At 51.6% G+C, this 42,644-nt stretch carries 42 protein-coding genes; 29 read left to right on the top strand and 13 right to left on the bottom strand.

Annotated elements, in window-relative coordinates; all coding sequences use genetic code 11:
* Window positions 1-937: glutamine-hydrolyzing GMP synthase (gene guaA, locus ACP5SG_RS02295; RefSeq protein ID WP_428121609.1), on the bottom strand; the 937-nt coding region annotated here is incomplete at its 3' end.
* A 266-nt stretch (window positions 938-1,203) separates the two neighbouring features.
* On the opposite strand from guaA, the gene ACP5SG_RS02290 reads away from it, so the two are divergent.
* The gene (locus tag ACP5SG_RS02290; RefSeq protein WP_428121606.1) at window positions 1,204-2,472 is read left to right on the top strand and encodes a DUF1015 domain-containing protein; all 1,269 of its coding nucleotides are present in this window, start codon (window positions 1,204-1,206) and stop codon (window positions 2,470-2,472) included.
* A 19-nt stretch (window positions 2,473-2,491) separates the two neighbouring features.
* Here ACP5SG_RS02290 and ACP5SG_RS02285 read toward each other — a convergent pair whose 3' ends face one another.
* Entirely contained in the window at window positions 2,492-3,907 is a 1,416-nt protein-coding gene (locus ACP5SG_RS02285) for a sigma-70 family RNA polymerase sigma factor (protein ID WP_237889104.1), read from the bottom strand.
* Between the two features lie 310 nt (window positions 3,908-4,217).
* Between ACP5SG_RS02285 and ACP5SG_RS02280 the strand changes: the two genes are divergently transcribed.
* Together ACP5SG_RS02280 and ACP5SG_RS02275 are read left to right on the top strand one after the other, a co-directional pair.
* Window positions 4,218-5,207 (top strand): D-alanine--D-alanine ligase family protein, encoded by a 990-nt coding sequence (locus ACP5SG_RS02280; RefSeq protein ID WP_237889103.1) that lies wholly within the window; start codon window positions 4,218-4,220, stop codon window positions 5,205-5,207.
* A complete protein-coding gene (locus ACP5SG_RS02275) occupies window positions 5,200-6,021 on the top strand; it encodes an NAD(+)/NADH kinase (RefSeq protein WP_237889102.1) in 822 nt (273 codons plus the stop codon). Before ACP5SG_RS02280 ends, ACP5SG_RS02275 begins: the two co-directional genes overlap by 8 nt.
* 68 nt (window positions 6,022-6,089) lie before the next feature.
* Here the strand turns inward: ACP5SG_RS02275 and ACP5SG_RS02270 are convergent, their stop codons facing one another.
* Together ACP5SG_RS02270 and ACP5SG_RS02265 are read right to left on the bottom strand one after the other, a co-directional pair.
* Window positions 6,090-6,425: a YtxH domain-containing protein gene (locus tag ACP5SG_RS02270; protein ID WP_237889101.1), complete on the bottom strand. Its 336-nt coding sequence runs from the start codon at window positions 6,423-6,425 to the stop codon at window positions 6,090-6,092.
* Window positions 6,415-6,906 carry a hypothetical protein gene (locus ACP5SG_RS02265; RefSeq protein ID WP_237889100.1) on the bottom strand — a complete coding sequence of 164 codons (492 nt, stop codon included), beginning with the start codon at window positions 6,904-6,906 and terminating at the stop codon, window positions 6,415-6,417. The genes ACP5SG_RS02270 and ACP5SG_RS02265 overlap by 11 nt, the downstream gene beginning before the upstream one ends.
* Window positions 6,907-7,135: 229 nt before the next feature.
* On the opposite strand from ACP5SG_RS02265, the gene ACP5SG_RS02260 reads away from it, so the two are divergent.
* Both ACP5SG_RS02260 and xth read left to right on the top strand, forming a co-directional pair.
* Window positions 7,136-7,930: a pseudouridine synthase gene (locus ACP5SG_RS02260; RefSeq protein WP_424661461.1), complete on the top strand. Its 795-nt coding sequence runs from the start codon at window positions 7,136-7,138 to the stop codon at window positions 7,928-7,930.
* A 12-nt stretch (window positions 7,931-7,942) separates the two neighbouring features.
* Entirely contained in the window at window positions 7,943-8,737 is a 795-nt protein-coding gene (gene xth / locus ACP5SG_RS02255) for an exodeoxyribonuclease III (protein ID WP_237889098.1), read from the top strand.
* Window positions 8,738-8,781: 44 nt separating this feature from the next.
* Here xth and ACP5SG_RS02250 read toward each other — a convergent pair whose 3' ends face one another.
* Both ACP5SG_RS02250 and ACP5SG_RS02245 read right to left on the bottom strand, forming a co-directional pair.
* On the bottom strand, window positions 8,782-9,660 hold the full coding sequence (locus ACP5SG_RS02250; protein WP_237889097.1) for an HDOD domain-containing protein: 879 nt from the start codon (window positions 9,658-9,660) through the stop codon (window positions 8,782-8,784).
* Window positions 9,657-10,148, bottom strand: a complete 492-nt coding sequence (locus tag ACP5SG_RS02245; RefSeq protein ID WP_424661462.1) for a hypothetical protein — start codon at window positions 10,146-10,148, stop codon at window positions 9,657-9,659. The genes ACP5SG_RS02250 and ACP5SG_RS02245 overlap by 4 nt, the downstream gene beginning before the upstream one ends.
* 73 nt (window positions 10,149-10,221) lie before the next feature.
* Between ACP5SG_RS02245 and amrS the strand changes: the two genes are divergently transcribed.
* Window positions 10,222-11,235 (top strand): AmmeMemoRadiSam system radical SAM enzyme, encoded by a 1,014-nt coding sequence (gene amrS, locus ACP5SG_RS02240; RefSeq protein ID WP_428121591.1) that lies wholly within the window; start codon window positions 10,222-10,224, stop codon window positions 11,233-11,235.
* Between the two features lie 15 nt (window positions 11,236-11,250).
* Here the strand turns inward: amrS and ACP5SG_RS02235 are convergent, their stop codons facing one another.
* The 6 genes from ACP5SG_RS02235 to ACP5SG_RS02210 form a co-directional block, all read right to left on the bottom strand.
* Window positions 11,251-11,637, bottom strand: coding sequence for a hypothetical protein (locus ACP5SG_RS02235; protein ID WP_237889094.1), 387 nt, complete (start codon window positions 11,635-11,637; stop codon window positions 11,251-11,253).
* A 32-nt stretch (window positions 11,638-11,669) separates the two neighbouring features.
* The gene (locus ACP5SG_RS02230) at window positions 11,670-12,965 is read right to left on the bottom strand and encodes an IMP cyclohydrolase (RefSeq protein ID WP_237889093.1); all 1,296 of its coding nucleotides are present in this window, start codon (window positions 12,963-12,965) and stop codon (window positions 11,670-11,672) included.
* A 25-nt stretch (window positions 12,966-12,990) separates the two neighbouring features.
* Window positions 12,991-13,737, bottom strand: a complete 747-nt coding sequence (locus ACP5SG_RS02225; RefSeq protein ID WP_237889092.1) for a DsbC family protein — start codon at window positions 13,735-13,737, stop codon at window positions 12,991-12,993.
* A gap of 109 nt (window positions 13,738-13,846) precedes the next feature.
* Window positions 13,847-15,559, bottom strand: coding sequence for an FAD-dependent oxidoreductase (locus ACP5SG_RS02220; RefSeq protein WP_424661463.1), 1,713 nt, complete (start codon window positions 15,557-15,559; stop codon window positions 13,847-13,849).
* Window positions 15,560-15,642: 83 nt separating this feature from the next.
* Window positions 15,643-16,992 carry a diguanylate cyclase gene (locus ACP5SG_RS02215; protein WP_428121583.1) on the bottom strand — a complete coding sequence of 450 codons (1,350 nt, stop codon included), beginning with the start codon at window positions 16,990-16,992 and terminating at the stop codon, window positions 15,643-15,645.
* Window positions 16,993-17,003: 11 nt separating this feature from the next.
* The gene (locus tag ACP5SG_RS02210; protein ID WP_424661465.1) at window positions 17,004-18,233 is read right to left on the bottom strand and encodes an EAL and HDOD domain-containing protein; all 1,230 of its coding nucleotides are present in this window, start codon (window positions 18,231-18,233) and stop codon (window positions 17,004-17,006) included.
* 84 nt (window positions 18,234-18,317) lie between these two features.
* Between ACP5SG_RS02210 and obgE the strand changes: the two genes are divergently transcribed.
* The 6 genes from obgE to ACP5SG_RS02180 are packed head-to-tail and all read left to right on the top strand — an operon-like array spanning window position 18,318 to window position 25,402.
* Window positions 18,318-19,364, top strand: a complete 1,047-nt coding sequence (gene obgE / locus ACP5SG_RS02205) for a GTPase ObgE (RefSeq protein WP_424661466.1) — start codon at window positions 18,318-18,320, stop codon at window positions 19,362-19,364.
* Between the two features lie 29 nt (window positions 19,365-19,393).
* On the top strand, window positions 19,394-20,515 hold the full coding sequence (proB, locus tag ACP5SG_RS02200) for a glutamate 5-kinase (protein WP_424661467.1): 1,122 nt from the start codon (window positions 19,394-19,396) through the stop codon (window positions 20,513-20,515).
* Between the two features lie 16 nt (window positions 20,516-20,531).
* Window positions 20,532-21,791, top strand: a complete 1,260-nt coding sequence (locus ACP5SG_RS02195) for a glutamate-5-semialdehyde dehydrogenase (protein ID WP_237889086.1) — start codon at window positions 20,532-20,534, stop codon at window positions 21,789-21,791.
* Between the two features lie 27 nt (window positions 21,792-21,818).
* A complete protein-coding gene (gene nadD, locus ACP5SG_RS02190; protein ID WP_237889085.1) occupies window positions 21,819-22,802 on the top strand; it encodes a nicotinate (nicotinamide) nucleotide adenylyltransferase in 984 nt (327 codons plus the stop codon).
* 16 nt (window positions 22,803-22,818) lie between these two features.
* On the top strand, window positions 22,819-24,360 hold the full coding sequence (gene gpmI / locus ACP5SG_RS02185) for a 2,3-bisphosphoglycerate-independent phosphoglycerate mutase (RefSeq protein WP_237889084.1): 1,542 nt from the start codon (window positions 22,819-22,821) through the stop codon (window positions 24,358-24,360).
* Window positions 24,353-25,402, top strand: a complete 1,050-nt coding sequence (locus ACP5SG_RS02180; protein ID WP_237889083.1) for an ABC transporter ATP-binding protein — start codon at window positions 24,353-24,355, stop codon at window positions 25,400-25,402. The genes gpmI and ACP5SG_RS02180 overlap by 8 nt, the downstream gene beginning before the upstream one ends.
* A 53-nt stretch (window positions 25,403-25,455) precedes the next feature.
* On the opposite strand, the gene ACP5SG_RS02175 is transcribed toward ACP5SG_RS02180, so the two are convergent.
* Window positions 25,456-26,079: a class I SAM-dependent methyltransferase gene (locus ACP5SG_RS02175; protein WP_428121572.1), complete on the bottom strand. Its 624-nt coding sequence runs from the start codon at window positions 26,077-26,079 to the stop codon at window positions 25,456-25,458.
* Between the two features lie 190 nt (window positions 26,080-26,269).
* Here ACP5SG_RS02175 and ACP5SG_RS02170 point away from each other — a divergent pair, with 190 nt between their 5' ends.
* The 17 genes from ACP5SG_RS02170 to rfaD all read left to right on the top strand — a co-directional run bounded on the left by ACP5SG_RS02170 (window position 26,270) and on the right by rfaD (window position 42,556).
* Entirely contained in the window at window positions 26,270-26,485 is a 216-nt protein-coding gene (locus tag ACP5SG_RS02170) for a hypothetical protein (protein WP_237889081.1), read from the top strand.
* A 40-nt stretch (window positions 26,486-26,525) separates the two neighbouring features.
* Window positions 26,526-27,629 (top strand): inositol-3-phosphate synthase, encoded by a 1,104-nt coding sequence (locus ACP5SG_RS02165; RefSeq protein WP_237889080.1) that lies wholly within the window; start codon window positions 26,526-26,528, stop codon window positions 27,627-27,629.
* Window positions 27,630-27,660: 31 nt separating this feature from the next.
* Window positions 27,661-28,803, top strand: coding sequence for a glutamine-hydrolyzing carbamoyl-phosphate synthase small subunit (gene carA / locus ACP5SG_RS02160; RefSeq protein WP_424661469.1), 1,143 nt, complete (start codon window positions 27,661-27,663; stop codon window positions 28,801-28,803).
* Window positions 28,782-32,018: a carbamoyl-phosphate synthase large subunit gene (gene carB / locus ACP5SG_RS02155; protein WP_237889078.1), complete on the top strand. Its 3,237-nt coding sequence runs from the start codon at window positions 28,782-28,784 to the stop codon at window positions 32,016-32,018. The genes carA and carB overlap by 22 nt, the downstream gene beginning before the upstream one ends.
* 1 nt (window position 32,019) lies before the next feature.
* Complete coding sequence (purF, locus tag ACP5SG_RS02150; protein ID WP_428121564.1) at window positions 32,020-33,429, top strand: amidophosphoribosyltransferase; 1,410 nt, start codon at window positions 32,020-32,022, stop codon at window positions 33,427-33,429.
* The gene (locus ACP5SG_RS02145) at window positions 33,426-34,451 is read left to right on the top strand and encodes a KpsF/GutQ family sugar-phosphate isomerase (protein WP_237889076.1); all 1,026 of its coding nucleotides are present in this window, start codon (window positions 33,426-33,428) and stop codon (window positions 34,449-34,451) included. Before purF ends, ACP5SG_RS02145 begins: the two co-directional genes overlap by 4 nt.
* 30 nt (window positions 34,452-34,481) lie before the next feature.
* Complete coding sequence (locus tag ACP5SG_RS02140; protein WP_237889075.1) at window positions 34,482-34,883, top strand: single-stranded DNA-binding protein; 402 nt, start codon at window positions 34,482-34,484, stop codon at window positions 34,881-34,883.
* On the top strand, window positions 34,884-35,924 hold the full coding sequence (gene waaF / locus ACP5SG_RS02135) for a lipopolysaccharide heptosyltransferase II (RefSeq protein ID WP_424661471.1): 1,041 nt from the start codon (window positions 34,884-34,886) through the stop codon (window positions 35,922-35,924).
* Window positions 35,908-36,504: a D-glycero-beta-D-manno-heptose 1,7-bisphosphate 7-phosphatase gene (gene gmhB / locus ACP5SG_RS02130; protein WP_237889073.1), complete on the top strand. Its 597-nt coding sequence runs from the start codon at window positions 35,908-35,910 to the stop codon at window positions 36,502-36,504. Before waaF ends, gmhB begins: the two co-directional genes overlap by 17 nt.
* Window positions 36,501-37,544: a glycosyltransferase family 9 protein gene (locus ACP5SG_RS02125; RefSeq protein ID WP_428121556.1), complete on the top strand. Its 1,044-nt coding sequence runs from the start codon at window positions 36,501-36,503 to the stop codon at window positions 37,542-37,544. Before gmhB ends, ACP5SG_RS02125 begins: the two co-directional genes overlap by 4 nt.
* A 25-nt stretch (window positions 37,545-37,569) precedes the next feature.
* Window positions 37,570-37,758 (top strand): Trm112 family protein, encoded by a 189-nt coding sequence (locus ACP5SG_RS02120; RefSeq protein WP_237889071.1) that lies wholly within the window; start codon window positions 37,570-37,572, stop codon window positions 37,756-37,758.
* On the top strand, window positions 37,755-38,753 hold the full coding sequence (rfaE1, locus tag ACP5SG_RS02115) for a D-glycero-beta-D-manno-heptose-7-phosphate kinase (RefSeq protein ID WP_428121552.1): 999 nt from the start codon (window positions 37,755-37,757) through the stop codon (window positions 38,751-38,753). The genes ACP5SG_RS02120 and rfaE1 overlap by 4 nt, the downstream gene beginning before the upstream one ends.
* Window positions 38,738-39,634: a YicC/YloC family endoribonuclease gene (locus ACP5SG_RS02110; protein ID WP_237889069.1), complete on the top strand. Its 897-nt coding sequence runs from the start codon at window positions 38,738-38,740 to the stop codon at window positions 39,632-39,634. The genes rfaE1 and ACP5SG_RS02110 overlap by 16 nt, the downstream gene beginning before the upstream one ends.
* Window positions 39,635-39,755: 121 nt before the next feature.
* Window positions 39,756-40,058 carry a DUF370 domain-containing protein gene (locus tag ACP5SG_RS02105; protein ID WP_424661474.1) on the top strand — a complete coding sequence of 101 codons (303 nt, stop codon included), beginning with the start codon at window positions 39,756-39,758 and terminating at the stop codon, window positions 40,056-40,058.
* Window positions 40,059-40,064: 6 nt separating this feature from the next.
* On the top strand, window positions 40,065-40,694 hold the full coding sequence (gmk, locus tag ACP5SG_RS02100; protein WP_424661475.1) for a guanylate kinase: 630 nt from the start codon (window positions 40,065-40,067) through the stop codon (window positions 40,692-40,694).
* Window positions 40,695-40,716: 22 nt separating this feature from the next.
* Complete coding sequence (gene rlmB, locus ACP5SG_RS02095) at window positions 40,717-41,484, top strand: 23S rRNA (guanosine(2251)-2'-O)-methyltransferase RlmB (RefSeq protein ID WP_237889066.1); 768 nt, start codon at window positions 40,717-40,719, stop codon at window positions 41,482-41,484.
* Between the two features lie 100 nt (window positions 41,485-41,584).
* Window positions 41,585-42,556 carry an ADP-glyceromanno-heptose 6-epimerase gene (gene rfaD, locus ACP5SG_RS02090; RefSeq protein ID WP_237889065.1) on the top strand — a complete coding sequence of 324 codons (972 nt, stop codon included), beginning with the start codon at window positions 41,585-41,587 and terminating at the stop codon, window positions 42,554-42,556.
* The last annotated feature ends 88 nt before the right edge of the window (window positions 42,557-42,644 follow it).

Here is a 42,644-nt window from a genome sequence, read left to right as displayed (position 1 = left end):
CGAATATGCGGATAAACTCCTCACCTATGATCTTCCGATTCCTTTCAGGCTCAGCGACCCCTTTCAGCCTCTCAAGAAACCTCTTTGCAGCATCCACATAATGCACATTGAGCCCTATGCCATTTAGAAAAGCAAGCACCGCTTCCGCCTCGCCCTTTCTCAAAAGCCCGTTGTTTACAAAGATACTGATCAAGTTCCCACCTATAGCCTTGTTGACTATAAGGGCTGTTACCGTGGAATCAACGCCGCCAGAGAGGGCGCATATGACCCTTTTGCTGCCGACCCTCGCCCTGATATCCTCTATGGCGGCTGTCACAAACGACCCCATGTCCCAGACAGGCCGACAGCCGCAGACCCTGAATAAGAAATTGCGTATGATATCATCACCTATCTCGGTATGAACCACTTCAGGATGGAACTGCACCCCGAAGATAGGAAGCCTTTTGTGGCGCATCGCAGCGACAGGGGATGACCCACTGCTGGCCACAGCGACAAAATCCTCAGGCATCACATCAATCCTGTCCCCGTGACTCATCCAGACCTGATGCGTGACCGGCGCCTGGGCCAACCCCTGGAATATCTCGCCGTGCTCCTCTATGACAAGCCTTGCCGGTCCGAATTCCCTTCGTACACCCTTTTCGACCTGCCCACCCATAATATGTGCAGTAAGTTGCATGCCATAGCAAATACCGAGTATAGGGATCCCAAGCCTGAAAAGTCCAGACGGTACCTTGGGCGCACCCTGATCATAGACGCTCGCCGGTCCGCCGGAGAGGATTATCCCCTTAGGTGCCATCTTCCTTATCTCATCTAAACCCAGGCTGAATGGATGAATCTCGCAATAGACCTTGGCCTCGCGCACGCGCCTTGCTATGAGCTGGGTGGTCTGCGAACCAAAATCGAGTATGAGTATCCGCTCTCTGTGCATATCTTTCATCAGGGCCTCCGGACCATAGGTTTGAGCTTTATAATAGCAATCTTGCCTTCAAATGTCATTTGGTTTTGCTGGGCGGCAGCGGCCTGGCAAAACCAAAAAATGGGAATTTTTTCGATTTTTGCTAGCTTGACACTTGCCGAGCCATTCAATTGCAGTTAGGATCAAACGCCGCTGCATAGACCCCAAACGCCGGCTGACTACGATGTGATCGGCTGGCGTACATACGAAGGGGAAGATTGTGGCATAAATCAGGCAAGGATTGAGACATGGCTGTAGTTTTGCCCTTTCGCGGGGTCAGATATGACCTGAACCGCGCCGGTACGATAGACACCCTCGTAGCACCTCCCTATGATGTAGTCACCCAGGAGGAGCGGGAATGGCTTATCGCACAAAACCCTTACAATATATTTTCACTTGAACTGCCGCACGGAAACGAAGACAGATACGAACGGGCGAAGCACCTTTTCAATGCCTGGATGACCGATGGGATACTCAAAAAAGAAGATGCCCCTGCGATATATCCCTACCAAATAGAATTCCACTTGAAGGGAAAGGTCTTATCAAGACTGGGCTTTGTGGCGCTTGTCAAGATAGAGGAATGGGGGAGCCGCATCATCCGTCCGCATGAAAAGACCTTCGACAGGGTAACCGAAGACAGATATAGGCTTTTGAGCGCCACAAGGGCCCAATTCAGCCAGATATTCGTCATCTACAGACACAACGAACCCGTCTCGTCGCTGCTGTCCTTGTATATTGAAAAATCTGAAGATGGACCTGTGTGTGCAGCAAGAGACAGGGCCGGAAACAACCACAGGCTATGGCGCATAACCGACAAGGATGCAATCAAAGGCATCCACGATGCCCTTATCGACCAGCCGCTCTACATAGCCGACGGCCATCACCGCTATACAACCGCATTAAAATACAAAAAGGACATGAACGCCCGACTGGGCGGCGATCCCGCAATGCCTTTCAATTACCTAATGGCCTACCTTGTCGATGCAGAAGATCCAGGCCTTGCAATCCTGCCGACCCACAGGATGGTCACCCTTGATACCGAAGGGTTCGACAGGCTTAACAGGCTTTCGAGCACCTTTGAAACAAAAAAGATAGAGGCCGACGGAAACGGGCTCTGTCAAAGGCTTGAAGCCGCACTTGCAAAGGGATCGGACATACCTTCCTTCGGCGTGGTCTTGGATCATGGGAAAAGGGCCGAGATATGGCAACTCAAGGACGAGGCAGCGAAAGACCTGCCGCCCCATAAAAGGTTCGATGTCTTGGTGCTCGAAGAAACCATCCTTAAGGCGCTGCCTTGCAGGTCGATTGCATATTCATCTGAATGCAAAGAGGCCCTTAAGGGATTGGGCCAAGACCAGGTGCTCTTTTTGCTGAGGCCTACACCGATTGACAAGGTGCTTGACATAGCTGATCGGGGACTTACCATGCCCCACAAATCCACCTTCTTCTATCCGAAAATCCTCACCGGCCTTGTTGTAAACCAAGCCGGTGAGGATGGCAGGATCGAGCCATTATAAGGCCTGATGGTACATCCAGCTACTCAAGAAAGTATCTCAGCCTGTCCTTGCGGCTTGAGTGCCTGAGGCGGTTTAAGGCCTTTTTCTCTATCTGACGGATACGCTCACGGGAGACATTAAAGCGCTTGCCGATCTCCTCAAGTGTGTATTCGCTGTCTTCTCCTATGCCGAAACGCAGCCTTATAATCTTTTCCTCGCGTGGAGAGAGCGTGGCGAGTATGCCCTTAACACGCTCGGTAAGCTCCTTTTCCTTGACGGTCTCATAAGGAGATGCGGCGTCTCTATTCTCTATAAAGTCGCCAAGGGTGCTGTCTTCATCGCCGACTGGCGTCTCAAGCGATACCGGCTCCCTTGAGGCCTCAAGGATTGAATATATCTTCTCCATGGGAAGTCCTGTCCGTTCGGATATCTCAAGCGGCGCCGGTTCCCTGCCGAGCTCCTTCACTAAGGCATAAAAGGCCTTAAAAAACTGGCTCCTGAGTTCCAAAAAATGGACCGGGAGGCGGATAGTTCGGGTTTTGTCAAGGATAGCCCTTGTAATGGCTTGGCGTATCCACCAACTGGCATAGGTGGAAAACTTGTTACCCTTTGTATAGTCAAACCTGAAGACTGCACGCATAAGCCCCATATTGCCTTCTTGAATAAGATCAGCCAAGGAAAGACCCTGATGCATATAGCGCTTGGCGATGCTCACCACAAGGCGCAGGTTTGCATTGATCATCTGGTCCTTGGCCCTTTCCACCTTCTGGCTGTTTTCCTTGATAAAGGCCAGAAGCTCGCTTAATGATGCATCATCAGGGTGTTGGGCGCATATCTCGCTTACTGTCTTTACAAGGTGATTGAGCTGGTGCTTCTTGGGTTTGAGGGATGGGTCGCGGCGCCTCCATATGCGTATCTGCTCCTTCAGCGCCTCAAGCTCAGGCCACTCCGATTCGTACTCCATTATGGCAAATATGATGCTGTTAAAACCGTCCCGTATCGTGCGGCTCAGTTCCTCTTCCCTCTCGGGTGTCAAGAGTTCATAGCGCCCCATCTCCCTGAGATAAGTAGTTGTAATCTCCTCGGTCTCAGAATATTCCCCCATCTCCATCACGGCTGGGGCCGCTTCAACGCTTATGTCGGTATCAGAAATCTCGAGGTCGGCCACATCGACATCTATCTCCGCCATCTCTACATCTTCCTCCGGGATGCCAGGCAGTCCTTTAGCCGCCCCGACCACACCTTCTATATCGCTGTCTTCTATGATCTCTATGTTGTTTTTACACAACAGATCGAATATCTTTTCGATCTGTTCAGGCTCCTTGACATCGTCGGGCAGGAGGTTGTTCAGCTTCTCATAGGTAATAGGGCCCTGCCGCCCGATCTCAAGCAGACGGCTGAGATAGACATCTGCATCAGATTTCTTTTTCTTGCCGGTGATCTTGTCGTTTGTCATATAATCATCCTACCTTGCGGCATTGGTCTACCCTTCCTTGCCGGTCTTAAGGATTACTATAAGAAGATAAGAATCCGGCACAAAAAGGCCAGATTTGATGCCTAAAAAGTAAAATCTTAAAACATTAAGCAAAAAAAAATAAACTACATGCCCGCGATTGGCAAGCATATTTTTCAAGATATGGATTATTATAGTGGATGTAAAGAAATTTTTTTTCAAGATCCTGCTTGGTGCCAAGGTTATTGGGTGCACAGGCCGATCTTATATGATATTTGGATAAAAATATATAAAAATACATAGGGAGCGGCCCATGCCCGCTAATTCAGATCAAACGATATGCAAAAAGGACAAACGGCTGCGCCTCGCGCTCATCTGCGGCGGACGCTCCGCCGAACGCGAGGTCTCGCTTAAGGGTGCCGAGGAGATAAAAAGGGCGTTAAACCCATCGCGCTATGAGGTCATGATCTATGACCCAGCCATTGACATAAGTCGACTCGTCCATGATGCACCCAAGCTGGATGCGGCGTTTATCCTGCTTCACGGCAGACTCGGTGAAGACGGGACGATACAAGGCCTCCTGGATCTCATCGGGCTCCCTTATCAGGGATCAGGGGTCCTTGGAAGCGCCCTCGCCATGGATAAACACCTGAGCAAGGTCATCTACAGATCGGCAGGCATCCAGACGCCAGCTTGGATTCTAATAGAAAAGGACGAACAGCCCACCGAAAAAGAGATCATAAAATGTATCGGTCTGCCGCTAATGATAAAACCGGCAACACAGGGTTCAAGCGTGGGCATGAGCAAGGTCGTATGCCCCGAGGATCTGAAACCGGCAATCGATGAGGCGTTCAGGTGGGACAAAAAGGTGATAGCAGAGGCGTTCATCCATGGCCGCGAGATCACCGGGGCCGTGCTGGGCCTTGAAAAACCTGAGGCCTTGCCCATTATTGAAATACGCCCGGGTGAAGGCCATGGTTTCTTTGACTATCAGGCGAAGTACCAGGAAGGGGCATCGCGCGAAATATGCCCGGCCGAACTGCCGAACGATGTCGCAGAGGAGGCACGGCGCCTAGCCATAATGACACACAAGGCCCTTAATCTCTCGGGCTACAGCCGTACAGATATGATAGTGAACACCGACAACTGTATATTCGTGCTTGAAACCAACACCATCCCCGGCATGACGCGGACAAGCCTATTTCCGCAGGCGGCAAGGGCCGCCGGGATATCCTTCAGTGAGCTCCTCGACAGACTGATAGCCATGGCTATATCCAAAGGTAAGAGCCGATCCCATGATTAAGGCCATAAGTCTGATAGTCAAACGCGGGGCCGAACTACCGGAAAGGATGGGTGAAAGACTTCGTATCAGCCTTGAGGCAAGGGGCGTCTCTGTAACGGTGGGCGAGGTTGACCCAGGGACCTCAGCAGTGGTCGTCCTTGGAGGCGATGGGACCCTGCTCCATGTAGCAGGCAAGGCCTATATCCATAATCTGCCCCTCCTCGGAATAAACATGGGGACACTTGGCTTCCTTACTGAGGTCTCCATTGAAGAGATGGACGCCGCCATAGACATATTATTGACCGGGCACTTCAAGCTTGACAGGCGAATCATGCTCTCGGTCAAAGCGATTGAAAATGGAAACAAATCGGTTTTTGAATGTTACGCCTTGAATGAGGCGATAATAACAAGGAAAAACCCCGGCGGCATCATAGACATCCCTACACGGGTGAACGAGGTGTTTCTTACCTCATATCGTGGCGACGGCCTCATCATAGCCACCCCGACCGGCTCCACCGCCTATAACCTCTCTGCAGGCGGACCGATAATCCACCCGGACATGGAGGCCGTCATCCTGACACCAATATGCCCGTTCGCCCTTAACGCAAGGCCGTTCATCGTCTCTTCAGACGCAGAGATATCCATCTTGATACGAGAAGATCAAAAGGGTGTAAGACTTGTAGTAGATGGCCATGCAGGTTTCGATTTTGAAGAAGGCGGCAGAATAGAGATACGAAGGGCAAAGGGATACTTAAGGCTTGTCCGCTCCCCTTCCAGGGATTATTTCACAATATTAAGGGAGAAACTCGGGTGGTCCAAGGGAGTCGGGATCTGAGCCGCCATGCCGCTGCTATGAGAGGGCGAGACCCCGCCCTCTCATAGACCGCCTGCTGCAAAAAAAGATTAGACCTCTTCCCCTTCCTTTTTAAACCTGGACACAAAACGCTCCTTTTCCCTCTCCATGGCCTCCTTACCGGCGTCGATAGCGGATTCCAGTATCGTCTTTTTTTCTTCGATAAACTCCTTACCCTTTTCTAGGAGGCCTGCTGCCTTTTCCTTCACCTCGTCCGCCGCTTCGCCTGCCCGCTCACGCAGGTAGTTAGCCCGCTCCAAAAGACGTTCCCTGGTTTCAGGACCTGATTTTGGGGTAAACAATATGGCAAGTCCCGCACCTACTGCACCTCCAAGTAAAAACGCCGCCACCACACTGCCGGCTGAAAATTTCTCATCACAACTCATGATTGCCTCCTTTTTTAATAAAATTCCTTGTCAAAAAGTCAACCGACGCCCTTATGCCAGCGGTCATGCCTGCAATCTGTGCGGCAAGGCCTGTCAATCCCGAACGAGCGGCACTGGATACAGCTATCATGGCCTCGCACGTCTCTATGGCCGCATCAAAAAGGCCTTGGGCCTTTCTAACCTTGTCTTTTATGTCGCCGGTAGTATCACGGAGATCCGAGCTCACCTTATTGAGGTTCCCCACTATAACTGATACATCGTTGTCTATCAGCGCTTCAACGGCATCCGCCACCCTGGCGTGGGCATCGGCGGCCTTTTCAAGCGCAATCAAAACAGATTGTATCTGCGGAAGCAATGCGGAGTGTACCTCTGAAAGCGCAGCCGACACCCTTTTTACGAGATCGACAAGGTACGAAACGAGTACAATAATGGCCAATGAAACCGCAACGGCGGCGATGTCCATCCATGTTAAGGGCTGCATATCAAACCTGCTCTTTAATTTTTATAAACCTTGGATCATCCTATTTTTTATAAATGTCCGACACAAATTAAATATCATCATTCAGGCCCAGTTGGCAAGCTTTTATAGGCTGATCAAAAAACGATTGAACACTGCATGCGCCTTTATCAGGCACAAAACCATACCTCATCTCGGTTGCCAGACTGAAGTAAGGAGACAAATATAAAAATATAGTTACAATATAACCTTTATGACAGCGCGAGGCAAACCAGACAAAAACCTTGCCGATTCTGGTGCAACGGCGGTAAGACTGCAGAAATTGCTTTCAGCCGCAGGTGTGTGTTCAAGACGGACCGCGGAAAGGATGATCCTTGACGGCAGGATAACTGTGGACGGCAAAACGGTGACCGAACTCGGCGTAAAGGTTGAGCCTTCAAAAAACCTTGTCTGCGTCGACGGTATCGCTGTAACAACCGTAAACGCGCCGATATATATGGCCCTCCACAAACCCAAAGGGGTGCTCACAACGGTCTATGACCCCTTTGGAAGACCTACCGTAATGGAACTTCTGGCAGACGCACCAGGCAAGGTATATCCGGTCGGGCGCCTGGACATGGACAGCGAAGGGCTTCTCATCTTTACAAATGACGGCGAGCTTGCAAACCGCCTGATCCACCCGAGGCACAAGATTGAGAAGACCTACCGCGTCGTCGTCTCCGGTCGCCCTGAAGGGCATGACCTCGACCTACTCAGGCTGGGGATAGAGATAGACGGCAAAAAGACCTTGCCATGCAGGATAAAAGAGATCAAGTGTAAGGACCGCTCCTCGCTTTTGGAGGTAACGCTGAAAGAGGGGCGGAAGAGGCAGATAAGGATCATGTTCGACAAGATAGGACTTCATGTTATAAAACTCATAAGGATAAAGATCGGCCCGATCAATCTGGGGGATCTTCCGCCTGGCAAGTGGCGTATGTTAAAAGACGATGAGATATCGGCACTCAAGACGGCCGTCGGCCTCCCGGCATCCAATGCAAAGACGGATTGAAGGGGTGAAAAGATGACCATCCAGAAATTTATTATCGCCACCTACAATGTGAATTCGTTGAGATCGCGTCTGCACATAGTAATACCATGGCTTCAGAAGACAAATGCGGATGTCCTGTGTCTTCAGGAAACAAAGGTAAGGGATGAAGAATTCCCGGCAGATGCCTTTAAAGACATAGGCTACAATATAGTCTTCCGCGGACAGAAGGCCTATAATGGCGTGGCCGTGGCGTCGAGGCACGCGATAAGCAACGCGGAATTCGGTCTCGGCGACCCGCAAAACAGCCCTGAAGATGAGGCGCGGCTCATCCACTGCATAATCTCCGGCATCGCGATCATAAATTCCTATGTCCCGCAGGGCAGAGCAGTCGATCACCCCGCCTTTCAATACAAACTTGACTGGTACAGACGGCTGAAGAGACTTTTTATGGAAAGGTATATGGGCAGGATGCCCCTTGTGTGGTGTGGGGACCTGAATATTGCACCTGAACCCGAAGATGTCTACGATCCTGAAGGGCTAGAAGACCATGTGTGTTTTCACATCAAGGCGAGAACGGCCTTTAAAGACGTGAAGGATCTAGGCCTGGTGGATATCTTCCGCAAATTCAACCCGGGGCCGGGCCATTATACCTTTTATGACTACCGTGCGCCGAATGGGATAAAGAGAGGTATCGGATGGCGCATAGACCACATTCTGGCCACAAACGACATGGCAGAGAAGGCGACCAGCGCATTTATCGACATGGATACAAGGCTTGCCGAAAAACCGTCTGATCATGCCATACTTGCAGCAGAATTCTCTGCTTGAATTCGACAAGACTACTTCCCTTCAGACCCTAGTGATCTTAAAGATCATGGCACAAAGCCGCTTATGATATCTGAAGACCTCTCGTATTCCGCAAGGGCTTTTATGATGCAAATGTGCAGATCCACCCTGGAAAGGCCTAACCGCTCATACAGCGAAGGACGTATCCTGTGTCTGAATCCATCGGCCCCGACACCCATCCCCAGTTGAACCGCAAGGATGTTGCTGAGCGCAAGGAGCGCCGAAAGATCGTCATGGACATACAGGTCGGGATCGTGATGATTACGCACAGCCCTTACTATATCTGGCGGAAAGTCCCACTGTCTCAATATATCTGAACCTATGACCGCATGATCCCCGCCTAGCACCCGCCACTCCGCCTCTGTAAAGGCAAGCCCTTCCTGCTGGGCCAGGGTCAATATCTCGTCAAGCCTGTTGCCGACGAACATATTGAGCACGATCTTTCCTATGTCATGCAGAAGGGCACATGTAAATAGGATAGAGCGATCAGGATAACCGCATTTCTTTCCGAGGATCTCGGCCATGATAGCTGTGGCCATGGAGTGGATCCAGAGATCCCTCGGCTCCATAAGGTATCCTGAAAGCGGTCTTGCAAGATAAGGCGCGCCTGCACTGGCTATCAGCACCTCCCTCGTCTGCACCTGCCCCAAGAGGGTCAAGGCGGTATGAAGGTCGGTGACCTGCCTAGAGAGACCGAAATGCGCCGAGTTTGTAAGGCGTAGCATATTTGCCGTAAGCGACGGATCGAATCTCAATACGTCAACCAGCTGGGCGATGGTTCCGTTAGGGTCGTCAAGGATAGCAAGCGCCTTCGCAACGACCTTTGGGAATGTCGGCAGCTCCACAATGTTGTCGAATATATGTTCCAGTGTAAAATCTATCGGGGGACAGAGATCAAGGCTCATAGAGATACCTCTCTAAGACCTGGCGCCGTAACAAGAGGTCCACCAGCCTTACCGGCAATCATCTTGACCGATCTGTTGTATTGCCCACCCACATGTTCGCCCTGTATCATGACCCTGTTACCCTGAAGGATGGTACGGACAGCGGTATAGATCTGAGCGCCGAGCGCCATGTCGGAGGGCTCTTCAATAAATTTGGCAGCCCCTACGAGCCATATGTTCAAATTTTCCCTCTTGGCACCCCTTTTCATCAGCCCACGCATGAGACGGGTAAGACCTCCTGGTGCATCAAGGGCAACCTCCTCAAGACCAGCGTCACCTTCTATGCCAGATGGAGCCCTGGGGAGGACGATCACCGTCATTGCGGACACAAGGGCTGTCTGATCCTTTACGCAGACACATAGAGTTGAGCCGAGGGACCTGGCCACCAGCCATGTATCCGGGCTGCTGCTTACAGCAATGCCGCCTCTTCTTACCAAGATATGCTTCATGTTTTTATTTTCCCCTGATTGATGATGACTTTTAATATATCATCCCTATTTTTTAAAAAAAAGGAGGTCAACTATGAAAGAGGCCCTTTTTTATGAGACAAAAGGAGATAAGATGGTAAAATGCGAGCTTTGTAACCATTTCTGCCAAATCAAGACGGGTGGTCGGGGGATCTGCGGCGTAAGAGAGAATCAGGATGGACGTCTCGTGAGTCTGGTCTATGGCAGGCTTGTCTCGACCAATCTCGATCCCATAGAAAAGAAGCCGCTATTCAACTTCCTGCCTGGTTCCACCTCCTATTCCATCTCAACCGTCGGATGCAATTTCAGGTGCCTCCACTGCCAGAACTGGCAGATTTCACAATATCCGCGTATGAATAAGGGTAAAATCATAGGGGACGATTACACACCTGACGAGGTGGTAGAGGCCGCCGTCTTGAACGGCGCGAAAAGCATAAGCTATACCTATGTGGAACCAACCATATTTTATGAATTCGCATACGACTGTGCAGTCATTGCAAAAAAGAAAGGCATAAGAAACGTCTTTGTCAGTAATGGCTTCATGGCACCGGACGTCACCAGACACCTTGTCCCGGTGCTCGATGCGATCAACATAGATATAAAGGGCTTTACAGAAAGGTTCTACCGCGAGGTCTGTAAGGCGAAATTAAAACCTGTGCTCGACAACGTAAAATTGTTTCACGAATTGGGCGCCTGGGTGGAGGTAACAACGCTGATCATCCCAGGTCTTAACGATTCACCTGAAGAGTTAAGGGACATAGCGAGGTTTATAAAAGGGGTGAGCCCGGCCATGCCGTGGCATGTAACGGCCTTTTATCCTACCTACATGATGATGGACAAGCCTCCAACCCCTATCTCATCCCTCAGGCTCGCGCGCCGGATCGGACTTGAAGAAGGACTTAAGTATGTATATGAGGGAAACATCTCAGGGGAGGGTGGTGAAAATACATATTGCCCGTCGTGCGGCTCCGAAGTGATAAAAAGGCATGGTTTTTGGATAAAAGAAAACAGGCTTGAAAACGGCGGATGCCCTGATTGTAAGACGCTGATAGAAGGGGTCTGGAAATGAAAGACCCATATTCTATTATCTCCACCAATTTCTCTTCTCCAGGAAGTCGTTGACCTGTCTCCTGATAAGGCGCGGGATGAATTCAGGACGCCCGATATAGGAAAGGGCGTCCTTCTTGAGCCTTTCGACAAACTCCCGAAGCAGCCCGTCTTTTTCTCTCTGATCTATGAAATTCCTTTCAAACTCCTTATCGAAATAGACAAGTTCGCCCCTTGTATCCAGAAATTCGCGGAACATGGCCTCACACTCAGACAAATGTGCGAATGCGTCAGAGGTCACCCTGACAGACGCGCGGGCAAGGAGCTTTACATACCATCTATCACCGGCGATCCGGCGCGAGCAGTCATAAAGTTCCACTACAAGGCCGTTTGGAAGGTCTATTTTTTCTATAAGCAGTCCCATTGCTTAGTTTTGATGGTCTTTTTGCGGGGTCATCAGTGCTTGAACGCCCTCTGGCCGGTAAAAACCATCGCGACAGGTGGATCGGCCTCGTTGCAGGCCTCTATGACCTCCCAGTCGCGAAGACTGCCACCAGGATGCACAATGGCTGATACACCCTGACGGATGCCTACATCAACCCCGTCCCTGAACGGGAAAAAGGCATCTGAGACCATCACTGACCCAGGAAGTCCACCTCTATCCGCCTTGATCCTGGCATCTATCTCTGCCTTCTTTTCCGCTGCGTCCTTTTCGCCGCGTTCGGCCTTGAGCTCAAGCTCTTTATAGGACATACCAAGGCTGTCATAACACAAGATGTCAGCGTATTTGGCATAGGCCTTATAAACCGCTATCTCAGCAACCCCCACCCTATCCTGTTCGCCTGTGCCAATCCCTAATGTCACGCCGTCTTTTACATATATTACAGAGTTTGATGTCACACCCTGCTCCACAGACCACCCGAACAAGATGTCTTCGTATTCCCTTTCGTCGGGCAACCTTTTTATTCGGTAAAATCTCCCCTGGTATTCACATTCCGCGGGCCTAAGATCTTCTTTCGTGCGGATCCGATTTACAGGCGACTGTTGGACGATAAGTCCGCCATCAATGAGGCTCTTGAAATCCACAAAGCGTTTGTCCCAGAAGGTCTCAAGGTCTTCTATCCGCCTTATCTCTATGATCCTCAAGTTTTTCTTCCTGGCGAGGATATCCACCGCCCCTTCCTCGTATTGAGGGGCGCAGACCACCTCGAGATACTGAGCGGAAAGGGCCTCGGCTGTCCCTTTGTCAACAGGCCTGTTCAGGGCAACGCAACCCCCAAATGCGGCTACGCGGTCGGCACGCAGGGCCCTTTGAAAGGCCTCTTCAATCGTAGCGCCATAGGCCACACCACATGGGTTGTTGTGCTTGACGATTACGGCGGCAGGTTTTTTCATTAAGAATTTCAGGATATTAAGTGAATTGTCAATATCTGTGAGATTGATCTTGCCTGGGTGCTTGCCCGCCTGAAGCATGGCAGCCTCATCAATGGCGCTCACAAGTCCGTTTCCAGGTCCTATATAAGCACACCCGCCCATGACCAGATTTCCGTTTACAAGCTCGTACAGAGCTGCCTCTTGATCAGGATTTTCACCATAACGAAGCCCCCTTTCTTCAATCAGCCCTGTCTTTTCGTTCTTGAAGGCCCAAGTCCTCTTGCGGTATATCAAAGTTTGATCCCCAAACGAGATGCAGAGCTCGTCAGGAAACTGATCCTTAAGGATGGTCCTGTACATCTCCTTCATATCTTTCATATCGGCCTCTTGACCTCCGCTTATATCATATTCCGAGATGCTTCTTTAATTCATCGGCTGAAAGGACGCCAGAATGAAAGAGCCCATCCTGAAATATATAAGTAGGCGTACCTGTTATACCCTTTTTGCTTAGGAATGCGATCGTGTCCTCCACCTTTTTTTTACCGGCCTCACACTGGTTTTCCGACCTGTATCTAGATTTCAAGCCCTCGATGCCTTTATTGTCGCATATAATAGAGATAGATTCCTCTTTTGCACCTTGGTGAAACGGAAGCGGGAACAAAAGGACCCTCAACTCCAGCTGCCCAGCCTGGGCCATAGGAACGATTGTCTCCTCTGCCTTTTTGCAATAGGGACACTGAGGGTCGGTCACAAGGTAGACGACCTTACCCTTGCCTATCTTGAAGGCCGTAAGGCTCGAAAGGCGCTCCATCTCTGCAGCAGAAAAACGATTGAGCTCCATGGCCGCTTGCTGTGTGATATTCGTCCCGTCAGATGTCCTGTATAGCTGGCCGGCCACCAGAAATTCACCCTTTGAATCGGTATAGATGATCCCTTTCTGCTCGTTCAGCTTTAACTGCACCTCGCAGAGACCAGGTACCTGGCTCGGCGAAATCTTGACCACCTTGATGTTGGTCTTTTTAAATATCTCCGAAACGGCCTTTTGAACGGCCTCCTGCTGCGGACAACCCACCTCCGCAAACAAGTCGGTAAGCCCAGCGGTTATGGACAAAAAGATAAAAAGTGCTGCTGTAACGGCAATCTTTTTCATAACAATCTCCCGCAATGATTTATTTGTAAGACCTTTGCATAACTTAAACATAAAACGAAGCGCCCGCCTAGGTTGCACTTATAATAATAAAATGGGATAGTTCACTAATTCATATCAGCCATTTTGCACCAAGCCTTGCGATCCCATTCAGCCCCCACGGAAGGACCAAGCTGTCGATGCCGACCGATCTCAAAAAACACTGGGTCTCATAGGACCTCGTTCCGGCATTGCATATCAGGATAAAGGTCTTGCCCCTCGGAAGGGCCTGATAATCACCCCTCACCTTGTCGTAGGACATGGCGATCCATCGGCCAGGAAATCTCTCGGCAAGCAGTGCAGCCTCTTTCGGATGCCTTAAATCAAGCGCCATCCAATCAGGGTGATCAGTCCGGCCTTCCATCCAAGCCATAAAGTCCTGTATGGAGACGGTCTTGAGCCTGTCAGAGACCAAATTGTCAGCCACATTTGACACTGCATTCAGCACATCAACCGCAGTTGAAAAAGGCGGGGCGTAGGCGAGCTCAAGCGTGCTAAAATCGTCTACGGAGGCCCTGCGCTCAATGAGCCCACAGGCCGCATTGATCCTTGCCAAAAGCCCATCCCCCATCTTTCCAAGGCCTTGGAGTCCAAGGACCCTGCGGCTTCTCTTGTCAACGACCATGTTCAGGAACAAGAGGGCCTGTGTCGGAAAAAAATGGGCGCGATCTGACTGCACACACTTCGCCTCCACCGCATCAAAGCCCTCTGAAAGCGCGGTCTCAAGGCTTATGCCTGTCGAGCCCACGCAGACATCAAAGACCTTCATGATAAAGCTCCCCACACAGCCAGGAAAGACGCTTGGGATCCCCGCGAGGTTGTCCGCCACGATCCTGCCCTGACGGTTTGCCAGAGAACCAAGTGGGGCAAAGAACTTCCTGCCTGTTACGAGATGATTTATTTCGACGCAGTCTCCAGCAGCATAGATATCTGGATCCGAGGTCTGCATGTGCTGATTTACTATTATCGCACCCTGGGGCGAGACCAAAAGCCCGGCATCCCTTGCAAGCTCACTGCGCGGACGTACACCGGCAGCCATGACGACCAGGTCGGCAGCGATTTCACGTCTGTTTGTGACGACCCTTTCGACCCTTCCGTCTCCGCCGCCCACAAACTCCTTGGCGGCCTCCTGCGTATGCACCTTTACGCCCCTTTCCTTCAGGTGCTCCTGGACCATGGCCGCCATATCCGGGCCGATTATCCTCGGCAGTATCTGCGGCATAAACTCCACAATAGTCGTATCAACACCCCAGAGGTCTGCCAAACCCTCTGCCATCTCTATCCCTATGGCCCCACCCCCGATTATAACCGCGCTCCTTACCCTGCCGGCCGCAAGGTCGTTTTTTATTGCCACGGCCTTGTGGAGATCGCTTATGGCATAAACCCCCTTGAGGTCTCTCCCTGGTATGGGCAGGATGTTAGGCCTGCTGCCGGTTGCCAACACCAACTTGTCATACGAGAGCGCATCCTTTTCGCCAGTGATCACATCCTCTACATGCACGAGCCTTTCCTTCCTGTCGATGGACACGGCCCTTGTCTTTATACGGGTCGTTACGCCCTTGGCCTCCTGAAAAAAATAGGGGTCCCTGACCATATGAAAACTCGTGGACCTGAGCTCCTTTTCGTCAGAGACATCCCCGCCTACAAAATACGGGATACCGCAGCCACCGTATGAGATGAGATCGTCCTGATCCACAAGCGTTATGTCGGCGTCCGGAACAAGCCTCTTTAGCCGACTCGCAGCCTTTGGTCCTGCGGCCACCGCCCCTATGATTACCACCTTCATACTATTTTGTGCCCCCTTTAAATCGTTTAACCTGGTTAATTAACAGATAATAAACGATTAGTTAAGGGCAAAAAAGAAAATTTTTAAAGGACGACCACGCGATTGCGGCCGGTGTTTTTGGCCATATAAAGGGCCTCGTCCGCCTTCTTGATGAGATCCATCTCGTCCCTTACATCGGTTTCAGGGAAAGACACGCCCCCTGCACTTATTGTGATCCTGATATCGGTGTCGTCCGCCTTGACAGTCTGGTCCTCCACAAGACGCCGCATCCTCTCCGCTATCTTCATTATGTCCTTGCTTGATGCGGCAGGTAATATGGCCAAGAACTCCTCGCCGCCGTAGCGTAGGAGCACATCCCCCTCCCGCAGGGCCGAACGGGCGGTCTTTGCGACCATGATCAAGACGCGGTCGCCGATCATATGGCCATATGTATCGTTCACCTTCTTGAACCAGTCTATGTCGAACATGACAACGCCCAGCTGTATGTTCGTCCTTACCGCCCTGCCATATTCCTCATGCAACCTTATCATGCCGAACCTGCGGTTGAAAACGCCGGTAAGCGGGTCAATCGCCGCAAGCCTCTGGAGACGGTCATAGATGAGCGCATTGTGAAGGGCAAGGGCAAGGCCTTGACGAAACAGCTCCAGCCTATTTATCTCCTCGGTTATGAAACCCGCCGCACTTGCCAGCACTATAACGCCTATAGCAGCACCCTTATATACAATAGACGCAACACAGGTCTCTTTGGGCCTAAATTCCGCAAGCACGCCCTCGACCACTATGCCCGTCGGCAAGGTCAGCCTTTTACCTACCTTTGTATCAAACGCCCGCTTTACATGGTCATTTTCCGCAAGCCTTGCCGGATTTTTTATGCCGATGGAGGCGGCCACCCGCAATTCCCCGTTTTCTTCTATCAGGACAGCCCCTGCATTGGCGTTTGTATGCTGGATGAGCTGTTCGATGGCCTTGTCAGCCAGTTTTTCAAGGTACAGGTGGCTTGTCAGCATCTCGGTGAACATGCGGACCGCAAAGACATCCCTGAAAGAGTCGGCAAGGGCCTGCACAAGGCGGTTAAATGCACGGGCGCTCTCGCCTATCTCGTCATCAGAATCCCCTTCTATGAAGCAGTTTTCAGGCGTGCATTTCTCCATGTCGCCCTGATTGGCTATCTCAAGAAGGTTGGTCTTTACGTAGTTCATGTGGTCTGCAAGGATGCGAAGCCGTTTTCCTACTATCGCCTTGGCAAGCCAGATATTGGCCGCACCGACCAGGAGCCCTGCGATCATACAGGTTGCAAAAAACCAGGGTTTCATCACAAACTCAGATGGGATACCCATTAAAAGCACAAAAAACGGGAATACAACGCCCATCAAAAGCCCAAAACCTGTCATCCAGATGGCAAGGTCAGTAAACACCCTGTGGGTTATGCGCATATTACCCCCCCCTAACCTGCAGCTGCCGCACCGCCCTTATCGGCCCATTTTACAGCCTCAAGGTAACACCTGATTGCTGTCTCGTCGTTGATTCTCAATGCATCCATCAGTCTTGCCATATCATAAAGATGTCCCTGTTCATAGGCAAGCATGAATTCAAGATACGGGGCGAGGGGGCCCTTGCTGTCAATCAGCGCGCGGCTTACCGCAGGGGCCAGGGGCAGGGGCTTTAATATCTTTTCGATCGGCCTTTCAAGCACCGCATCCATCAGGGAAAAAAGCCCCATGAAAAAGGCATTTGACGCCAAATCGGCCTGTCCCGCGGCCTTTGCAAGCCTTTCTCCAAAGGATGCGCGGACACATGCGGTCTTCATGAGCTCCGTGGGTTTATCCGCGGACAAATGGGCCAGGAGAAGGACGGATATCCACCTCCTGATCTCTATCTCGCCCAACAAAACTATGGCCTGCTTGACAGATGACACCGGCTGCCTGAGGCCCACGGCGGCCACGTTTACGACCTTGAGGAGTTTGTAGCACAGCGCCGGGTCTTTGGTAATAATGTCGGATATCTCATTTATGTCAAGGTGGTTCCCCTGTACCGCGGTCATGAGTCTTAACATGGACCAGACGCCGGGCGATAGATCCTTGCCCTTGATGACAGAGGGTCTGGCGAAGAAATAACCCTGAAAACATGTAAAACCAAGGTTCAAGGCCTGTCTGAATTCTTCATAGGTCTCGATCTTTTCGGCAAGGAGCTTGATATTGCGGCCTGTTGCGGCCTGCCTCGCCGCATCTATTATTCCCCCTGTCTCCTCTTTGGAGCTGGCGCGCCAGTCCACCTTAATATAATCGGCCAGGGGGATAAGCGGTCTTGACGCCTCATTAAGGACAAAGTCGTCGAGCGCCAGCTTGAAACCCTTATGGGCCAGGGCCTTTAAGGCCTGAATCAGCGCTTCGTCAACCAGGACGTCCTCAAGTATTTCTATCACGACCTTATTGGGGTCAAGCATCGGGGGCCCGCTCAAGAGTAGTTCCCGCGTGAAATTGACAAACAGGCGCTTCCCGCCCACTATCTCATTAATATCCATGGAATAGAAGGCGTTATTGATAAGATTGGATGTGGCGGCGGTGCCGTCCATACCTGGAAATGCGTTTTTCTCCCCTGAGCGGTAGAGGAGCTCATATGCGACCGTTTCCCGGTCTGAATTCAATATAGGCTGTCTGCCTACATATATTTCCATATGTTCACGCAGGCCTGTACTATTGACTTTAAAATTAGTTTAATACCATGTATAAGTCAAATCGACACAGATGGACGGAAAACCATGAACTTTATTGATCAGGCGGAGATACACATAAAGGCCGGCGACGGCGGCAGGGGTTGCGTCAGCTTCAGGAGAGAGAGATATGTCCCGAAAGGCGGACCTGACGGAGGAGACGGCGGCAAGGGCGGGAACGTGGTCTTTCGTGTAAAGAACGGCCTGAACACCCTCCAGCGTTTCAGACACAGACGCGTCTTCAAGGCCGAAGACGGCAAGGCGGGCCGAGGAAAGAACCAACACGGCAAGGCGGGCCACGACCTTATCATAGAGGTCCCGCCCGGCACGGTCATAAAAGACCTTGAAACAGGGGCCGTACTTGCTGACCTTACCAATCCGGGCGAAGAATGGATCGCAGCCAGGGGCGGCAAGGGCGGTCTTGGAAACAGCCGCTTCGTCTCGGCCATGAGACAGACCCCGAGATACGCCCAGCCAGGACTTAAAGGCGAGGAAAGAGACCTTGCGCTTGAACTCAAACTCCTTGCGGATATAGGGCTGGTCGGTGTACCGAATGCGGGCAAATCCACCCTCCTTTCCAGGATATCGGCCGCGAGACCCAAGATAGCAGGCTATCCATTCACAACCCTTGTACCGAACCTCGGCGTGATAAATCTCTCAGACGGCCGCACCATGGTTGCTGCCGACATCCCTGGTCTGATTGAGGGGGCGCACCTTGGAGCGGGTATGGGTATCGATTTTCTACGCCATATCGAGAGGACAAAGGTAATCCTGTTTGTAATCGATGCCTCAGGCGAAAACCCCTTTGAAGAATTCGAAATGGTAAGAAGCGAGATGGAGAGGTATCGCAAGGCCCTAACGGAAAAACCGTTCTTGATCGCGTTGAATAAGACCGACATGTTGGATCGGGATATGATAGAAAGACTCAAAAAGACCTTTTCTCCTAAGACGAAGGCGCCCTGTTTCATATCGGCATTGACAGGCACAGGCATCCCAGAGCTCCTGGAGATACTCTACAACATGAGCCGTCCGACCACGATGGGAGACGGATCCAATGTGGCACAAACCCCCATACTGGCTTCTACGGCAGGATGATATAGAAACAAGAAACTGGACGCCAAAATATGCAAAAAAGATACATTGAAACGGCAAAAAAAATAGTCATCAAGGCCGGAAGTGCGGTCATTGCTGATGAAAACGGCCTTGACACCTCCATGATCGCCGCTGTCAGCCGAGGACTGGCGCATATAACATCCATGGGGCGCAAGGTGGTGCTGGTCTCGTCTGGTGCGGTAGCCGCAGGCAGGGGCAGACTCCCGATGCACAGAGCCTCAAAGACTATCCCTGAAAAGCAAGCGCTCGCCGCGGTAGGCCAAGGCAGACTTATGCACGCATACGAGGAGGCCTTCGACCGCTTTGGGATACCTGTGGCCCAGGTCCTCCTGACTAGAGACGCCCTGGTCTCTAGGCCCAGGTATCTTAATGCAAGAAATACGCTGAAAACCCTGCTCAAATGGGAGGTGCTCCCTATTATAAACGAAAACGACACGATGGCCACTGAAGAGCTCCAATTTACGGACAACGATGCATTAGCCGCCCTTGTGGTAAACCTTATGGAGGCCGATCTCCTTATATGCCTGAGCGACATAGATGGTCTTTACGACAGAGACCCGCGAAAAAGCATGGACGCCAGGCCCATCAAAGTGGTGGAACGGGTCGATGACGACATCCTCCGGCTGGCCGGCTCGAGTCCGGGAAGGGCCGGCAGGGGCGGCATGCGATCCAAGCTCGAGGCCGCGCGGATAGTCACCGCCTGCGGCATCCCCATGATAGTTGCCGGCGGCAGGACGCCAGATGTCCTGGAGCGGCTCTTTGCAGGCGAAGAGGTCGGTACGCTTTTCAAACCACAGAGACGGCGCAGGATATATGGGCGGAAACCGTGGATCGCGCTTGCCTTGCCCAGGGAAGGCGTGATTTGGCTTGACAACGGCGCGGTCATGGCCATACTCGAACAAGGCAAGAGCCTCCTGCCCGTAGGGATAAAGGCCGTAGAGGGCGGATTCGCCGCAGGGGCCTGTGTAATATGCAGGGATCAGACGGGGAGAGATATCGCCATCGGTATATGCAATTACGGCTCTGGCGACCTGTTGAAGATCATAGGGTGCAGGAGCAAAGAGATATGCGGCATAACCGGACAAAATGGGACCGATGAGGTGATCCACAGGGACAACCTTGTGGTATTATGAAATCAAGGAGGTAACCATGAAAGACATACAAGGCCTGATCGCCAGGATGACCGCCGACGCTAGAAAGGCGGCACGTGGAATTGCAAGACTATCGACCGCGACAAAAAATAAACTCCTTCTTGAGACGGCAGGACTTCTGGACGACAGACGCGGGCAACTGAAGGAGGAAAACGCGAAGGACCTTGAGGTGGCAAAAGAAAAGGGGGTTTCAACGGCCTTCATCGACAGGCTAAAGCTCTCCGACAAGGTCATCGACTCCATGATAAGAGGCCTGAAAGAGGTAGCGGCCCTTGCCGACCCGGTAGGAGCGGTTACCGGCATGTGGAAGAGGCCGAACGGCCTACTGGTGGGCAAGGTCCGGATACCGATAGGGGTGATCCTCATGATATATGAATCCCGCCCAAATGTCACCATAGATGCGGCTGGGCTCTGTCTCAAGTCCGGAAACGCAATAATCTTGCGCGGTGGCTCCGACGCCATACACTCAAACCTAGCCCTTGCCTCAATATTAAAAGAGGTCCTTAAGGGCAACAGTGCACCGGAAGGGGCGGTGCAGGTGGTCCCGACCACGGATAGAGAGGCCGTGACTGAACTCCTGAAAAAAGAAGGTGAGATAGACCTTGTGATTCCACGTGGAGGCGAGGGGCTCATACGGTTTATAACAGAAAACTCACGCATTCCAGTGCTCAAACACTACAAAGGCGTCTGTCATATATATGTTGACGACCCATCGGACATCGAGATGGCCAGGAAGATATGTCTAAACGCAAAGGTCCAGAGGCCGGGCGTATGCAACGCAATGGAGGGCCTGCTTGTCCATAAAGGCGTGGCCGATACCTTTTTACCCGCAATGGCAGAGGATTTCAAAAAGGCTGGCGTGGAGATCAGAGGCTGCACACGCACATGCAGTCTTGTACCGTATGCCAGGCCTGCCGCTGACTCAGACTGGGGGACAGAGTTTCTGGACCTGATACTTGCTGTAAGGGTGGTGGATAACATGGATGAGGCCCTAGATTACATCGCCCGCTACGGGTCGAACCACACGGAGGCCATTATCACCAAGGACTACGAACGGGCAAGGAGGTTTCTTGACGAGGTGGATGCATCACTCGTACTGGTAAATGCCTCCACACGCTTCAACGACGGAGGGGAGCTCGGACTCGGTGCAGAGATAGGGATCAGCACATCGAAGCTCCATGCTTACGGCCCTATGGGTCTTGAAGAGCTTACCACCCAAAAATTCATAGCCTACGGCTGCGGCCAGATAAGGATCTGACTTGAAGACCGTCCCGCGGGGTAACACATGCACATAGGATTGTTCGGGGGGACCTTCGACCCCATCCACTATGGCCACCTGAGGTCTGCGGAGGAGGTGCGAGAGGCGTTCGGTCTTGACGAAATATGGTTCATTCCAACAGCTTACCCACCTCACAAAGATACGGGAGACATCACTCCTTTTCACCATCGACTTGCCATGACGAGGCTTGCGGTAAATGGCGTCGATTATTTCAAGGTCCTCGACATAGAGGCAAAAAGAAACGGGCCATCATACTCCATCGACACCTTGAGGGAATTGAGCGGCCTACACCCTGACAAGGAATTCTATTTCATCCTCGGCAGCGACGCATTTGCATCCATAACCTCCTGGAAGGAATACTGGCATATACCCGAATTCACCTCCATAGTCGTCATGGGAAGAAAGGACGGTGAGATTGAGGAGGTAAAGCGGATTATAGCCCGGACCTTCAGAAACGCGAGGCCGGACGGCCCCGGAGACGGGGCGTTTATGCTGCCAGAAGGAAAGGGCATTTATCTCGCAAAAGTGACCCATATCGAGATATCTAGCACTAAAATGAGGGAACTTTTGATAAATGGACGGTCTATACGTTTCCTCCTTCCTCACGAGGTGACCAAATATATCAGCGCAAACGACCTCTATAGAGACGAGGCGATGAAGCTGGCCGTCGAACTGGCGAATGAGGTGGCAAACAACAAGGGTGAAGAGGTAGTGATCCTGAATCTGAGAGGCCTTTCAGACTTCACAAGTTTCTTTGTCATAGCCCACGGACGATCCGCCAGACATATCCAAGGCATGGCCGACAATATCCTGGAGGTCTTCGCGCAAAAAGACATCCATCCGCTAGACATAGAGGGCAAAAAGGAGGCTAAGTGGATACTCATGGACTACGGCGAGGTGGTAGTACATCTCTTTTATGAACCGATGCGCGCCTTCTACGACCTCGAAGGCCTCTGGAGCCAAGCGAAGAGACAATATATCAAAAAATAAACAAAGGGGGCCATACATGAAAAACGACATCCGACCGGTCATGCTGATCATAATGGACGGCTGGGGTTGGCGCGAAGATACAGAGGGCAATGCGGTCAGGCTCGCAAACACACCCAATCTTGACCGCTTTTACAACGAATACCCCTTTACCCTCCTCACGGCATCGGGCGAGGCCGTCGGGCTTCCTGCAGGCCAAATGGGGAACTCGGAGGTAGGGCATTTGAACCTCGGGGCGGGCAGGATAGTATATCAAGAGCTGACCCGTATAGACAAGACCATCCGGGATGGATCGTTCTTTGAAAATAAAACGCTTGTAAAGATCATGGATGAAATCCTGCACTCCGGCCATACGCTTCACCTCATGGGCCTTGTTTCAGACGGCGGAGTCCACAGCCAGATAGGGCATCTGTTTGCACTCCTCAAGATGGCGCGAGACCGTGGCCTCGCCAAGGTCTGTGTCCACGCCTTCCTTGACGGCAGAGATACCCTGCCGTCAAGTGGAGCCGGCTATATGAGGGAGCTTGTGGCCGAGATGGACCGACTAGGCTCGGGCAAGATAGCCACCATAATAGGCCGTTACTACGCAATGGACAGAGACAAGAGATGGGAACGGGTGGAGGCGGCTTACAAGGCACTTGTAAAGGGAGAAGGCCGAAGGGCAAAGGACCCTGTGGCCGCGATCGAAACGGCGTATGCCATGGGCGAGACAGATGAATTTATAAGGCCTGTCGTCCTTGAAGATGAAAGGGGTGAAATGACGCCCAGAATAGGCCGAGGCGATGGGGTCATCTTCTTCAATTTCAGGGCGGACAGGGCCAGACAACTCACCAGGGCGTTTATTGAGCCAGGCTTTTCCGAATTCAACATCAGCGACAGGCCGTTGATTTCCTTTGTAACAATGACCCTTTACGACGAAGGATTCAACTCCCCTGTGGCCTTCCCGCCGCAACACCTCTCCCACATCCTAGGCGAAGAGGTGGCAGCGGCAGGGCTCAAACAACTCAGGATCGCAGAGACGGAAAAATACGCCCATGTCACATATTTCTTCAACGGCGGCGAGGAGACGCCGTTCCATCTTGAAGAGCGGGTGCTCATTCCGTCCCCGCGTGAGGTCGCAACATATGACTTAAAGCCGGAGATGAGTGCCTTCAAGATAAAGGACGAGCTCATTAAGCGAATAACAGAGAATGACTATGCATTAATCGTCGTAAACTTTGCAAACGGCGACATGGTGGGGCACACTGGCGTCTTGCAGGCGGCTGTCACTGCATGCGAAGTAGTGGATAGGTGCGTAGGTGAACTAACCGATGTCTGGACAAAAAAAGACGGCGCGGCGCTGATAACCGCTGACCACGGGAATGTAGAGGTGATGCTCGCCCCTGACGGCGGACCGTCAACCACGCACACAACAAACCCTGTGCCGTTTTACATGATAGACAGCAGAAGAAGAGGTGCAAGGCTGTCAAGAGGGATATTGGCCGACGTGGCCCCAACGGCCCTTACAATAATGGGCCTTCCTTTGCCGGACGCCATGACAGGCAAAATACTCTTTGAATAGGGGGATAATGACGCTCCTTGAACTGATAGACGTTACAAAAGAATATAGGATCAGACAGGGGCTCTTTGATGCAGGGAAAGGCGTTTTGCAGGCTGTAGACAGGGTCGATCTCTCTGTCAGCGAGGGTGAAATACTAGGGCTTGTGGGAGAGAGCGGCTGCGGCAAATCTACCCTTGCAAGGCTCATACTTGGGCTTGAAAGGCCTACACGCGGCAAGATTATTTTTTGCGGCAATGACATAGATAGACTTGATTCCACAAGGCTCAAAGAGTTCAGAAGGCAGGCCCAAATGGTCTTCCAGGACCCGTTTTCATCGCTCAATCCCAAAAAAACGGTCTTTAATACCCTTAGTGAACCCTTAAAGATACATAGGCTCTTTAAAGGAAAAGAACTTACAGAAAAGGTGGCAGGGCTCCTCGAAGAGGTCGGGCTCGATGCATCGGCAATGGACCTGTATCCTCACGAATTCAGCGGCGGCCAGCGTCAAAGGATAGGCCTCGCAAGGGCCTTGGCCACCAACCCAAGGCTCATAGTGGCCGATGAACCCACATCCGCCCTTGATATGTCGATACAGGCCCAGATCATCAATCTCCTCCTCGACCTCCAGCAAAGACGCGGGCTCTCCTATCTTTTCATCTCTCACGACCTGCCGGTGGTGCAATTTATAAGTCACAGGATCGCGGTTATGTATAAGGGGGTTATAGTAGAGGTCATGCCGAAAGACGCCTTTTTGGAAATAGGCGCCGTACCAGACGCCAAAGAAAGGCCGCCTTACCGAGGCATCCCACACCATCCATATACAGATTATCTCATCAAATCCGTCCCCCTTCCGGATCCGAGGCGGAAGATAAATAATCAAATGACGGAAAACACCGCAGCGGAATCGCAGCCTTCTCCATCAAAAGATGTGCGGGATATCAGCGCATGCCGATTTTATGCGAGATGTCCGCTTTCAGCCTGGGCATGCGCAAAAACCCCGCCTGAATGGGTGGAGGCTGGCTCGAATCACTTTATAAGATGTCATGCAGCGGCAAGACCCTAAGCGTAAACAGGCCGCGTCTGGGTGGCTGTAACACCCGGATACCTAAAATCTTCTCATGCAAGCACACCGACTATAAGAAACACCGGATACACGCGGACGCTTCCATCAGGAGCGGCCCTCCGCATCTCGTGCGCAGTCACCGCCTTCAAATCCTTGAGGCCGAGAGACCCCATGATCGTCAATATCTCACTTCTATCAAAGCCATTATGAGCAGGGATCGGCGCCCCATTCCTATGGAAGGAACCGTCTTCAAGATCCAGGTCGGCTATGGCCATGAATCCACCCGGCATGAGCATACAGCGGAAGGTCTTCAGCATACCTGCAAAATCAAGGATGTGATGGAGTGTCATGCTTGTATAAATAAGGTCGAATCCACCGTCAAGCGGCCCTGTCTTAGTAAGATCTGTGAACAGGGGAAATATGTTTTTTACGCCGAACCTTGCGATCTTCTCCTTAAGCACGGATAGCATCCCTTCTGAGGCGTCGGCCGCCAGCACCTCACGTACCCGCCTGGCGATTTCAAGTGTCACAAGCCCTGTACCGCAGCCGTATTCAAGGGCCTTCATGCTGTTATTTAGCGGGACGTTTTCTGCGATCGCCGATGCAACGCCATGCGCCAAGGCGACCCTTGCAGGCTCTTCGTCCCAATTCGATGCAATCTTGTCAAAGACATTCACAATCCACCTCCATTTTTATCATCTTCAACAAATTCATCTAAAAAATCAATTAAATCAAGATACCCCCGGGGCAAAAAGCCTTTGCAACTCTTATTTTTCATTGTTATGATATCGCCATCAAAATACGTCAATATGGATCTCACCTCACAGACAAAACCGGACATATTGCGTAATTTTCAGGAGGTCTCATGTGAAAATAGAATACGATCCCGATATACCCATAGCGGCTCGCCCGTCAATAGACCAAATAATAAATGAGTCTGTTGCCGGTCCATGCGAATGTGGCTGCGATGAAATATATGTCTCGCTTGGCTCCAAAAACATCATTGACGTAAAATGCTACGACTGCGGGAAAAGTTTTTTCGAACTGGAGATCGAGGTCGAAGAAGAGGCCATTGAGGCCTGAATGGCCACCACCATTTAAAGGGACAAGGAGAGATTTTGAGATGGGAAAGATCAGGGTTGCTGTAGTCGGAGTCGGCAACTGTTTTTCTTCTCTATGGCAAGGTATCAATTATTATCACAAGAAGGATCGGGGCGATGAGGCCATCGGCCTTATGCACTGGGATATCGGCGGTTACAGACCTGGAGACATAGAGGTGGTTGCGGCCTTCGATATTGACAAAAGAAAGGTCGGTCGCGACGTCTCCGAGGCGATCTTTGCAAGACCAAACTGCACCAAGATATTTTTCAACAATATACCAAAGACAGGGGTCAAGGTGATAAAGGGAAGAGTGCTTGACGGTTTTTCCACACACATGTCCGACTATCCTGAAGACCAGACCTTCGTATTGGCGGATGGCCCAGAGGCCGACGAGGATAACGTAATAAAGATCCTGAAGGATTCGGGTGCGGAAATACTCCTCAACTACCTGCCCGTAGGCTCTGAAGAGGCAACGCGTTTTTATGCCAGTTGCGCATTAGAGGCAGGGACGGCGTTCATAAACAACATACCGGTCTTCATTTCGAGCGATCCGGAGTGGGAAGGACGTTTCAGAGAAAAAGGACTCCCCATCATAGGGGATGACATAAAATCTCAGATTGGAGCGACGATCGTCCACAGGGTGCTTACAAACTTGTTCAAAAAAAGGGGGGTGCACCTCGACAAGACATATCAGCTCAATACCGGCGGAAATACGGATTTCTTAAACATGCTAAACCGCAAGCGTCTGGCCTCCAAAAAACTCTCGAAGACCGACGCGGTGCAAGCCATGCTCGATGAACCGCTTGCCGATGAAAACATACATATCGGCCCAAGCGATTATGTGCCTTGGCAGAAGGACAACAAGATTGCCTTCATCCGCATGGAAGGCAGGCTCTTCGGAAACGTCCCCATGGATCTTGAGCTTAGGCTCTCGGTCGAAGACTCCCCGAATTCGGCCGGCATCGTTATAGATGCGATACGTTGCTGCAAACTTGCCCTCGAAAGGGGAATAGGGGGGGCGCTCCTCGCACCATGCGCATATTTTATGAAACATCCGCCGATGCAGATGACGGACGACGAGGCCTTTCAACGCGTACAGAAATTCATAGCCGGAGATCCTGACTGATGTTGACAAACACCGCAAGAAGGACACAGACATGAAGGCGCTTATAGCCCTTGAAGACGGGAGGATATTTGAAGGACGGTCGTTCACGGGCCATGGTGAGGTCTATGGCGAGATGGTCTTCAATACCAGCATGACGGGTTATCAGGAGATATTGACAGACCCATCATACAAAGGGCAGATCGTCACAATGACCTACCCACTCATAGGCAACTACGGAACAAACAACAGGGATATCGAGTCCTGCGACATCCACGCAGAGGCCCTTGTAGTCAGGGAATACGAAGAGGCCTACAGCAACTGGCGGGCGGACATGAGTCTCAGACGATATCTCATGGTTCATAACAAATTGGGCATCGAGCAGGTTGACACCAGGGCACTCACCAGACACATCCGCCTTAAAGGGGCCATGAAGGCCGCGATCTCCACCAAAGACCTTGATCCAGGCTCGCTGACAGCAAAGGCGAGGTCGTCGCCAGGGCTTGTGGGCCGCGATCTTGTAAAAGAGGTGACCTGCCGGACGCCATACATATGGAAAGACGATAAAATAACAACTCTAAATGCGCATACCCTGCAGAATATATGCAAGACAAAATCAAGGGATCTCCGGGTAGCAGTCCTGGACTGTGGTCTTAAATACAATCAGTTGAGGCTCCTTGAAAAACGAGGCTGCGAGTGCGTGGTGTTTCCATGCACCGCCTCAAAAGATGAACTCCTATCAGTGGAACCTGACGGGGTCTTCCTCTCTAACGGTCCGGGAGACCCTGCCGCTCTTTGCGGGATCGTAGAGACTGTAAAGGGGATCATCGGCAGACGCCCAATTTTTGGTATATGTCTTGGACACCAGATACTGGGGCTTGCCGTCGGTGGCAGGACGTTCAAATTGAAATTCGGCCATAGGGGTGCAAATCAGCCTGTCAAAGATCTTGAAACCGGTAAGATAGAGATTACATCTCAGAATCATGGTTTTTCAGTGGACGACAAGTCGCTCCCACCCGAAATTGAGATAACACACATAAATCTGAACGATCATACCGTAGAAGGTATGAGGCACAAAAAATTCCCTATGTTTTCAGTACAATATCACCCAGAAAACGCACCAGGGCCCCATGATGCCGAATACCTCTTCGATCGCTTTACAGAGATGATGAGACAATGCCAAAGAGAACGGACATAAAAAAGATACTGATCATCGGTTCCGGACCTATTATCATAGGTCAGGCCTGTGAATTTGACTATTCCGGAACCCAAGCCTGCAAGGCCCTAAGGGAAGAGGGTTTCGAGGTAGTGCTTGTGAACTCAAACCCGGCTACAATCATGACTGATCCCGACGTAGCGGACAAGACATATGTCGAGCCCATCACCCCTGCCGTGCTTGAAAAGATCCTTGAGAAAGAAAGACCCCAGGCCATACTCCCGACACTCGGCGGGCAGACCGGCCTGAACACGGCTGTGCGTTTGGCAGACATGGGGGTGCTCGAACACCTCCAGGTCGAGATGATAGGGGCGTCCCGCGAAGTGATCCACAAGGCCGAAGATAGGGAACTCTTCAGGGATGCCATGACCAGAATAGGCCTCAGAATACCCAAAAGCGCCATAGTCCGCTCAATGGACGAGGTAATGCTTGCTGCAAGGGAAATTGGTTTTCCGCTAATCGTGCGTCCAAGCTTCACGCTTGGCGGTACAGGCGGCGGCATCGCATATAATCCTGAAGACCTTGAAGACATATGCTCCCACGGGCTGGATCTAAGCATGATCCATGAAGTCATGCTCGAAGAGTCTGTTATCGGATGGAAGGAGTTTGAGCTTGAGGTCATGCGCGATGCAAGGGATAATGTTGTAATAGTCTGCAGCATAGAAAACCTCGACCCTATGGGTGTCCATACCGGGGACAGCATCACTGTGGCCCCTGCACAGACCCTGAGCGACAGGGAATATCAGGTCATGCGAGACGCCTCCCTCGCTATCATACGAGAGATAGGGGTCGAAACGGGCGGATCCAATATCCAGTTTGCCATAAACCCCCAAAATGGTGAGATGGTGGTGGTCGAGATGAACCCCCGGGTCTCACGCTCAAGCGCCCTTGCGTCCAAGGCCACAGGTTTTCCGATAGCAAAGATAGCGGCAAAGCTTGCCGTAGGCTATACGCTCGATGAGATCCCAAACGATATCACAAAAGAAACGATGGCCTCCTTTGAGCCGACGATTGATTATTGCGTAGTGAAGATACCACGCTGGACATTTGAAAAATTCCCAGAGGCCGAAGACATACTCACCACTTCAATGAAGAGCGTCGGCGAGACTATGGCCATAGGGCGGACATTCCGAGAGGCCCTTCAAAAAGGTCTGAGATCCCTTGAGATTGGACGCTTCGGCCTAGGCCTTGACGGGCGTGATCCATGGCAACGTTTCAGTGGAATGCCTGATAAAGAGGCTGTGATCAAGAGGCTAAGGACCCCGAACTCGGAACGCATATTCTATATTCCACTTGCCATGTCCATGGGGTTTGATATCGGCGAAATCCATAGACTTACAGGCATAGACCCCTGGTTTCTGCACCAGATAGCTATGATAAAAGAAGAAGGTGAACGCCTCTGTCTCGAGACAAGAGAGACGCTCAAAGACAACCTACTCCACTATAAAAGAGAGGGCTTCTCAGACGTCCAGATCGCATGGGCTGCAGGGCTCACACAAGACGAGGTAAGGGAGCTCAGGAGGCAAAACGGTGTAAGGCCGGTCTATAAACTGGTTGATACCTGCGCAGCCGAATTCGAGGCACATACCCCTTATTTTTATTCCACTTATGAGACGGAAGACGAGGCCAGACCAGGCACAGGGCGGAAGGTCATGATCCTTGGGGGCGGACCTAACAGGATCGGCCAGGGCATAGAATTCGACTACTGTTGTGTCCATGCGGCATTCGCCTTAAAAGAAGAAGGTATCGAGAGCATCATGGTAAATTCAAACCCGGAGACCGTCTCGACGGACTACGACACGTCAGACAAGCTCTATTTCGAACCGCTTACACTTGAAGACGTACTGCACATAATTGAAATAGAGAGGCCGATGGGCGTCATCGTCCAATTCGGCGGACAGACCCCGCTGAATCTCGCCCTTCCCTTGGCAAGCGCTGGGGTTAGGATACTTGGAACCAGTCCTGAAAGCATTGACATGGCCGAGGACAGGAAGAGCTTTCAAAACATGCTACGTAAGCTCGGGCTCATCCAACCCGAAAATAGGACGGCCTACTCGCTCGAAGAGGCCATTCTGGCTGCACGGGAGATCGGGTATCCGATAGTTGTAAGACCGTCCTATGTCCTTGGCGGAAGGGCCATGCGCATAGTCTATGACGAATTAGGCCTCAAATCGTTTATGGCCGAAGCGGTTTATGTCTCTGAGGGACGACCCGTACTGATTGACAAATTCCTCCAGGATGCGACCGAGATAGACGTAGACACTATATCCGACGGCGAGACAACTGTAATAGGCGGGATCATGGAACACATAGAAGAAGCCGGAATACACTCAGGCGACTCCGCCTGCGTCCTCCCGCCGCGGACCCTCTCATGCGCGCTAATAGACGAGATATGTTCGGCGACCAAGGCCATGGCCAGAGAGTTGAATGTTGTGGGCCTGATGAACGTCCAGTATGCAGTAAAAGATGGCAGGCTCTATGTGCTTGAAGTAAACCCAAGGGCCTCAAGGACTGTACCTTTTGTAAGCAAGGCCACAGGAATTCCGTTTGCCAAACTTGCAACCAAGGTCATGATCGGAAAGACATTGAGGGAGCTCGGTCTTACAAAAGACGTACCGATAAAACATGTGGCCGTCAAGGAATCGGTCTTCCCGTTCAGGCGGTTTCCTGGCGTGGACATTATCCTGGGCCCGGAGATGAAATCCACCGGTGAGGTCATGGGAATCGACCAAGGCTTCGGGATGGCCTTTGCAAAAAGCCAGATTGCAGCCGGACTCAATCTACCCATAAGTGGTACGGTCTTTTTCAGCATAAAGACCGGCGACAGGGCGGCCATACTTCCTGTTGCAAGAAAGCTCAAGGAGATGGGCTTTGACATCGTCGCAACCGAAGGCACATCGCTCTTTCTTAGAGAAAATGGACTAAAAAATGAGACGGTGTTCAAGATATCCGAGGGGCGACCGAATGTTATAGACCTGATGAAAAACCGCAAGATCGACCTGGTCATCAATACCCCGAGCGGCAAGAAGACCAGATCCGATTCCTATTACATAAGAAGAACGGCCCTTGAGTATGAAATCCCGTATTTTACAACTGTCCAAGGTGCGAGGGCGGCCGCCGAGGCCATTGCTTCATTGAAGTCGGAGGATATGAAGGTCAAACCCCTTCAAGAATACTACAAAAAATATGGACATTAATATGATCTCAATCCCTCGGCCTTGGCCTAAAATCCGTGAAGAGTGCGGCGTCTTCGGCATCTATGGGCACCCGGAGGCCGCAAAGCTTGCATATTTCGGTCTATATGCCCTGCAGCACAGGGGGCAGGAAAGCGCCGGCATTATCAGTTCAGACGGCAAAAACGTCAGGGAATTCAAGGCAATGGGCCTTGTAAGCGAGGTATTCAACGAGGCAAGGCTCAAGGAGCTGAAAGGGCATCTGGCAATAGGCCATGTGAGATATTCAACTACAGGCTCATCCATACTCCAAAATGCCCAACCCTTTTGCATCAGGCACTCCGGCTGCGCCCTGGCGCTCGCGCACAACGGAAACATCGTAAATGCAGGGGCAATTCGGCATGAGCTTGAGGCCAGAGGCTCGATCTTCCAAACCACAATGGACAGCGAGGTAATGGTGCATCTCTTGGCCAGGGCTGGGATCAAGGGGCTTGAAAATGCGATAACATCCATGATGGGCGCGGTAAGAGGGGCCTATTCCGTCGTCATAGGGACCGAGGACAGCATCATAGGCCTTCGCGACCCGTTCGGCTTTCGTCCACTTTGCATCGGAAGACTGGGCAAAGCCTACGTGCTTTCATCCGAGACCTGCGCCCTTGACCTGATCCAGGCGGAATACATAAGGGATGTGGCGCCTGGCGAGGTAGTGATTATAGATGCAAATGGCCTGAGGTCGTTCAAAGGGATCGAATCCCATAAACGTGCCCACTGCATCTTTGAATTCATCTATTTTGCCAGACCTGACAGCTACATTTTCGGTCAAAACGTCTACAGCTTTAGGAAGACTCTCGGTGCGGCATTGGCAAAAGAGGTGGATGTCAAGGCCGATTTCGTCATGCCTTTTCCTGACTCAGGAAACTATGCGGCGGTAGGATATGCGCAGGCAGCCAAGATACCGCTTGAGCTTGCCGTCATCAGGAACCACTATGTGGGCAGGACCTTCATCCAACCGAGCCAATCCATGAGAGACTTCGGCGTAAGGGTCAAGCTCAACCCTGTAAAGGAGATGATCTATGGCAGACGCGTCATAATCATGGAAGACTCGATAGTCAGAGGCACGACAAGCCTGACCAGGATAAGGGCGATAAGGGAGGCCGGGGCAAAGGAGATAACCATGCTCGTTAGCTGTCCGCCGATCAGATTTCCATGTTACTATGGGATCGACTTCTCAACAAGCGGCGAACTCATTGCAGAAAACCACTCGGTAGAGGAAATAAGGCGATTTTTGGAGCTCGATAGGCTTCACTACCTGAGCATCGATGCCATGCTGAAATCTGCCGGGGGGGACCCGAACAGTTTTTGCCTGGCCTGTTTCAACGGCCACTATCCCGTCCCTGTTGACGATTACAAGGGTAAATTCCAGCTCGAACAATGACTGAGGAAGACAAGAAGACATACCGGACCCCGCCCGAAAGGGATGCGGATGCGATATTAAAAGAGGCAAAGGATGCCATAGAGGTTGAGATCCAAGGTCTTAAGCGCGTCCAAGGGCATCTTGGAGATAGCTTTGTAAAGGCGGCAGACCTCATCTTTAAGGCTACCGGCAGGGTCGTAGTGACAGGGATCGGCAAGAGCGGGCTTGTGGGCCGCAAGATAGCCGCAACCCTTGCGAGCACAGGGACTCCATCTATCTTTCTCCACCCCGTGGAGGCCCTCCATGGCGACTTGGGCATGGTAGGCCAGGATGATGTGATAATCGCCCTTTCAAATAGTGGGGAGACGCAGGAACTGAATGCCCTGATCATGGTGTTCAAAAAAAGGGGCATCCCAGTAATCGCCCTTACGGGCGGATTGAATTCAACGCTGGCAAGACTTAGCCTAGTTGTGATAGATACAGGGGTAGAACGTGAGGCCTGCACGCTGGGTCTTGCCCCGACAGCCAGCACGACAGCAGCCCTTGCAATTGGGGATGCCCTTGCGGTGGTCCTTCTGAACATGCGCAAATTCAATGAAAAGGACTTTAGACGCAACCATCCGGGCGGCTCTCTCGGAGAAATATTGAAGGTAAGGGTGGAGGAAGTGATGCTGAGAGGTGATGCGATACCTGCAGTACACATAGGCACAGACATCCCTACGGCCCTAAACGAAATGGACGCCAAGGGGCTTGGTGCAGTCCTGGTGCTGGGCGACGGGGGCTGTCTCCTGGGCATACTTACGGACGGTGATCTCAGACGTTTCATTGTAAAATCAGGCGGATTGACAAAGGGATCCATAGAAGAAATCATGACCAAAAGACCTAAGAGTATCCGCCCTGAGGCGCAGGCGGCCGAGGCCATAACGCTCATGGAGCAGCACCTGATTACCGTACTGCCGGTTGTGGATAGGGAGGGATGTCTTGCCGGAATAGTGCATCTCCACGACCTCCTTGGCAAGGGTCAATTCAAGTTTTCGGTATAACACCGAAAACTAAAATAAAGGTGGACATCAATGGCCAGAGGACTAAACAAGGTAATGCTTATAGGTAGGCTTGGCGCAGATCCCGAGATACGCTACACCCAGGACGGCACCCCGGTCGCCAATCTGCGCCTGGCCACTAACAGGGCTGTTAAAAAAGGGGAGCAGTGGGAAGAGGAGACGGACTGGCATAGGGTGATCGCATGGAGAAGGCTTGCCGAGATCTGTGAACGATATCTTAATAAAGGTAGCCTAATTTATGTTGAAGGGCAGATAAGGACCCGTTCCTGGGAAGATAAAGACGGCATAAAAAGATATGTAACCGAGATACAGGCCCAGGATATCCAAATGCTGGATTCCAAAAAGGAACGTCTTGGCGGTGAAACAGAAGGTCTTGAGACCCCCCCGCCAATTGAAGACGACGTACCGTTTTAAGTGACGCTGAAAGTACTTGTTTTATCCACCAACTGGATCGGCGACGCCGTCATGACCACTCCTGCCATCACTGCGCTGGCTGGGCTCTACCCGGATGCAAAGATAAAGGTGTTGGCAAGACCGGCGCAGGCGTCAGTCTTTACAGGACACCCAGACGTAGACGAAGTTATAGTCGCCGACAAAAAAAGCCTTGCAGATCCGCTAATAAGGCCGTTTCGGCTTGCATGGCGCATAAGGGCCGAACAATTCGATATTGCCGTCGTCTTTCCCAATTCGTTCGAATCGGCGCTCATACCTTTTCTGGCAGGGGTACCTGTACGCATCGGCTATAATACAGACGGAAGGTCCATACTCCTCACACACGGCGCAACGGTGCCTGGCGACAAACAAACCAGACACGAGGTCTATTATTATCTCGGCCTTGTGGATCACTTGATAAAAAAGATGGGGCTTGAGAAAAAAACGGCACCTGAAAAGCCCAGGCTCGTCCTGGACGTCCCCAAAGAAGGAGAGGATGGGGCGGGGCGTATCCTTTCTTCAGTTGGTATTGAAAAAGACATGCTGATAGGATTTAATCCCGGCGCGGCATATGGCCCGGCAAAACGCTGGCCCAGCGGGCGCTTTATCGAACTCGGCAAGACGCTTACAAAAAGGCACAGCGAGTGCTGCATAGTCGTCCTTGGGACGGAAGGTGAAAATACCTTGGCCAAAGAGATATGTGCAGGCATAGGCAAAAGGGCCTGCAACCTGGCTGGCCGGACCAGTCTTGTCGAGGCAATGGGTATCATAAATAGGCTTCGTCTCCTGGTTACGAATGACTCAGGCCTTATGCACGTCGCCGCAGCGCTTGGCACCCCGCTTGTGGCCCTTTTCGGCTCGACTAATCCGACAACTACCGGTCCGTGGACTGAAAAAGCCATTGTCGTCAGTCGCATCCTGCCCTGCGGCCCATGCCTGAAGCGCACGTGCCCGAACGGATTCGAATGTATGTTGGGCATCGGCGTAGAAGAGGTCTTAAAGGCCTGTGAAAGATGGCTTTGAACCAATGAAGACTAGACGCAAGGCGGTATTTTTGGACAGAGACGGTACCATCAATATAGAAATGGGCTACTTGGGCCGCCCGGAGGAACTCGTCCTTATAGACACGGCCGCCGAGGCCATAGCTATGCTCAACGGAAAGGGCTATGCGGTGGCAGTGATCACAAACCAATCAGGTGTTGCGAGAGGCCTCTTTGAAGAGAAAGATGTCAAGGCGATCCATGAAGAGATTGCAAGAAGACTCCTGAGATCAGGGGCCAGGGTGGATGGGTGGTATTATTGCCCTCATCACCCGTCGGAGGGCGTGGGGCGCTATAACATCCAATGTAATTGTCGAAAACCCCTTACAGGTATGATCGAAGCGGCAAGCAACGACCTTGATGTAGACATCTCCGAGTCTTTTGTGGTAGGAGACAGTATCCGAGATATGGAGCTTGCATGGAACTCCGGTGCAAAGGCGGTGCTGGTACTTACCGGCTTCGGGCTGGAGACCTTGAAGCGCCTTGCAAGACAAGACAAAAAGAATATCGTGTATATCGCTGCAGACATCCTTGACGCCAGTAAATTCATATGCGGATCTTGATCATAAAGCTGAGCGCTATCGGCGATGTGGTCCAGAGCCTCCCAGTCCTTGCAGCCCTCAGGATGACATTCTCCGATGCGCATATAGGCTGGGTGGTCGGGGAGGCGGCTTCAGGCCTCCTTGACGCACACCCCATGCTCGACGAACTCATAGTATTCCCACGGAAGGGATTGGGGGAGCTGGCATCAAACCCTGCTGATTGGCCTAAGTTTCTATACAAGGCCGCGACCTTTTTAAGACGTCTCAGGCTCAGGGATTACGACTTTGTCGTGGACCTTCAAGGACTCTTCAAAAGCGGTTTTGTAACCCTTTTTTCAAGAGGAAAGGTAAAGATAGGCTTTTCAGGTGGTAGAGAATTGAGCTCGATCTTCTTGAATAAGCGACTCCCGGCCTATGATCCAAATGAACATGCGGTAACGAGATATCTAAGGCTTGCAGCCCATCTCGGGGCAAAAACCGATAAGCCGGAGTTCCCGACGGGTCTTGACGACAAAGACAGGGCCAGGCTCGATCAGCTGTTAAGGGACCTTGGGATCTCGAAAGGGCCTCTCATATGCCTGATTCCAGGGGCGGCATGGACCTCCAAGCGCTGGACGAGCAGAGGTTTCAGCGAAGTCGCCGGCTACTGCATAGACAGATTGGGTCTTATGCCTGTAATAGCAGGCGGGGCTGGCGACAAAGGGCTTGCAGGGGAGATCGTATCGCTTGCTGGAAAGGGCATTATTGATCTTACTGGCAGGACGGATTTGAAGATGCTTGCGGCCCTGTTCGAACGCACCAGCGTAGTAGTAAGCACCGATACAGGCCCTATGCACCTTGCGGCTGCCGTCGGCACCCCTGTCGTAGCACTCTTCGGTCCGACGGCGCCATGGAGGACAGGGCCTTTTGGAAAAAGACACCAAGTCCTGAGGCTGGAGACTGGATGCAGCCCATGCTTCAAACGCATGTGCCAGGATCCTGTTTGCATGACAGGTATAAAATCCTCTGATGTCATCGCCGCCGTATTAAAGGCAGTAAAAGAAAACACTGCCCGGGCATAGACAAACTGTATATATGGAGATTAAGATGGATCAGTCTGTAAATCTAAATCATCAACTGTTGGAACTGCTGGCCTGTCCAAAATGTAAAGGGGATATCAGGCTCTCGGATGACAAAAAGGGACTTATCTGCGATAGATGCAGGCTCATCTATGAGATCAGAGACGGCATCCCTGTGATGTTAATAGACGAGGCTAGGCCGCTTGGAGACAGATGATTAAAGATCAGATGACAGACAGAACTAGGCTCCTTGTGGCCGTGGAGGCCTTCGAGCAGGCACGTATATTGGTGATAGGCGATCTCATGCTTGATCAGTTCGTTTGGGGCGAGGTCTTCCGCATATCCCCTGAGGCCCCTGTCCCAATAATCGAGGTAAGCGGAGAGACGATAACGCTCGGCGGGGCCGCAAATGTAGCAAACAACTTGAGGTCTATGGGCGCGGAGGTGGCCTTGGGTGGGGTAATCGGCAACGACCCAATGGGGGGTTCTATAAAAGATATGGCCCAAGGGCAAGGCATAGACACCTCCGCTGTGGTAAAAGACGGGCGCCCGACCACGGTAAAGACCAGGATAATAGCAAGGGGGCAGCAGGTCGTTAGGGTGGACAAGGAACAAAGGGCGCCCATAGGGGCTGAATGTATCGAGCCTATGCTCGCCGCTGTCCACAATCTAAAAGATGGTATCTCATCCATCGTGGTCTCGGATTATGCAAAAGGCACGGTCACAGATGGTCTGATGAGGGGTCTCAAAGATCTGGCGAAAGAAAGGAACATCCCCATCCTTGTTGACCCCAAACCAAAAAACCGACATCTATACAGGAATGTAAACCTCATAACTCCGAACAAAAAAGAGGCTGAAGACCTGGCCGGCGTAAAAATAAACGATGAGGCGACGCTTAAAGAAGCGGCCCGGACGATCCGACAAAGGCTTGAAACAGAGGCCGTGCTAATTACAATGGGGCCACAAGGTATGGCGCTTTGGCAAGGAGACGACGGACTCTTTACAATCCCGACCATGGCCCAGGAAGTCTTTGATGTTACAGGCGCAGGAGATACCGTCATAGCAACACTTGCGCTTGGGCTTGCAAGCGGGCTTGCCCTAGAAGAGGCCGCCTGCCTGGCCAATATCGCAGCAGGGATCGTCGTAGGCAAGGCTGGAACGGCGGTCTTGACTCGAGAAGAGCTCAAGGAAAAGATATGCCAAGAAGCATGACTACATTTTCAAGGGTAGAGGTTTCAGAAGGAGAGCTCGCCCTCGTCATGGAACTTAAATCGATAAACAGCAGATACTGCGACCTGGTCATAAGGGCCCCCAGATGGGCCTCGCCCCTTGAAGATAGGATACGAAAACTCATCCAAGGGAGGCTACAGCGCGGCAGGATCGAGCTCAACATCCAGGCTTCAGGCCGAACCAATGGCCTGACGAGTCCAGGGATCGCATCATTTGAACCCGATACAGCTCTTGCAAGGACCTACATAGAAGCAGCACTCAGGCTCAAGCAGGAACTTGGGCTGGAGGGCGTTGTCGATCTGCCGCTGCTGCTGAAGGCCCTGCCGGGCATTATTATTATCAAGGACAAGGAAGAAGACCCTGAGAATATGTGGCAGCTCATGGGCCCGGCGCTTGAACGTCTCTTGGACGAGGCTGAAGATATGGCGCTGGGAGAAGGATCCGCACTTCAAAAGGATATGACAACAAGGATCGAATATATAGAGGCACAACTGAACGAGATATCAAAGCGCGCCTCAACGCACCTTGTCGAGGCACAAAGGGCCATGTCCGAAAGGATCAAGGCCATTTTGAAGGATGTGCCGGTGGATGAATCGAAGCTGGCACAGGAACTTGCTGTCCTTGCGGACCGTCTCGATATAACAGAAGAACTGGTGAGGGCCGAAAGCCACATAGGGCAATTCAAGAAACTGCTCTCCGAAAACGGTCCGATAGGAAGGCGGCTTGACTTCCTGCTCCAGGAGCTGTTCAGGGAAATCAACACCATGGCGGTCAAGTCGGCAGATTCGACCATCTCTCACATATGCGTTGAGATAAAAGGCGCCCTTGAAAAAATCAGGGAGCAGGTTCAAAATATTGTTTAAAAGAGTTTAAAATTCAAAAATTTTAAGTGGATGTCATCAATACCAGCGCCAAAACAGTTTACTGCAGGCTGGTAAAGATATAAATTTAATGCCTTTAAAAAAACTAGAAGGGAAGGACGGAATGAGTTGCAAATGTAAACTCTTGAACATCGGATTCGGAAACTCCATAGTGGCCGAGAGGGTGGTGGCCATAGTAAATCCGGTTTCGGCACCTATCAAACGCCTGCGGGAAGAGGCCAAAAACAACGACAAACTAATAGATGCAACCCAGGGGCGGAGGACGAGATCCATAATTGTAACTGACAGTAATCACGTGATCCTCTCGGCGATTCAGGCCGAGACCATCGCCCAGAGGCTTGCAGCGGATTTACTTACAAAGATCGATGAGAAGGAAGGGGAGAAAGATCTCCCCCCGGCAGAATAGCGTCGGATGGAGCAGGGGGACATCTTTGTCATCTCGGCACCTTCGGGGGCGGGTAAAACTACGCTCTGCAGGAGACTGCTGGCAGACGATAAAAGGCTCTGCTTTTCGATCTCCCATACCACAAGGCGACCAAGACCAGGGGAGATAGACGGAAGGGACTATTTTTTTGTCTCAAGAGAGCGCTTTGAGGCCATAGAAAAGGATGGCGGGTTCCTGGAATGGGCCGAGGTGCACGGGAACCTTTACGGCACATCGAGATCGCAGGTGTTCGAACGGCTCAAAGAGGGTGCGGACGTCCTCCTTGATGTAGACGTGCAGGGGGCCAGACAGATTCGAAGGACCTTTCCGGATGCCGTATTCATCTTCATCTTACCGCCGTCATGGAGAGAACTGGAGAGGCGCCTTTATGCCCGCGGGAGTGAAGACAGTGAATGGCTCGAGCTCAGGCTCAAAAATGCCGCTGTTGAATTGGATGCGGTAACAGAATACGAATTTTCAGTGGTAAACAATGAGCTTGAGACCGCCCTTGAAGAGTTAAAGGCCATAATCCTTGCCAGACGCTGTAGGACAAAGAGGGTCCTCGAAAGGGCCGGGCTTGCCGAGTCCTTGGGTGTACAATGCGGCCGTAATGTCTGAAAGATCGCCGCAAAGGGAATAAATGGAGACATCTCAAGGCCGAGCGCCTGTAACGATCTGGGGCATACACCCTGTAATGGAGTTTTTAAAGACATGCCCGGATGCTGTAAGGGAGATATGCGTGCTGCCATCGTTCGGGAACAGACCCTGGCAGCGTAAACTCCTGACTCTGGCCCTGGAATGCGGTATAAAACCTATAGGCGTACGAGACTTTAACAAACAAACTATAGCGCCGGGCGCTGTACACCAGGGCGTTACGGCGCGAGTCATGCCTATATGGCCGATAGACCTTGCTGAGCTCCCTAGACACGTGGGCGATCATACGCCGCTTCTTGTTGCATGTGATCAGATAACGGATCCCCAGAATCTGGGGGCGATCATACGCTCATGCGTGGCGTTCGGGGCACAGGCGGTCATTGTCCCGTCAAGGAGTTGCCCCGAGATAAACGGCGTGGTTATCAAGGCATCGTCTGGGGCGGTTGCGCATATAAGGGTCTGCGAGGTCTCAAACCTGGCAAGGGCGCTAGCCGCACTCAAAGGCATGGGGCTTTGGGTGGTAGGGCTGAGCCCCGAGGCGGAGACCGTCGTCTGGGACGTCGATCTTTCCGGGCCTATATGCCTTGTAGTCGGGGCAGAGGGTGAAGGGATTCGTTGGTTGATCAAAAAGACCTGCGACATCACCGCCTCTATACCGCAGCATCCTGGGATAGGATCCCTCAATGCAGCATCGGCTGCAAGCGTATTTTTATACGAGGTGACGAGGCAGAGAAGGGGGCCGACAAAATCCTAGGATCAGGGGTGGATATCATCATGATGAAAGGCTTTAATACCACATATTGGAAGACAAACCCTAAAAAGGATGCCGCAAGATATCTTGAGGAGGATCTGATTTGATACTTGTAACCGGGGGCGCGGGTTTTATAGGCAGCTCGATAGTCTGGAGATTGAACACCCTTGGAGAAGACAGGGTTATTATTGTCGATGAGCTTGGCCATGACGAAAAATGGAAGAATCTTGTCGGGCTGAACTATTACGATTTTATAAATAAAGACGAATTTATAGACAAAATCAAGGCCGGGCTGAACTTTGACGCCAGATCCGTTATCCATATGGGGGCGAACTCATCCACAACAGAAAAAGACGCCGACCACCTACTCCGAAACAACTATGAATATACAAAAAAACTTGCACAATACTGCCTTGAAAGGGATATCAGATTTATCTACGCCTCTTCCGCTGCCACATACGGCGATGGCTCCCTTGGCTTTGACGACAGCGAAGACCTGTGCCGTCTTCTGCGCCCTCTCAATATGTATGGCTATTCTAAAAACCTCTTTGATATCTGGGCTGTTAAGAAAGGGGTCATAGGCAGGATCGTCGGTTTGAAATATTTCAATGTGTTCGGCCCTAATGAATATCACAAAGGAGATATGCGCAGCGTGGTCCATAAGGCATTCGAACAGATCATGGATACGGGGAGGGTGAAGCTATTCAAATCGAGGAATCCGCACTACAAAGACGGTGAGCAGATGCGCGATTTTATTTACGTTAAAGACGCCGTTGATATGACCTTGTTCTTTCTCGATAAAAAAGAAAAAAATGGGCTGTTCAACGTGGGTTCGGGCAGGGCGCGCACATGGAACGACTTGGTGACCGCGATATTCAACGCCCTGGACAGACCTGTAAATATCGAATATATCGACCTTCCTGAGCATCTTGCGGGAAAATATCAATACTTTACCGAGGCAAGACTCGAAAAGATAAAAAGGGCCGGTTACTCAAATCCCATAACTACCTTGGAAGACGGCGTAACTGATTATGTTAAAAACTATCTTTTGAAAAATAAGTACTTCGGATTTTAGGACCGCATAGCGTTAACTGTACGGCAATAATGTAACGCCACTATCCCTGGCAGTTCCTTACCCTCCAGCAGCTCCAGAAAGGCCCCAC

It is taken from the genome of Dissulfurimicrobium sp. (genome assembly GCF_049968175.1).
Classification (GTDB): Bacteria; Desulfobacterota; Dissulfuribacteria; order Dissulfuribacterales; family Sh68; genus Dissulfurimicrobium; species Dissulfurimicrobium hydrothermale.
Note: the sequence above shows the minus strand (reverse complement) of the source record. Positions and strands in the feature narration are given on the sequence as shown.

Coding starts and splice junctions, on each gene's coding strand:
- ACP5SG_RS02165 (WP_237889080.1), top strand. CDS start 26,526: ATGGGAAAGATCAGGGTTGCTGTAGTCGGAGTCGGCAACTGTTTTTCT.
- ACP5SG_RS02215 (WP_428121583.1), bottom strand. CDS start 16,992: ATGCGCATAACCCACAGGGTGTTTACTGACCTTGCCATCTGGATGACA.
- gmk (WP_424661475.1), top strand. CDS start 40,065: ATGGAGCAGGGGGACATCTTTGTCATCTCGGCACCTTCGGGGGCGGGT.
- ACP5SG_RS02145 (WP_237889076.1), top strand. CDS start 33,426: ATGACTGAGGAAGACAAGAAGACATACCGGACCCCGCCCGAAAGGGAT.
- ACP5SG_RS02275 (WP_237889102.1), top strand. CDS start 5,200: ATGATTAAGGCCATAAGTCTGATAGTCAAACGCGGGGCCGAACTACCG.
- ACP5SG_RS02140 (WP_237889075.1), top strand. CDS start 34,482: ATGGCCAGAGGACTAAACAAGGTAATGCTTATAGGTAGGCTTGGCGCA.
- ACP5SG_RS02220 (WP_424661463.1), bottom strand. CDS start 15,559: ATGAAGGTGGTAATCATAGGGGCGGTGGCCGCAGGACCAAAGGCTGCG.
- ACP5SG_RS02285 (WP_237889104.1), bottom strand. CDS start 3,907: ATGACAAACGACAAGATCACCGGCAAGAAAAAGAAATCTGATGCAGAT.
- ACP5SG_RS02245 (WP_424661462.1), bottom strand. CDS start 10,148: ATGAAGCATATCTTGGTAAGAAGAGGCGGCATTGCTGTAAGCAGCAGC.
- proB (WP_424661467.1), top strand. CDS start 19,394: ATGCAAAAAAGATACATTGAAACGGCAAAAAAAATAGTCATCAAGGCC.
- ACP5SG_RS02195 (WP_237889086.1), top strand. CDS start 20,532: ATGAAAGACATACAAGGCCTGATCGCCAGGATGACCGCCGACGCTAGA.
- ACP5SG_RS02235 (WP_237889094.1), bottom strand. CDS start 11,637: ATGGGACTGCTTATAGAAAAAATAGACCTTCCAAACGGCCTTGTAGTG.
- ACP5SG_RS02120 (WP_237889071.1), top strand. CDS start 37,570: ATGGATCAGTCTGTAAATCTAAATCATCAACTGTTGGAACTGCTGGCC.
- ACP5SG_RS02225 (WP_237889092.1), bottom strand. CDS start 13,737: ATGAAAAAGATTGCCGTTACAGCAGCACTTTTTATCTTTTTGTCCATA.
- gpmI (WP_237889084.1), top strand. CDS start 22,819: ATGAAAAACGACATCCGACCGGTCATGCTGATCATAATGGACGGCTGG.
- carB (WP_237889078.1), top strand. CDS start 28,782: ATGCCAAAGAGAACGGACATAAAAAAGATACTGATCATCGGTTCCGGA.
- carA (WP_424661469.1), top strand. CDS start 27,661: ATGAAGGCGCTTATAGCCCTTGAAGACGGGAGGATATTTGAAGGACGG.
- rlmB (WP_237889066.1), top strand. CDS start 40,717: ATGGAGACATCTCAAGGCCGAGCGCCTGTAACGATCTGGGGCATACAC.
- rfaE1 (WP_428121552.1), top strand. CDS start 37,755: ATGATTAAAGATCAGATGACAGACAGAACTAGGCTCCTTGTGGCCGTG.
- ACP5SG_RS02105 (WP_424661474.1), top strand. CDS start 39,756: ATGAGTTGCAAATGTAAACTCTTGAACATCGGATTCGGAAACTCCATA.
- nadD (WP_237889085.1), top strand. CDS start 21,819: ATGCACATAGGATTGTTCGGGGGGACCTTCGACCCCATCCACTATGGC.
- ACP5SG_RS02265 (WP_237889100.1), bottom strand. CDS start 6,906: ATGCAGCCCTTAACATGGATGGACATCGCCGCCGTTGCGGTTTCATTG.
- obgE (WP_424661466.1), top strand. CDS start 18,318: ATGAACTTTATTGATCAGGCGGAGATACACATAAAGGCCGGCGACGGC.
- ACP5SG_RS02260 (WP_424661461.1), top strand. CDS start 7,136: ATGACAGCGCGAGGCAAACCAGACAAAAACCTTGCCGATTCTGGTGCA.
- ACP5SG_RS02280 (WP_237889103.1), top strand. CDS start 4,218: ATGCCCGCTAATTCAGATCAAACGATATGCAAAAAGGACAAACGGCTG.
- amrS (WP_428121591.1), top strand. CDS start 10,222: ATGAAAGAGGCCCTTTTTTATGAGACAAAAGGAGATAAGATGGTAAAA.
- ACP5SG_RS02210 (WP_424661465.1), bottom strand. CDS start 18,233: ATGGAAATATATGTAGGCAGACAGCCTATATTGAATTCAGACCGGGAA.
- xth (WP_237889098.1), top strand. CDS start 7,943: ATGACCATCCAGAAATTTATTATCGCCACCTACAATGTGAATTCGTTG.
- ACP5SG_RS02290 (WP_428121606.1), top strand. CDS start 1,204: ATGGCTGTAGTTTTGCCCTTTCGCGGGGTCAGATATGACCTGAACCGC.
- purF (WP_428121564.1), top strand. CDS start 32,020: ATGATCTCAATCCCTCGGCCTTGGCCTAAAATCCGTGAAGAGTGCGGC.
- ACP5SG_RS02250 (WP_237889097.1), bottom strand. CDS start 9,660: ATGAGCCTTGATCTCTGTCCCCCGATAGATTTTACACTGGAACATATA.
- ACP5SG_RS02270 (WP_237889101.1), bottom strand. CDS start 6,425: ATGAGTTGTGATGAGAAATTTTCAGCCGGCAGTGTGGTGGCGGCGTTT.
- ACP5SG_RS02110 (WP_237889069.1), top strand. CDS start 38,738: ATGCCAAGAAGCATGACTACATTTTCAAGGGTAGAGGTTTCAGAAGGA.
- ACP5SG_RS02230 (WP_237889093.1), bottom strand. CDS start 12,965: ATGAAAGATATGAAGGAGATGTACAGGACCATCCTTAAGGATCAGTTT.